We start from the raw sequence: 56,226 nt of genomic DNA on the forward strand, positions 1-56,226 counted from the left end.
CCCGCCTTGGTGTTTATCCAAGGTCACGAGAGTGAGGGTAAGTGGTCAAGGCCTGGCAGCGCCGAAGTCATCCCGAAAACTGCCCGAAACTCCGGCGGCAGTGCGCGGCGGGCGAAAGCGCCCACACCGCAAACATCTTTTCTATCCGGGCGCCGCGGCGCCCGCCGCGCAGGCTCCACCTTGAGGGCCACCCGCACCACCCCAACCCCGGATGGCCCCGCCAGTCCGGACACCGCCATATGGAGCGCCCTCTTGACCCCGCCGCCCTGCCGCCTCACATGAACGAGAAACGCGGAGACACTCTCATGACCGATCAGGCCACCCTCGACGCCATCGACAAGGCCGTCAAAAGCAACGACGTTGTCCTCTTCATGAAGGGCACGCCGACTTTCCCGCAATGCGGCTTCTCCTCGGTCGTGGTCCAGATTCTGGACTATCTGGGCGTCGAATATGTCTCCACCAACGTGCTGGAAGATCAGGCCGTCCGCGAAGGCATCAAGGCCTACACCAACTGGCCGACCATCCCGCAGCTCTATGTGAAGGGCGAGTTCGTCGGCGGCTGTGACATCATCAAGGAGATGTTCGAAAACGGCGAACTGCGCGACCTGATGGCCGAAAAGGGCATCGAACTGGCCGACTGACCGCAAGTCCTGCTTTGCGCCGGGCCCGTTTCATTATATCGGGGCGCGCATGACGACCACTCTGACTGCCCCTGCTCCCATCCGGCCCGCCAGGACGCCGAAAGTCGGCATCGTTTCGCTTGGCTGCCCGAAGGCGCTGGTCGATTCCGAACGGATCATCACCCGCCTGCGCGCCGAGGGCTACCAGATCGCCCCGGACTATGCGGGCGCAGACCTGGTGCTCGTCAACACCTGCGGCTTCCTCGACTCCGCCCGCGATGAAAGCCTTTCGGCCATCGGCGAAGCCATCGAAGCCAACGGCCGCGTGATCGTCACTGGCTGCCTCGGCGCTGAGCCCGAAGTGATCGAGAAGGCCCACCCCAAGGTGCTCGCCGTCACCGGCCCGCACCAGTATGAAGCGGTGATGGAGGCCGTCCACACTCACCTTACCCCGCCGCACAATCCGCATCTGGATCTCGTGCCCGAAAGCGGCCTGCGCCTCACGCCCCGGCATTACGCCTATCTGAAAATCTCCGAAGGCTGCAATAACCGCTGCAGCTTCTGCATCATCCCGAAACTGCGCGGTGATCTCGTCTCCCGCCCCATTCATCATGTGCTGATGGAAGCGGAAAAGCTGGTGGCCGCCGGCGTGAAGGAACTCCTCGTCATCAGCCAGGACACCTCCGCCTACGGACTGGACATCAAATACAAGCCGGAAACCTGGCGCGGCAGCGAATATCAGACCCGCTTCCTCGATCTCGCCAAGGGCCTCGGCAGCCTCGGCGTCTGGACGCGGATGCACTATGTCTACCCCTACCCCCACGTGGATAACGTCATCCCGCTGATGGCTGAGGGCCTGATCACGCCCTATCTCGACATCCCGTTCCAGCATGCCTCCGCCAACGTCCTCAAAGCGATGAAGCGCCCCGGCAATCAGGACAAAGTGCTCAGCCGCATCCAGAAATGGCGCGGTGAGGTGCCAGACCTTGCGATCCGCTCCACCTTCATTGTCGGCTTCCCCGGTGAGACCGAAGAAGACTTCCAGATCCTGCTGGACTTCATCCGTGAAGCGAAGATCGACCGGGCGGGCTGTTTCAAATACGAAAACGTCGCACATGCCGAAAGCGGCAAGCTGGAAGGCCATATCCCCGAGGACGTGAAGGAAGATCGCTGGCACCGCTTCATGGCCGCCCAGGCGGAAGTCTCCGCCGCCCGCGCCGAAGCGCAGGTCGGCCGCACGCTGGACGTCATCATCGATGGCCCCGGCGAAGAGGCCGGCGAGATGATCGCCCGCACGCAGGCCGACGCCCCGGAAGTTGACGCCGTGGTCTATCTGGAAAACGCCAGCCACCTGAAAGCAGGCGACATCATCCGCGCAGAGATCACCGGCGCCGACGATTACGACCTTTACGGCACCCCTGCCTGAGCGCCAGCCAAAGCCCGCATCCGGGCGCCTGCCTCCTGTGCCTCGGCCACCCGCCGCGCCATCGCGCTATCCATTGTCCCGGCAACCCTGGCCAGGGTCTCGCCGTCAGCCAGTTCCGGGCGCCCGCCCCCGAAAGGCGGCGCGGGCGCATATTCCAGGCCCAGCGTCAGCGCCTTGGCATAGGCCTCGCCCGCAATCTCGGCCATCATGGTGAAGGCAAAGTCGATGCCTGCCGTCACGCCGCCGCCCGTAAACACATTGCCATCGCGCACCACGCGCCCCTCATCCGGGATCGCCCCGAATTCCGGCAACAGGCCCCGCCAGGCCCAGTGGCAGGCCGCGCGCTTGCCCTGCAGCAATCCTGCAGCTCCCAGGATCAGCGAACCGGTGCAGACAGACGTGATATATTTGGCGCCCAGCGCCAGGCGGCGAACTTCGGAGACAAACGCCTCGTCCAGCGCAACCGTCGTGGCAGTCATCCCGCCCGGCACGCAGATCAGGTCGCACTGCTCCACTTCAGATAATTTCCGTGTGCGGCCGATGACAAGCCCGCCCTCCGCCACTATCTCCCCACCCTCACGGCTGGCGATGATCGTCTCTGCCCCCGGTAACCGGCACAGCACCTGATGCGGACCGGTGAAATCAAGGTGAGTAAGGTCAGGGTATATCGCGAAAACGGTTGTGAAGGGTTTCTGGCTCATCGGCGGCCTCCTTGCTGGCAGGACTTTTGTGGCTTAAAGCGAGATTGGCAGAAAGGACAATGTTCCCATGATTTCAGCCAATCCCTCGGCCCGCGCCATTGGCATCCTGATTTTCGACGGGTTTCAGCTGCTGGACGCCGCCGGCCCGATCAGCGTGTTTGAAATGCCCGCGCGCGGCCTGTCGCCAGCGCCCTACGGCCTGACCGTCTATTCTCTGACGGGCGGCCCGGTGCGCGCGTCCTCCGGCGTGCAGATGCATTCGGAAAAACTTCCCGCGGGCCTCACCCTGGATACGCTGATCGTCTCCGGCGGCGAAGGCACGCGCACCGCAATGGCAGACGCCGCCATGTTGAGCGCCATTCGCGATCTCTCAGACCGCACGCGGCGGACCTGCTCGGTCTGCTCCGGCTCCTTCCTGCTCGCCGCCGCCGGCCTGCTGGATGGGCGGCGCGCCACAACCCATTGGCGCCGCTCGGAAAGTTTCCAGCGGCTGTTTCCGGCCATCAAACTCGATGCAGACCGCATCTATGTACGTGATGGAAAATACTGGACATCGGCCGGAATCACGGCAGGCATCGATCTTTCTCTGGCTCTTGTCGCCGATGACCTTGGCGATGACGTCGCGCAGGCCGCTGCGCGGGAACTCGTGGTCCACCATCGCCGCCATGGCGGGCAATCGCAGTTTTCCGTGATGCAGGACCTGAAATTGGCTTCCGGCAGGTTTGACGCCCTGATCGGCTGGATACGGACGAATTTGGCAGAAGACATCAATGTCGAGACCATGGCCGAAAGGGCCGGGATGAGCGCCCGCAACTTCGCGCGCGTCTTCCGCGCCGAAACGGGTACAACGCCGGCAAGGCTGGTGGAGAAGCTGCGCCTGGAAGCAGCCCGCCAATACGTCGAAACAACGGCGCTCTCTATCCAGCAAGTGGCGGAAAAGACCGGATTTTCCGATCCGGAAAGAATGCGCGTGGCCTTCGTTAAGGCCTATGGCCAACCCCCTATGGTCCTGAGACGTCAGCGGCAGGCCTCCTGAAAAATCGGATGCTTATCGAAAAACAACGATTGACATATCGTATTTCGATAATCCATATGGTCTTCAACACGCTTCTAGCCCCAAAGGAGGCCCCCATGCTGAAAACCATGACCGCGACGGCAATGATTGCCCTGCTCGCTTCCCCCCTCGCCTTCGCCGATACCAAGACCGTCAATGTCGGCGCCTTCGACCAGATTGAAGCCAAAGGCGCGATGAACGTCATCTACACCGCCGGCCCCGGCATCTCCGTGGTGATCGAAACGGACGGGAACGACTTCTCCGACGCCCAAGTGTCCGTAGACGGAGATACCCTCGTCATCACGCGCGTCAGCATCGACAAAAAGGGCATCTTCGGTGGTGGCGGCAATGTCCGGGTGTCCGACGGCGGAAAAACCGTGCGCGTGAACGGCAAGAAAGTTCCCTATTACACCGTTCGCGTCACCAGCCCGAACCTGGAAGGCATCAAGGTTGCCCAATCTTCGACCGCCAACGCCAGCGGCATTGATGCCGCCTCATTCGAGGCTCGCACGTCTTCTTCCGGCAACCTCACCCTGTCCGGCCGCGCGGCCAACGCCAAGATCGACGTCTCCTCTTCCGGCGACATTGAAGCGGGCGCATTTGAAGCCGGCACACTGGACGTCAGCGCCTCATCCTCCGGCGACGTGAACGCCCTCGTGACAGGCACGGGCGCGACGAAGGTGTCGGCCTCCTCCTCCGGTGAAATCACTCTCCGCTCGCTTCAGGCGGCGCAGTTCGAAATCAGCGCCTCCAGCGGCGCCGACGTGGAAGCGGCTGGCGCCTGCGCCAGCGTCAGCATCAAGGCCTCGTCCGGCGCGGATGTCGATGCGGCCAAGCTGACATGCGAAACGGCAACCGTTAGCGCGTCGAGCGGCGCGGATGTCGATGCCTTCGCCTCGGTCTCTGCCAGCGCAAACGCCTCGAGCGGCGCAGACATCTCATTCGAAGGCCGCCCCGCCCAGCAGGATGTGAGCAAATCCAGCGGCGGCGACGTGACCTTCAGATAACGGCCACGCCCCACCAGGGCCCGTCAGATATCGTAAGACCCCGGATCATGTCCGGGGTCTTTCCATTTGAGATCCATATCTTCCAGCGCCCCGCGCACCAGACGGGCGATCATCGCATTGCGCCGCGTGCGGCTGTCTGCGGGGATGACATACCAGGGCGCATGCCGCGTTGAGCAGCGGCTGACAGCGGTTTCATACGCGCCCATAAACTGCGGCCAGAGGGAGCGGTCATCCAGATCGCCGGGATTGAACTTTCACAGCTTGTGCGGCTCCATCAGCCGCTCCTTGAGGCGGATGCCCTGCTCCTCATAGCCGATGTTCAGCATGCATTTGACGATGGTGTAACCGTTCTCGGAGAGATGCTTTTCGAACGCATTGATCTGGTCATAGCGCTGCTCGATTGCCTCCGGCGGGGCCAGGGCCCGCACCTTGGCCACCAGCACATCCTCATAGTGGGACCGGTCAAAGATACCGACATGCCCCCGGCGCGGCACGGCATTATGGACGCGCCAGAGATAGTCGCGGGCCAGTTCCTCGCCGCTCGGCGCCTTGAAGGCCTTGACCTCCATGCCCAGCGGCGTGGTGTCAGCGAACACAGATTTGATGGTGCCGGACTTGCCTGCCGTATCCATACCCTGCAGCACCACCAGCAAGGCCCGGCGGCCCTCGGCATAGAGCATGTTCTTCATCTCGTTGATGCAGGCGGCGTCCTTCTTCAGGCTGGTCTCAGCCTCCTCCTTATTGGGAAACAGCTCCCTGTCAGCCGTTGGCCGCTCGTTCAGCGCGAACGGCTTGCCCGGACGCGCGATCAGGGACTTGCGGACAGCGGCAATCGAAGGAATGGCCAAGAGGATCTCCCGGAAAATGAAAAGGCCGCACCAGTCTGGCGCGGCCTTCCCGAAAGTTCAAGAAAAACAGGCGTCTTACGACGAGTAGAACTCGACCACCTGGGCCGGTTCCATTTTCACCGGATACGGCACGTCGGCCAGAGCCGGAATGCGCTTATAGGTGGCGGTCATCGCTTTGGGGTCGACTTCCACATATTCCGGAATGTCACGCTCGGGGCTGCCGAGCGCTTCGAGCACCAGAGCCAGGTTGCGCGACTTCTCGCGGACCTGAACCACATCGCCCGGCTTCAGGCGGGCCGAGCCGATATTGCAGCGGCGGCCGTTCACCATCACGTGGCCGTGGTTGATGAACTGACGTGCTGCGAACACGGTCGGAACGAACTTGGCACGGTAGACAACCGCGTCGAGACGCGATTCCAGCAGGCCAATCAGGTTCTCAGCCGAGTTGCCCTTCATACGGGCAGCTTCGACATAGGTTTTCGCGAACTGCTTCTCGGTGATGTCGCCGTAGTAAGCCTTCAGCTTCTGCTTCGCCATGAGCTGCATACCAAAGTCGGAGACTTTGTTACGGCGGTTCTGGCCGTGTTGGCCCGGCTTGTAGTTGCGCTTGTTGAAGGGAGACTTGGGGCGGCCCCAGATGTTTTCACCGACCCGGCGGTCGATCTTGTATTTCGCACTATGGCGACGAGACATATCAATGTCCTCTCACTCGACGCGGGCCGGTGGGCTAATGCTCAAGTAAAAGAGCCCACGATTACAACGGCGGCACCGCATCACCCCGTCATGAAGCGGCGGGTAAAACACCAATAATCCTCTCGCGTCAAGCGCGGCGGCTGCTAGAGTCCGGCGCAAAACAGGGAGGAATCGATGGCATCAGTTAAAGGTAAGGTAGCGATCGTCACAGGCGCGGCCAGCGGCATTGGCCGTTCCGCAGCGGTAATTCTGGCGCGCGAAGGCGCCGCAGTGATGGCAACTGACCTGGATGGCGCAGGCGCCAAGGCAGTGGCAGACGAGATCAACAAGGCTGGTGGCAAAGCCGCCTCCTGCCAGCAGGACGTGGTGGACGAAGCGGTCTGGGACAGCGTCTTTGCGGACACCAAGAACCTGCTCGGCACGCCGTCGATCCTGGTTAACAATGCCGGCATCGCCATTGGCGGCGCCATAATGACCTATTCCCTGGCCGATTGGCGCAAGCAGATGGCGGTCAATACCGACAGCGTGTTCCTGGGCACGCGCGCTGCCATGCGCACGATGAAGGATGCTGGCGGCTCGATCATCAACATCTCGTCCGTGGCTGGCCTGCGGGGCGCGTCTGGCGCCAGCGCCTATTGCGCGTCCAAGGGCGCTGTACGCCTTTTCACCAAGGCAGCGGCCATGGAATGCGCCCAGCTTGGGCTGAAGATCCGGGTCAATTCGGTCCATCCCGGCATTATCGACACGCCAATCTGGCAGAAATCCCTGACCCGCATGACCGAGACGATGCAGAAGGAACAATCCGCTGCCATCACCGCCGCCTTTGGGGGCAATGGGCTGGACCCGGCCGTCATTGCCGCTGGCAGCACGCCCATGGGACGCCCTGGCACACCGGATGAAGTGGCCGAACTGATCCTGTTCCTGGCGTCTGATGCGTCCAGCTACATCACCGGCCAGGAGCATGTCGTCGATGGGGGCCTGACCGCACGCTAGTAAGGCGTGCCATCCTTGCGGGTGTAACGCGGCGGGGCATCTTCATACCGGCCGGAGTGCAAGTGCATATCGATGTCGGGATAGCTGCACTCGTCACGATTATCGCGGGAGCCGGCGATGAGCAGCTTCGCCGGCTGATCGCCCTCATTGATGAAATGGTGCCCGTCACCAGACCCAGCCGAAAACCCGGCACAGTCACCCGCGCGCATCACTTCCCGTCCGGCATCGGTGATCATCACGACCTCGCCTTCCAGCACCCAGACGAATTCGTCTTCATGGGTGTGCCAGTGGCGCTGGGATGACCAGACACCGGGATCGAGCGTCAGCAGATTCACGCCGAACTGGGTGAGCCCGGCGGCGTTACCCAGCGCCCGCCAGCGGCGCTGCGCGCAGGGCGCTCCATGCGGAGAAGGATACCGCGTCCCCTGGCCCTCGGGTGCATTGGAGATGTCGATCTTCGGCATGACGGGTCTCCTTTTTTCAGACTATTCCGCTGGCGCGCAGCCTGGCGACCTGCTCGGGCGAGAGATCCAGCAGCTCTGTCAGCACCTCCTCTGTATGCTGACCGATGGAGTCAGGCCCCGCCCAGCGGATTTGGCCCGGCGTGGCTGAAAGCTTCGGAAATACATTCTGCTGGCGCATGCCCGGCCAGCGCGGGCTGGGCACTTCGGTGAGGGACTGGCGCGATGCATAGTGGGGATCAGACAGCATGTCCGCGGCACGGTAAACCTTGCCGGCGGGCACGCCATGCTCGATCATGATCTGCTCAATCTCATCAATGGTGCGCGCGGACGCCCAGGCCTGGATCAGATCATCCAGCTGCTTCTGATTCCGGCCGCGGGCAACATGCGTCTTGTAATCGGGATGATCCTTCAGCTCCGGCTGGCCGATGGCGGCGCAGAGGCGGGCAAACACCGTGTCCTGATTGGCAGCCACGATCACCATGCCATCGCTGCCTTCATAGATGTTGGAAGGGGCAATGTTGGGCAGGATCGATCCGGACCGCTCGCGCGTGTATCCCTCGAACTGATATTCGGGAACGAGCGCCTCCATCACCGAGAGCACGGACTCGTAGATGGTCGCGTCGATCATCTGCCCTTCCCCCGTCTTCTCACGGTGATGCAGGGCCGCGAGCGCGCCGAGCGCGGCGTAGAGGCCCGCCAGACTGTCACCCAGCGAGATGCCCGCGCGTGACGGACGCCGGTCTGCCTCGCCCATCACATAGCGCAGCCCGCCCATCGCCTCGCCCACCGAGGCATAACCAGCCCGAGAGGCATAAGGACCGGTCTGCCCATAGCCCGATACCCGGATCATGATGAGGCGCGGATTGATCTTCCGGAGGTCTTCATACCCCAGCCCCCACTTCTCCAGCGTGCCGGGGCGGAAATTCTCAAGCAGAAAGTCTGCCTGCGCCACAAGCTGGCGGACAATGTCCTGGCCTTCCTTCTCGCGCAGGTTTGCCGTGATGCAGCGCTTTCCGCGTGCGACCACCGACCACCAGAGCGGAAAGCCTTCCCGGCCCCAGTCGCGCAGCGGGTCGCCCTGGCCGGGCGGCTCCACCTTGATCACATCGGCGCCCATATCGGCAAAAATCTGCCCACAGAAGGGCCCGGCAATCAGCTGGCCAAGTTCGATGACCCGCAGGTCCGTGAGCGGACCCGTACGGGGCTGCGATGCTACCATGACACGTCTCCCGGATGCGGCCTGTTTCCAATCAGGAAATCAGGCATGCGGCAAGCCGGGGGCAGATTATCAGGTGCCGACCTGCCGGGTAGGCTCGTTCGTGCTGTCATTGGCGTGGGGAAGCCCAAGGCCCTCCCGCTGCCCGCGCGAACCGAACCGGCGGCGTATGGGAAGCGTGGTCACGATGGGAGCAGCTTCCCCTTCGGGAACTTCGCGGCAGAGCACCTTGTTCCTGCCGAGGCGCTTGACCTCGTAGAGGGCGCCATCCGCGCATTCGATGGCGGCATTCAGCGGCGTTTCCGGCGCCATCATGCAAAGCCCGAAGCTCGCAGTAACCGACACTTCCTTGCCGGAAATCTCGATCACCGTCTCTTCGATGCGGCGGCGCAGGCGCTCGCACACCAGCATTGCCTGCTCCCGGCTGACGCTGCTGAGCAAAACAACGAACTCTTCCCCGCCCCAGCGGCCGAGGCGGTCAAAAGGCCCGCGCAGCTCGGAATGAGCGATGGCCGCAATTTCCTTCAGCACCAGGTCGCCCCCGGTATGGCCGTGGAGATCGTTCACTTCCTTGAAATGGTCGAGGTCGATCAGAACAATGGCGGCTCTTTCCTTGGTGCGGCGCATCCGCGAGCGCTCTTCCTCGGCCGAATGCACGAAGAAGCGGCGGTTCAGGAGCCCTGTAAGCGCATCAGTCCACGCCATTTCCTCAAGCCGGCGCTGATAGGCGCGCATATGGAAATCATGCAGCGAGGCAATGATCGCCGTCGGCAGGGCCACACAGCCGGAAACGAACAGGTTCAGACGGATATAGGCCCCGATATCGGCCGGCAGGCCCAGCTTGTAAAAGAGAAGAGAAACGCTGAACGACAGAGACAGAGCCGTTGCCGCCACAAGCACAAAGAAATTCACAGCACTCCAGACGTCATGGCGGGAAAATGTCATGGATACCGGCTCCTGCGGACTTAGCCTTGCAAATCTATCTCAGGAGTTTTGAATTCGCGCTTTCATAGAGCCTTCAGTTGAGCAAAGCTGCGAAATCCAAAATTTACCAATGACATAGCTAAAACGCTCTGCAGCGGAGACTGCAGAGCGATAAAAAAAGGCTGGCAGGGCCAAGCCGCCTATCCCCAGTACGCGCGTCGTCAGAAAAGGTTCATTTCGTCCCTGTTGACGCCGGCATCGGGATTCCCTATCTCCGCCGCATCGTTAGCAGTCGGCTCGGGCGAGTGCTAACGATGCGCGCTTAACGCTGCGCCGGCGGAGACCCCGTCACCTTATTCACCCGAGGAAGCTTTGATCGAAGAGGCACTGCAATGAAACTTCGTCCCCTGCATGACCGCGTTGTCGTGCGCCGCGTGAAAGAAGAAGAAAAAACCAAAGGCGGGATCATTATCCCCGATAACGCCAAGGAAAAGCCGCAGGAAGGCATCGTGGTTGCCGTCGGCAACGGCGCCATCGGCGACGACAATGAGCGCATTCCGCTCGACGTCAAGAAAGGCGACCGCGTCCTGTTCGGCAAATGGTCCGGCACCGAAGTGAAGATCGAAGGTGAAGACCTGCTGATCATGAAAGAAAGCGACATCATGGGCGTTCTGGACAAGTAAGTCCGCCCCAACCTGTCTTTCTGAACCCCAGACATAACACAAGAGGTAACTCACATGGCTGCAAAACACGTTGTTTTCGGCGCCGATGCCCGCGAGAAAATGCTCCGCGGCGTCGACATCCTCGCCAACGCAGTGAAAGTCACGCTCGGCCCGAAAGGCCGTAACGTGGTCATCGAAAAGTCCTTCGGCGCCCCGCGCACCACGAAGGACGGCGTCACCGTGGCGAAAGAAATCGAGCTGGAAGACAAGCTCGAGAACATGGGCGCCCAGATGCTGCGCGAAGTGGCATCGAAAGCCAACGACACCGCAGGTGACGGCACCACGACCGCAACCGTTCTGGCCCAAGCCATCGTCCGCGAAGGCATGAAGCGCGTTGCTGCCGGCATGAACCCGATGGACCTCAAGCGCGGCATCGACAAAGCCGTCGCCGAAGTCATCTCCGACCTTGCTCACCACTCCAAGAAGGTGAAGACGAACGAAGAGATCGCCCAGGTCGGCACCATCTCCGCCAATGGCGAAACCGAAATCGGCGCCATGATCGCTGAAGCCATGGCGAAAGTCGGCAATGAAGGCGTCATCACGGTTGAAGAAGCCAAGGCGCTCGAAACCGAACTCGACGTTGTCGAGGGCATGCAGTTCGACCGCGGCTATATCAGCCCCTACTTCATCACCAACCCGGACAAGATGATCGTTGAACTCGACGACGTCCTGATCCTCCTCCACGAGTCGAAGCTCTCCAGCCTTCAGCCGCTGCTGCCGATCCTTGAATCGGTTGTTCAGTCGCAGAAGCCGCTGCTCATCATCGCGGAAGACGTTGATGGCGAAGCCCTCGCCACCCTCGTGGTCAACAAGCTGCGCGGCGGCCTGAAAATCGCTGCTGTCAAAGCCCCTGGCTTCGGCGACCGCCGCAAGGCCATGCTGCAGGACATCGCTGTCCTCACCGGTGGCCAGGTCATCTCCGAAGACCTCGGCATCAAGCTCGAGAACGTCGGCATGGAAATGCTCGGCAAAGCCAAGCGCGTTTCGATCGACAAGGACAACACCACCATCGTCGACGGCGCCGGCAAGAAGAAAGAAATCGAAGCTCGCGTTTCGCAGATCCGCAAGCAGATCGAAGACACTTCTTCCGACTATGACCGTGAAAAACTGCAAGAGCGTCTGGCGAAACTCGCTGGCGGTGTTGCCGTGATCAAGGTTGGCGGCGCAACTGAAGTGGAAGTGAAAGAGCGTAAGGACCGCGTCGACGACGCCCTGAACGCAACCCGCGCTGCTGTTGAAGAAGGCATCGTTCCTGGCGGCGGCACCGCGCTCCTGCGCGCTTCGCGTCACATCGATGTTGTCGGCGCCAATGAAGACGAGAAGGCCGGTATCGACATCGTCCGCAAGGCCCTGGAAGCTCCGGCTCGCCAGATCGCCGAGAACGCAGGCGTTGAAGGTTCGGTGGTCGTCAACACGATCGTCAACAACAAGTCGCGCTCCTACGGCTTCAACGCCCAGACCGAAGAGTATGGTGACCTCGTCCAGATGGGCGTCATCGACCCGGTGAAGGTTGTCCGCTCGGCTCTGCAGAACGCTGCCTCGGTGGCTGGCCTGCTGATCACGACGGAAGCCGGTATCACCGAAGCTCCGAAGAAAGAGTCTGCTGGTGGCGGCATGCCGGGCGGCATGGGTGGCATGGGCGGTATGGACTTCTAAGTCCTCCCCCTTCGCATCCCAGCGAAGACATCAGACAGCCCTCCGGAGCAATCCGGGGGGCTGTTTACTTTGGGTCATGATTGCGGGCCTGCCGCCGCCTCCTTAGCATCACCAAAAACAATGCTGCGGAGGAAACGGATGGACTGGAATTTCGGTGACATGCTCGATGCCGTGGGTGCGGCGCTCGGGCCGGATGATCTTGCCCTCGCCCATGGCGGGCGCCGCATCTACTGGCCGGACTTTACCGCCCGCACAAACCGTCTGGCCCGCGCCCTGCTCGGCCTCGGCGCTGTGCGCGGCGACAAGGCCGGCTTCTACATGCGCAACCAGCCGGAATACATGGAGGCGATGGCCGCCTGCTTCAAAGCCAGCCTCTCCCCGGTCAACGTCAACTACCGCTATCTGGACGACGAACTCGTCTATATCATCGACAATTCGGACTCGGCCGTGGTGTTCTTCGACGCTGAGTTCCTGGCCGAAGTCGAGCGCGTGCGCGCCCGCCTGCCCCGCGTCATCGCCTGGGTGCAGATCGGCGGCGATACGGTGGCCCCGTTCGCCCACGGATATGAGGCGATGGCCACTGAGGGCGATCCCTCGCCCCTGAAGGGCGAGCGCTCCGGGGACGAGATCTTTCTGCTCTATACCGGCGGCACCACCGGTCTGCCGAAGGGCGTGATGTGGACGCACAACATCTGGCGCGAGGCGAGCATGGAAGGCGTCCGCAAGCTCGGCGGCCCGGTGCCCGAGACCATGGAAGAGCATGTCCAGAATGCTGTTACGGTTGGCCGCTTCTCCAGGCAGGTGCCCGCCTGCCCGCTGATGCATGGCACCGGCTGGTTCACGGCGATGGGCGCCATACTGAATGGCGGCGCCGTGGTGACGCTGTCGGAGAAAACCAAATTCAGCCCGGAAAACCTCTGGGATACGGTCCACGCCAATGGCGTCACCTCCATGGCCATCGTGGGCGACGCCTTCGCCAAGCCGATGCTGCAGACGCTGGAAGAAAATCCCGGCCGCTGGAACCTTTCCAGCGTACTGGCCATCATTTCCTCCGGCGTGATGTGGAGCGCGGAGGTGAAGCACGGCCTGTTGAAACACATGCCGCAAGCGGCGCTGAACGACAGCTTCGGCGCCTCTGAGGCTGTCGGCTTCGGCAGCTCCGTCACCACCGCCGATGGCGGCACACAGACTTCCAGGTTCGAGATCGGGCCGAGCTGCAAGGTCTTCACCGAGGACGACCGCGAAGTGCAGCCCGGCAGCGGCGAGCCCGGCTTCATCGCGCGCGGCGGCGCCGTGCCGCTGGGATACTACAAGGATCCGGAGAAAACGGCCCGCACCTACAAGACCATCAACGGCATGCGCTACGCCATCCCTGGCGACTGGTGCACCGTAGAGGCGGACGGCACGATCACCCTGCTCGGACGGGGCTCCAACTGCATCAATACGGCCGGCGAAAAGGTCTACCCCGAAGAGGTAGAGGAAGCGCTGAAATCCCACGCGGCGGTCACCGACGCGCTGGTCGTTGGCGTCCCGGATGACAAATGGGGACAAGCCGTGACAGCCGTGGTTTCGTTGAACGGCGCTGCCACCGAAGACGAGTTGCGCGCTTTCGTGCAGTCAAGGATCGCCCGCTACAAGGCGCCCAAACGTATTCTGTTCAAGGACAATCTGGGCCGCGCGCCCAATGGCAAGGCAGACTACAAGTCGATCAAGGCGTTTGCGCTGCAGGAATTGGGCATTCCAGGCTGAGGTAGTCTGGCCAAGGCTCAATCGGCCTTGCGGCGCACCGAGCGGAACACTGCGCTGGCGCGTGCGGCAAGGCCGCCGTCTTCCTTCACGATGTTCGCGCTGACATGCACGAAATCCCCGTCCACGGAGGAAACTTCCGGATGGGCTTCGATCCATTCGCCCTCACGGGCAATTTCCATGAATTCCAGCGTCAGCCGGATCGTGACGGACATCTTGCCGGTTGCGCTCCATACGGCCCAGGCCAGCGCGCTGTCGGCAAAGGCTGACATCATCCCGCCATGCAGGAAGCCCATGCCGTTGCAGTGCCGGTCCAGCACCCAGAGACCGGTACGCATATCGCCCGGCGCGGTTGCCCGATAGCTCGGCCCATTATGGATCGTGAACTTCCCGCGCGAGGGCGTCAGCGCGAAGCCATCACGCGGCGGCTGCTCTGCCGGATGGCTATCAGCCACCGGTATTGCCGAAGAGGGGGTGAACGACCGTATCGCCCGGCTCGATGCCAAGCTCCTTGGCCCGCCCGCCGGGGATCTCCAGCACTGCGCGCACCGCCACGCCCGGACCGATGGAACGCAGGGAACCGGGCTGGGCGTTGCGGGCAATCGCAATCACGCGGCCATCTTCCAGAATGAACAGCATATCCAGCGGGATCAGCGTATTCTTCATCCACATACTGGCCTGACGGGTCATGCCGAAGTCAAACAGCATGCCGGCATCGGGGGCGAGTTCCTGACGGAACATCAGGCCCTGCTGGATCTCTTCAGGCGTGACCGCCATCTCCACCGTAAAGGCGTGCGTTTCATCGCCCGACTTGATGCCGAGAGGTGAGGTTTCAAGCTGGGCGAAAGCGGCCTGAACGAACATGGCCGCAGCGAATACGAGGGTGAGGATGAAGCGCATCATGGCGCTGGTTTACCGGGGCCTTCTGCAGGCGGCAAGCGCCTAGCGCGGTTCTACCGGCGCTGTTTCACGAAGGAGACATGCTCGCCCTTCGCGCCAGCCTCGATCACCACCTCGATGCGCGTACCCGGCTCGATCTCTTCATAGCCGGCCTTCCGGAGCGCAACGGCATGAACGAACACATCCGTATCGTCGCCATCCCGCAGCACGAAGCCATAGCCGCGCGCGCGGTTGAACCATTTCAGGGTTACCGTTTCGAAGTCCGGCCGCAGGCCCTTCTCCTGAGCCAGCACAGCGCGGGGGCGTTCCATCTCGATGATATGGACCGTCTGCCAGCCACGCTCCTTGCGGACCGCATCACACACAATCTTGGCGCCTTCATCGGCATAGTTTTCGCCATAATCCCGCAGACAGGAGATGTGCACCATCACATCGCCGGTCATATCGGGATCAGAGCTGGATTCAGCCACGATGAAGCCATAGCCCTTCGCGCTGTCGAACCATTTGATATGGCCGATCACGCGGGCGGCAGGCTCGCCGGCAGTTGCCTCTGATTCGGTCTTGGCTGCAGTCTTAGTCATCAACCCAAATTCCCCAGCAGGGAAACCTAGAGCGAGAGGACGCGCTTGTCACGCGATCTTAACCCGTAAGGCGGGTTGGAAGTCACATGACCGTCCAGAAAGCGAGCAGTAAGGAGAAAGTCTGGTGGCAGTCCCTAGGGGAGTCGAACCCCTCTTTTCAGGTTGAAAACCTGACGTCCTAACCGATAGACGAAGGGACCGCACCGGCTTGAGAACCGGGCATATAGCGGGTGATTTCTTACCCTGCAACCCGTTTCAAACGAAGTTCTGCAGAAGATTCACAGCATTGATGCATCAAGGATTTCGAGTTGCACACGGCGGCGGCCATTCCACTGATCAGATTTGAGGCGGCCTGCGAGGCCAAGACGCTGCCCTGTGCGCAGCAGGTCCCCTATCGGCTCGTCGGCAATGCGCCAGGCAATGCACTCGATCCGGCCGGTATTGTTCTCCGCCGTAAAGCGCAGATGATTGGCGCCGATCCGGCGCACACCCGTTGGCATCACATCTGTCATGGCAAACACGGGCTCCGGCGCGCCAGTGCCGAAGGGCCCGAGCGCCGCTACCTGATCATAAAGCGCCGTTGTAGCGCTGCCGGGGGAAAGAATGGCATCGATGTGCAGGTCCAGCGCAGCGTCCCGCTCCGCCTTGAACTCCGCCATATGGGCGACCATCCAGTCGTCGAAGGCGGGGATCTGGTGCGGCTCAAGACTGAGGCCGCCGGCCATCGCGTGACCGCCGCCGGACAGGATCACGCCCTCCCGCGCCGCCGCTGAGATCGCGTCGCCAAGGTTCACGCCGGTCACCGACCGGCCAGACCCTTTCGCCACCGGCCCAAGCCCCTCGCCCCAGCCGATAATGATGGTGGGCAGGTGGAACCTGTCCTTCAGCCGGCCCGCCACGATGCCGATGACGCCGGGGTGCCACCCTTCGCCTGCCGCAATGATGATGCCGCGATCGGGATTGGCCGCCAGCGCGCGTTCGGCCTGCGCAGTGGCCTCTTCCTGTATTGCCGCCTCCACAGCGCGCCGCTCATCGTTCAAGGCATGCAGCCGCTCTGCCAGCGCGATGGCCTCCGCGCGATCATCCGTGGCGAGCAGCTTGGCTGCCAGCCAGGGATCTCCCACACGCCCGCCCGCATTGAGGCGCGGCCCCAGCAGGAAGGTCGCATGATAGACGCTCTCGATCTGGCCAATCCCGCTGACATCGGCGAGCGCCCGCAGGCCGATATTCTCGCCGCGCGCCATGATGCTGAGCCCCTGACGCACAAAGGCGCGGTTCACACCGGTCAGCGGAGACATGTCGCAAAGTGTGCCCAGGGCGCAGAGGTCGAGATAATGCAGAATATCAGGTAGTCCGCCCTTCGGGGCGAGATTGCGCTGGCGCGCCAGCCGGTTCATCGCCGCGGCAAAGACGAACACCACGCCTGCGGCCGCCAGATGCCCATTGCCTGAAGGGCAATCGGGCCGGTTCGGGTTTACCAGGGCCGCCGCCTCCGGCACATGGCCCGACATAAGGTGATGGTCAATCACCACGACCGGCAGGTCAATCGCGCGGGCCTCGTCCAGCGCACGCACCGCCGCCGCGCCGCAATCGACCGTGATTACAAGGTCATAACCCTGCGCCTTGAGGAAACGGAATGCTTCCGGCGAGGGGCCATAGCCCTCTTCCAAACGGTCGGGCACGTAGAGGCCGAGTTCCCTGCCCCAGGCGCGGAAATATTTCGCCAGGATGGCCGAAGACGTGCCGCCATCCACATCATAATCGGCAAACACGCAGACACGCTTTCCTTCCAGGATGGCATCCAGAATGAGGCCCGCCGCCTTGTCCATATCAGCAAAGCTGCTGGGGTCCGGGAACAGCTCCCGCAGGGTCGGCGCCAGATAGCTTTGCGCGCTTTCCGGCGTCACGCCGCGCCCGGCCAGCAGGCGGGCAACCAGATCAGACCCCGCCGCCACCGGCATCAGCCGCCGCACCAGCGCCTCGTCCACTTCAGCCAGCCGCCAGCGGCGCCCGCCGGCGGAGCGTTCCACGCCCAGAAACGGCGATCCGTGGACTATGGCGGGTTGGGACATGGGGCAGCCTTCGGAAGAATCAGCGCCCAGAGTAAACCAACCCGGCCCTAGGGTGAAATCCATCGCTGCACAGGGCTGGCGAAACCCGGCCAACCGGCCTAGACGGCACGTCAGAGCACTACCCCGAAATACCATGAACGAGAGCGCACCATGATCCCCCGTTATACCCGCCCGGAAATGGCCGCCATCTGGACGCCCGAATCCCGCTTCCAGATCTGGCTCGATATCGAAACGCTGGCCGCCGAAGCCATGGAAGAGATGGGCCAGATCCCGAAGGGCACGACCGCCGCTGTCCGCGCCCGCGCCAAGTTCGAGCCCGAGCGCATCGACGAGATCGAGCGTGAGGTGAAGCATGACGTGATCGCCTTCCTCACCAACGTTGCCGAACATGTCGGCGATGAGGCGCGCTTCCTTCACATGGGCATGACTTCGTCTGACGTGCTCGACACCTGCCTCAACGTTCAGCTTGTGCGCGCCGCAGACCTGCTGCTGACCGGCATCGACAGAGTGCTGGCCGCCCTCGAAAAGCGTGCCCGCGAGCACAAGTTTACCCCCACCATCGGCCGCAGCCATGGCATCCATGCCGAGCCGACCACCTTCGGCATCAAGCTCGCCACCTTCCATGCCGAGTTCCAGCGGGCGCGCCAGCGCCTGGTGATCGCGAAGGAAGAAGTGGCCACCTGCGCCATCTCCGGCGCCGTCGGCACCTTTGCGAATATCGACCCGAAGGTTGAGGAGCATGTCGCGGCAAAGCTCGGCCTTACGATTGAGCCAGTCTCCACACAGGTGATCCCGCGCGACCGCCATGCGATGTATTTCGCGGTGCTGGGTGTCATCGCCTCGTCAGTCGAGCGGCTTGCCACCGAAGTGCGCCACCTGCAGCGCACCGAAGTGCTGGAAGCGGAAGAATATTTCTCCGCCGGCCAGAAGGGCTCCTCCGCCATGCCGCACAAGCGCAATCCGGTGCTGACGGAAAACCTCACCGGCCTTGCCCGGCTCGTGCGGTCGGCAGTCACCCCGGCGCTCGAAAACGTCGCCCTGTGGCATGAGCGGGACATCTCCCACTCCTCCGTCGAGCGCGGTATCGGCCCGGACGCGACGATCCACCTCGACTTTGCGCTCCACCGCCTTGCCGGCGTGGTGGAAAACCTGGTCGTTTATCCGGAAAACATGCTGGCTACGATCAATTCGATGGGCGGCCTGCACAACTCCCAGCGCATCCTGCTGGCGCTCGTGGAAAAAGGCGTCAGCCGCGAGGACGCCTACCGTCTCGTGCAGCGCAACGCCATGCGCACCTGGAAGAAGGAAGGCCCGCTCAACGAGCTGCTGAAAGGCGATGGGGATGTTACGGCCCGCCTCTCGGCCGCCGAAATCGATGCCCTGTTCGACCTTGAATACCATTTCAAGCATATCGACACGATTTTCGCTCGCGTTTTCGGCAAAGCCTGATGCAGGCACAACAGATCGGCTCAAATCAGGGCGGGCCTCCGGGCCTGCCCTTTTCTTTGCAGGTTCTGCGGTTGACCCACAGCGCTGGCGGGTGAACATCCCACAATCCTTGGACTCACATTTGCGGGGCTTGATCGCATGAAGAAACTACTCCTGAGCGTGGCGCTGGGCGCCCTTCTGACGGCCTGCGCACCTGACGCGCCGCAAACGGAGGGCACCACGCCTGCAAAGGCGGCTGAAGCACCCGCGCGCTCGGCAAGCGACGAGATCCATTTCCGCGCGCTGGTGCTTGATACCCACCTCGACACCCCGGCCTATTTCCACACCCCCGATTACACCTTCTCCAAACGCGGCGATTTCGATGTGGATGGCACGCATGTCGATCTGCCGCGGATGAACGAAGGGGGCCTGGATGGCGGTTTCTGGGTCATCTTCACGCCGCAGGGCCCGCTGGACGACGCCTCCTATCTGGCCGCGCGCAACATGGCCATTCTGCGCCAGATGTCGATCCGCGAACTCGCGGCGAAATACCATGAGGATGTTGAACTTGCCTTCTCCACTGCCGATGCGGAACGGATTGCTGCTGCTGGCAAGAAAATCGTCTTCCAGAGCATGGAAAACGCTTATCCGCTGGGCACGGACATTTCGATGCTCGACACCTTCTACATCGGCGGTCTGCGCATGATCGCCCCCGCCCACTTCCGCAACAGTCAGTTTGCCGACAGCGCCACCGATGTCAGCCCCGCCTATGGCGGCCTGAGCCCGCTTGGCGAAGCGCTGGTGCGGCGCGCCAACGAGCTGGGCCTGATCCTGGATGGCTCCCACGCTTCGGACGACACCATACTCGACATGCTCACCCTATCGACCACGCCGATCATCCTGTCCCACTCCGGCCCCAAGGCCGTCTATGATCACCCGCGCAACGTGCCGGACGACCTGCTGATCGCCATCGCCGAAGATGGTGGGGTCATCCAGATCAACGCCTACGGCTCCTATCTCGAAGCCCTGCCCGCAAGTCCCGAACGCCTCGCCGCGCTCGCAGAGCTTGAAGCGCAATATGGCCGTGACACCTCCACGATGGATGACGCGACCCGCGATGCCTACCGGGCCGCCTTCCAGGAGTTGAACAAGGCCTTTCCGCCGCCGCGCTCCACCTTCGAGAAGTTCATGGAACACCTGCTCTACACACTGGAACTGGTTGGCCCCGATCATGTCGGCGTGGGCGCTGACTGGGATGGCGGCGGCGGTGTCGATGGCATGAAGGATATCGTGGACCTGCCGAAGGTGACGGCGCGCCTCGTCGAGGCTGGCTATTCCGAGGAAGACATTGTGAAAATCTGGGGCGGAAACGTTCTGCGCCTGATGTCGGAAGTGGAAGCAGCCCGCACCTCTGACCTGGCATCGCCGCAAGTCCTGAACTGAACGCGAGGGAAGATACCCTCACCTCGCGGCAGGCAGCGGGTTTCTCTGTTGATGATGCCGGTGGCGTGAAACAAGCTCGCCCCCAACATCAGAAACTGGAGGAAAACCGATGGCGCGCAACCTGTTCGACCTGACCGGCAAAGTGGCACTCGTGACCGGCGGCAGCCGCGGCCTTGGCTATCAGATGGTCAAGGCCTTCGCTGAGAATGGCGCCGATGTGATCATCGCCAGCCGCAAGCTGGATGCTTGCGAAGCTGCCGCCGAGGAAGTGCGCAAGATGGGCCGCAAGGCGTTTGCCTTTGCCGCGCATTGTGGGCGGTGGGACGATATCGATGCCCTGATCGAAGCATCCTATGCCCATTTCGGGCGCGTTGACGTGCTTGTGAACAATGCCGGCTCCGGCCCCCGCATGGCCAGCCATGAAGTGACGGAAAACCTGTTCGATTCCGTGCTGAATCTGAACTTCAAGGGCCCTTTCCGCCTGGCCAGCCAGGTGGCCAGGCGCATGGCCGATGGCGAGGGGGGCTCGATCATCAACATCTCGTCTTCGGGCAGCCTCGTACCCCTGCCGCATGTGGTGCCGTATGGGTCTGCCAAGGCGGCCATCAATGCGATGAGCCTGTCGCTGGCGCATGAATATGCCCCGAAAGTGCGGGTCAACACGATCTGCCCCGGCCCCTTCCTCACCGATATTGCCAAGGCCTGGCCGGAGGAAATGCGCCAGTCTGCGGACAATGCCCTGGGCCGCCCCGGCTACCCCGAGGAGATCGTGACGGCGGCGCTCTACCTCGCCAGCCCGGCGTCCAGCTTCACCACCGGATCGTTGCTGCGCGTGGATGGCAGCGCGGCCTGAACCTGGCCGCGCAACAGCGCCAAAAGTCTTCAAAGGCCCGTCCCTGGCGGGCCTTTTCCTGTCATACGCGGACAATTTCCGGACAAATCCGGACAGGAATTGGACAGGGTGAGACAGCGGCGCCCCTTGCATGGACCGGCGCGCCCCGATATTGCAACATTATTACATTACTCAACCGTGAGCCTCCCAGATGAAACGCACGCTCCTGCTGACCGCGATCTCCGGTCACCTCCTCGCCGGCCTCGCCATCGCCCAGGAAACCGACACCCCGCGCATCGAGGCGCCCATCATCGTCACCGCGCCCGGACCCGCGCGCTCCAGCGACGAGCTGATCGGCAACGCCACCGCGCTCGACCGGGCTGATATCGTCAGCCGCCTCTCCGGCACGCTGGGCGATACGCTGTCAGGCGAGCCGGGCGTCTCCTCCACCTTCTTCGGCCAGGGCGCGAGCCGGCCTGTGCTGCGCGGCCTTGGCGCCGAGCGCGTGCAGGTGCTGACCAATGGCATCGGCGTGATCGATGTCTCCGCTGCCAGCCCGGACCACCAGGTCGCTGCAGACGGCATCGATGCCGACAAGATCGAAATCCTGCGCGGCCCGGCTGCCCTTGCCTATGGCGGACAGGCGATTGGCGGCGTGGTGAACGTGATCGACGGACTGATCGTAGACACCCTGCCCGAGCGCACGGTGAGCGGGGAAGCCTATGGCGCCTGGAACGGCGTTAACAGGGGCACCGAAGCAGGCGGGCGAGCCGCCTTCGTGGCCGGCCCGCTGGTCTTCACCCTCTCCGCCTCCCAGCGCGACTTTGGCGACTACAAGATCCCCGGCCTCGCCGAGTCCCGCCAGCTTCGCCACCGCGAGGAATTGGAGCATGAGGAGCACGACGACGAGGACGACGATCACGATCACGAGGAAGAGGCCGAAGTTTCTGGCCGCCTCCCCAATTCCTTCCTCGATACCGAAACCCTTGGTGGCGGCATCAGCTGGGTCGGCGAGCGGGCCTTTGCGGGCTTTGCCGTGCGCCAGCAGACCTCGAAATACGGCCTGCCGGGTCACTCGCACGCGCATGAAGAAGACCATGACGACGAAGATCATGAGGATGAGGATCATGATCATGACGAGGAAGCCTCGCCGTATGTGGATCTGAAACAGACCCGCTATGACTTCCGCGCCGGGATCAATCTGGATGGCCCCGTTCTGAAAGCCATCACCGGCACGCTGTCTTACTCCGACTACGAACATAGCGAGATCGAGGGCGATGAAGCCAGCTCCGTCTTCAAGACCGATGGCATCGAAGGCCGGATCGAACTTGACCATGCCCTTGCCGGATTTGAAGGCGCTGTGGGCGTTCAGTTCCTTGACAAATCCCTCGACGCGACCGGCGGCGAAGCCTTCCTGACACCGACCGACACGGCCTCCTGGGCTCTCTTCCTCTACGAGACCCGCGACTGGGATAACGGCTTCGGCATCGAAGGCGGCCTGCGCGTCGAGCAGCTGGAGCATGACAATGCCGACGCGGGCAAGGTCGAATTCGACCTCTACAGCGCCTCTGCCGGCGTTCACCAGCATTTCGGCGACGGATGGTTTGCCGGCGCGCAAATTGCCTATACCGAGCGCGGCCCGAACGAGAGCGAACTCTTCGCCTTCGGCCCCCACCTTGCCACCGAGCAGTTCGAGGTGGGCGACGCTTCCCTCAGCAAGGAAAAGGGCCTGAACCTGGAAGGCACCCTGCGCTGGCGGGGCGACCGGGCAAGCTTCGGCATGAACGTCTTCCACACAAGCTTCAGCGACTTCATCTATCTTGCCCCGGGCGCCATCGAGGAAGATGGCGAACTCGTGACCGAGGAAGACGGCCTGCCGGTCTTCACCTTCGTTCAGGATGACGCAACCCTTTATGGCGGCGAAATCTATGGCGAATACTACATCAACCAGGGCCCGCTGGGCGCCAACTGGAAGCTCCGTTCCGGGATTGATTATGTTCGCGGCGAACTCGACAGCGGCGGCAACCTGCCCTTCGTTCCGCCCCTGCGCGTGACAGCCGGCGCGGATGCCGACTGGCAGCGCGTCATGGTAGGCGCGAGCGTCGAGTGGGCAGACAATCAGCGCCGCGTGGGCGAAGACCAGCTTGGCACCAGCGACTATACGCTGCTCAACCTCAAGACCGCCCTGAAACTTTCCGAATACGGAATTGGCCGCGAGGGCACGCAGCTGTTCGTGGAAGTGCGCAATTTGACAGACGAAGAGGCCCGCCTCGCCACCTCCGTTCTGCGCGACACCGTGCCCCTGCCCGGCCGCAATGTCCGCGCGGGTCTGCGGTATACGTTCTGATCTCCGGGGGCGCCTGCGCCCTTCGGGCGCCCCTCACCTCCCACCGCCCATGGCGGTGGGCCTCTCCTCTCCCGGAGGGAGAGGGATTGGGACTTCACCTCAAGCGCAACGCCTAACCCCTCTCCCGCGAAGTGGGAGAGGGGGGCCCGCGCGCAACGCGCGGGGGAGGTGAGGGCCGCCAAGCCTGGGCGGAATGACAGGGCTAGACGTGGATCACGCGCCCTTCCGCGTCCAGCACCGCCTCATGCATCGTTTCTGATAGCGTGGGGTGCGGGAAAATGGTGTGGATGAGGTCGGCTTCCGTAAGCTCGCCCTGGCGCGCGATCACATAGCCCTGGATAAGCTCAGTGACTTCCGCGCCGATCATATGCGCGCCGAGCAGCTCGCCGGTTTTTTTGTCGAAGATGGTTTTCACCAGCCCATTCTCCGCCCCCAGAGCAATGGCCTTGCCATTGCCGATGAACGGGAAGCGGCCGACTTTGATGTCATAGCCCTTGGCTTTTGCAGCTGCTTCCGTCAGGCCCACGCTGGCGACCTGCGGATGGGAATAGGTGCAGCCGGCAATGTTTGACGCATCAAACGGCTCGGCATGGTTCTTTCCATGGATGCCTTCGACGCAGACGATGCCTTCATGGCTCGCCTTGTGCGCCAGCCAGGGCGGGCCAGTGAGATCGCCGATGGCATAGAGGCCGGGCACGCCCGTGCGACCGAAGCCATCAACGACAACATGCGTTTTCTCGATCTTCACGCCGAGCGCTTCGAGGCCGAGATTCTCCACATTGCCAACGATGCCGACGGCGAGGATGGCGCGGTCGAATTCCTTCGTTTCCTTCTTGCCGTCCTTCGTTGTGATTTCCGCCGTGAGCGTATCTTTTCCGGGTTTCAGGTTTTCCACCTTTGCGCCGGTGAGGATGTTCATGCCCTGCTTCTTGAAATCCTTCTCGGCGAGGCCGGAGATTTCCGCGTCTTCCACAGGGAGGATACGTTCCATCACTTCGGCGACGGTCACCTCGCTGCCCAGCTCATTGTAGAAACTCGCAAACTCGATGCCGATGGCGCCCGAACCGATAACGAGGAGGCGTTTGGGCATCACATCCGGCGTCATGGCCTCGCGATAGGTCCAGACGAGCTTGCCATCAGCTTTCAGGCCCGCCTGCGGAATATCGCGGGCGCGGGCGCCAGTCGCCAGCATGACATGTTTGGCCGTATACGGCGTATCCTTGCCATCCTTGCCCTTGACGATGACCCTGGGCGCAGGCGTGCCTTTCTCCAGCCGGGCCGTGCCCTCGATGACGTCGATCTTGTTCTTCTTCATCAGGAACTTGACGCCGCCCGAAAGCTGCGCAGCGACACCGCGCGAGCGTTTTACGACGGCCTCCAGATCGAAAGACGGATTCTCGATCTTCAGGCCGAAAGATTTGGCATGCTTGGCAAGATGGAGCACTTCGGCTGAGCGCAGCAGCGCCTTGGTCGGGATACAGCCCCAGTTGAGGCAGATGCCGCCGAGGCTCTCGCGCTCGACAATCGCCGTCTTCATGCCGAGCTGGCTCGCCCGGATCGCCGCAACATAGCCGCCGGGACCGGAGCCGATAACGATGAGGTCGTATTGGGTGGACATTCGTGTTTCCCTTCCCTGTCATCCCGGCCGCAGCAAAGCGGAGAGCCGGGACCTTGTTAATTGGCCGACGAAGGTCCCGGATAAGCGCTGCGCGCTTTCCGGGATGACACGTCCTTCAGAGCAGCATCGCCTCAGGCGTCTCCACATAGCGCTTGAACGCGGCGAGCCATTTGGCGCCCTCTGCCCCGCCGATGACGCGGTGGTCGCAGGTCAGCGTGACGCTCATGACCGTCCGCACAACGACATTGCCCTTCTCGTCCACCACTGGGCGTTTCTCTCCCGCGCCGACCGAGAGGATCATGCCTTCGGGCGGGTTGATGATCGAGGCGAAGGATTTGATGCCGAACATGCCGAGGTTCGAGATCGAGAAGGTACCGCCCATATATTCCTGCGGCTTCAGCTTGCGTTCGCGCGCGCGGGTGGCGAGGTCTTTCATCTCTTCTGAGATTTCTGCGAGGCCTTTGGATTCGGCCTTGAAGATTACCGGCGTGATCAGGCCACCCTCGACTGCGACCGCGACCGAGATGTTAGCGTGCTTGTGATAGGCGATGCCTTTGTCCGTGAACGACGCATTGCAATCGGGCTCATCGATCAGGGCGAGCGCGGCGGCCTTGATCAACAGGTCATTGACCGACACCTTCACGCCTTCGCGCGCCGCATTGTTGATGGCCGTGCGGCTGCTCAGCAGATTGTCGAGCGTGATGTCCACATTCAGCGGGAAATGCGGCACCTGCATGAAGCTCTGCGTCAGGCGCCTCGCGACCGTCTTGCGCATGCCGTCGAGCGGTTTGAGCTCATAGGTATCGGGCGCATAGACGCGGTCGTCGAGGACCTGCGGCAGGATGAGACCATCGGGCGAAGCGGGTGCGGCAGAGCCAGCAGAGGCGGCCTGGGCGCCGGGCTTGGCGGCTTCCACATCGCGTTTGATGATGCGGCCATGCGGGCCGGAGCCTTTGAGGGCCTTGAGATCAATGCCCTTATTGGCCGCGATACGCTTGGCCAGCGGTGAGGCCTTCAGGCGTGCGCCGTCATCAGACTTTGCCGGCGCGGCAGCCTTGACGGGCTCTGGCTTTGACTCTTCCTTTTTGGGCTCGGGTTTCTTCTCTTCGGCTTTCTTTTCTTCAGCCTTCGGAGCGTCTTCCTTCTTTTCGTCTTTCTTGGGCGCAGCGTCCGCAGACGGCGGCTTCACCGAAGACGCATCTTCACCGTCTTCCGCCAGCACGGCGATGACGGCGTTGACCTTTACGCCTTCAGACCCCTCGGGCACGACGATCTTGGCGACCGTGCCTTCATCGACGGCTTCGACTTCCATCGTCGCCTTGTCGGTCTCGATTTCAGCAATAATGTCGCCAGACTTGACGCTGTCGCCTTCCTTGACGAGCCATTTGGCCAGCGTCCCCTCTTCCATCGTGGGGCTCAGCGCGGGCATGGTGATGTTGATGGCCATGCTAGTTGTCCTCCACAATCTTTGGTGATCCATAGCACGCGAAGCGCAAATTCCATTCCCGAGCGTTAAGAACATACATCTCTAGTGAACGGATAGATTCTGTAATATCTGGAGCACTCTGCGCAATGTTCTCTACAAGCTGCTCCTTGCAAAAGGAGGAATCTGAAGACTGCCGCACAAACTCATCAACACCGGCGCCAAGTGCCTCAATCAACTCGTCAGCAAAGCTGAAATAGATTGGATTACAGCTAACACTTCTGATCGCCTCCCCACCGCTCTCCTGAAAGTCCATTGTCAACTCGTCGCCGTCAAACAGCCAACGCTTTGCCAGCCATAGCTTGTCCGCTGGCAGCACCGACCGAGCGTCTTGCAGGTTATCTACCTTGGCAAAGAGGCTATCCCACATAACACACCTTCTTCGCCGCCTCGACAATATCATCCGCATTCGGAAGGCTGAGCGCCTCCAGGTTTGCGGCGTAGGGCAACGGCACATCTTTCTGGTGGACGCGGACCGGGGGCGCGTCGAGATAGTCGAAGGCTTCGGCCACCGCCGTCGCCGCGATCTCTGCGCCGACGCCCATGAAGCGCCAGCCTTCCTCGCAGCAGACGAGGCGGTTGGTTTTCTTCACGCTCTCGATCACGGTGTCGGTGTCGAGCGGGCGCAGGGTGCGCAGGTCGATCACTTCGGCGCTGATACCTTCTTCGGCGAGGCGCTCGGCCGCCTGCAGGGCAAAGCCGACCATGCGGGAATGGGCCACCAGGGTAACATCCGTACCCTCACGTTTCACCGCCGCCTTGCCGATGGGGACGATATAATCCTCCACATCCGGCACCGGGAAGGTTTGGCCATAGAGCAGTTCATGCTCCAGGAAGACGACCGGGTTGGGATCGCGGATCGCGGCCTTCAGCAGGCCCTTTGCATCGGCCGCGTCATAGGGCGCGATGACTTTCAGGCCGGGGATTTGGGCGTACCAGGCTGAATAATCCTGGCTGTGCTGGGCGCCGACGCGGCTGGCCGCGCCATTGGGCCCGCGGAACACGATGGGGCAGCCCATCTGGCCGCCGGACATATACAGCGTCTTGGCCGCAGAGTTGATGATCTGGTCAATCGCCTGCATGGCGAAGTTGAAGGTCATGAACTCAACAATCGGACGCAGGCCCGCAAAGGCGGCGCCGACGCCAAGGCCGGCAAAGCCATGCTCCGTGATCGGCGTATCGACCACGCGGCGATCCCCGAATTCCTGCAGCAGTTCACGGGTCACCTTATAGGCCCCCTGATACTGGGCCACTTCCTCGCCCATCACAAAGACGCGCTCATCCTTACGCATCTCTTCGGCCATCGCATCGCGCAGCGCGTCGCGCACCGTGGTGTCTGTGAAGGTGGTGCCTTCGGGCAGTGAGGGGTCTTTGACGATTGCCGCGCGCGGCTGTTCCGGCGCCTTGGGCTTAGGGTCTTCCTCTTCCGGAACGGCTTTCTTCGCCTCTTTCACGTCGCCTTCTTCGGACTTGGCCTCGGCCTTGTCTTCCTTCGGCCTGGAAGGCGCGGCTTTCGACACGTCTTCTCCGTCAGCGGCGAGTACGGCGATGACGGCGTTGACCTTCACCCCTTCGGTGCCTTCGGGCACGACGATCTTTGCCAGAACGCCTTCATCAACGGCTTCGACTTCCATCGTCGCCTTGTCGGTTTCGATTTCGGCGATCACGTCACCGGACTTGATGGCATCGCCCTCTTTCTTCAGCCATTTGGAGAGGGTGCCCTCTTCCATGGTCGGCGACAGCGCAGGCATAAGGATGTCTACGGACATTAATTAACTCCGGAAAACGGAAGAATTTGCAGGAAGATCATAATCAGCCCGGCGACGCCCGCAAAAAAGGCGAGCGTGCGAAGGACCGGCACTCCGAACCAGTAGAGCGGCGCAAAAGCGAGCCGCGCAAAAAAGAAAACCGCGCAGCCAAGCGCGGTCCATTGGTTGGTGCGTTCACTGACCACGGCTACGAGTACGAGCGGCACAAACATGCACATTGCCTCGACCATATTGGCGGTCGCGCGCTTGGCCCGCCCCATGGCTGGCCCATAGGCGGGAAGATTATCCCGCGGGCCAAGCAGTTCCTTCGGCGAATACTGGCGGTTGCCCGCCACCACTTCCCCAAGGATGTAAATAAAGAACAGGATCGCTGTCGCTGACAGCCAGGAAAGCTCCGGGCTCATCATGCGTCCTCTTCAATCAGAACGTCCGTCCACAGCTCGCCTGGATCAGGCTCCGGGCTCTCCAGGGAGAAGTCGGCCGCCTCTTTCACGATGGCCTTGATCTCGTTGTCGATCTTCTTGAGATCGTCTTCGGTGGCGTGACCCAGCTCCAGGATCTGGCCTTTTAGGCCCTCGATGGGATCATGATGCGAGCGAATATCGTCCACCTCTTCCCGCTTGCGATACTTTGCGGGGTCAGACATCGAGTGGCCACGATAGCGGTAGGTCTTCATCTCGAGGATATAGGGGCCCTTGCCGCTGCGCGCATGCTTGACGGCCTTCTCGCCCGCCTCGCGCACCGCCAGCACGTCCATCCCGTCAACTTCTTCGCCTTCGATCTCGAAGGAGATGCCGCGCTTGAAGAGTTCCGTCTCCGAAGCGTGACGCTCAACGCTCGTGCCCATCGCGTACATGTTGTTCTCGATGACGTAGACGACCGGCAGCTTCCACAGGGAGGCCATGTTGAACGCTTCGTAGACCTGGCCCTGATTGGCCGCGCCATCGCCGAAATAGGCAAGGCTGACATTATCGTTGCCGCGATACTTGTTGGCGAAGGCGAGCCCCGTGCCCAGCGGCACCTGCGCGCCGACGATGCCGTGGCCGCCATAGAAGTTCTTCTCTTTCGAGAACATGTGCATGGAGCCGCCCTTGCCGCGGGAATAGCCGCCGACCCGTCCGGTCAGCTCTGCCATCACGCCATTGGGGTCCATGCCGCAGGCCAGCATATGGCCGTGGTCGCGGTAACCGGTGATGACCTGGTCACCTTCCTTCAGGCAGGCCTGCATGCCGGTAACGACCGCTTCCTGCCCGATATAGAGGTGGCAGAAGCCGGCGATCTTGCCCATGCCGTAAAGCTGACCGGCCTTTTCCTCGAAACGCCGGATCAGCAGCATCTCCCGGTAGAAGGCAAGCATTTCTGCCTTGGTCGCTTTTATGGGTGCCTTTTTTGCACTCTTTGGTTTTGTTGCCATAACGATGTGCCTCCCAGAGGCCTTTATGTCGCCGCAATATTGCAACGACAAGTCAGAGCATCGTTGTCAATTTGCAGAGCTGCGCTCGGGTGTGAGGAGAACGATCTCTCCCGGATATACGAAAGCGAGCTTATCACGGGCGAGCGCTTCCACATAATCGGGGTCTACCGAGCCCGGCGTCAGCCGCCGGATGTCTACGCGGAGGCGATCAATATCCTGTTGAATTTCAGCCAGATCGGTCTTCCGGCTTTCCAATTCGATCTGGGCATCCGTCCAACGGCCCAGCCCCTTCTCCCCCGCGAAGGCGTGGAAGGCAAAGTAGAGCACCAGAAGACTGAGCCCGAGGGCCTGAAGCCGTGAAACCATGCTTCATCCATGCCGCGCGTTGGTTAAGGCTTGATGACCATTAATGCCGGAGCCGGTTCCATAAACAGTTCGGGGCCCCGCAGGGCCCCGAATATCAGGTGTTTTCAGGCCAGATCAGCCAGCATTGATGCGGGCAAGGCCGGCATACATGGCGATGGGGCCCAGTTCTTCCTCGATCCGAATCAGCTGGTTGTACTTGGCGATCCGGTCAGACCGGCTGAGCGAGCCCGTTTTGATCTGGCCGCAATTGGTGGCCACAGCGAGGTCGGCAATCGTCGAATCCTCGGTTTCGCCCGAACGGTGGGACATGACGGCGGTGTAACCATGCAGGTGGGCCAGTTCAACCGCATCCAGCGTCTCGGAAAGCGTGCCGATCTGGTTGACCTTCACGAGGATGGAGTTGGCCGCGCCCTTCTGCAGGCCGATGGCCAGGCGGTCAGGGTTGGTCACGAACAGGTCATCGCCGACGAGCTGCACCCGGTCGCCCAGCATTTCGGTCAGCGCGATCCAGCCGTCCCAGTCGTCTTCGGCCATGCCGTCCTCGATGGAGAGAATCGGATAGCGGCCGCAGAGATCGGCGAGATACTTGGCGAACTCATCGGAAGAGAGCGACTTGCCCTCGCCGGACAGCTCATACTTGCCGTTCTTGAAGAATTCGGTGGAGGCCGCATCGAGGGCGAGCGCAATGTCTTCGCCGGGGCGATAGCCTGCTTTCTCGATGGACTTCATGATGAAGCCGATGGCCTCGTCTGTGGAGGCAAGGTTGGGCGCAAAGCCGCCTTCATCGCCGACATTGGTGTTGTGGCCAGCGTCATGCAGCGTCTTCTTCAGCGCGTGGAACACTTCCGCGCCCATGCGCACGGCGTCCGAGATGCTCTCGGCGCTGACCGGCATGATCATGAATTCCTGGATGTCGATCGGGTTGTCGGCATGGGCGCCGCCATTGATGATGTTCATCATCGGGGTCGGCAGGATGCGGGCATTGGCGCCGCCGAGATAGCGATAGAGTGGCAGGGCAGACGATTCGGCCGCTGCCTTGGCCACGGCCAGCGACACGCCGAGAATCGCATTGGCGCCGAGGCGGGATTTGTTGTCCGTGCCGTCCAGATCGATCATCAGCGTGTCGATCAGGCGCTGGTCGGTGGCGTCCATGCCGGCCAGTTCGTTGCAGATCTCGCCGTTGACGGCCTCAACCGCCTTCAGGACGCCCTTGCCATTATAGCGGCTCTTGTCGCCGTCGCGCTGCTCATGGGCCTCGTAAGCGCCCGTCGAAGCGCCCGAGGGCACAGCGGCGCGGCCCGTCGAGCCGTCGTCCAGCGTGACATCGACTTCGACCGTCGGATTGCCGCGGCTGTCGAGAATTTCGCGGGCGTGAATGTCGATGATTTCGCTCATGGAGGATGTCCCCTTACCGGCGTTTTGCGTGCAAATGAAAAGCGCCCCCTGCGAGGTGCAGGAGGCGCCGGAACCCTTAGGCTGGTGCGCTTATCAGCGCAACCGGGGCGAACTAGATTTCGTCGCTCGGCTCGAGGATCTGCTTGCCGCGATACATGCCGGTTTTCAGGTCAATGTGGTGCGGACGGCGAAGTTCACCCGAGTTCGCGTCTTCGATGTAGGTGTTCATCGCCAGACGGTCATGCGAGCGGCGCATGCGGGTGCGCGATTTCGATTTCTTACTCTTGGGGACTGCCATGGCACTGCTTCCGGAATCTGGTGGGTCCGCGCCCAATTGGGACGGCGGGAAAGCGCGCCTGTTAACGCAGGCAAATGAGGATGGCAAGCACGAAACGGCATCAATTTCAGCGCCCGCTGGCTTATCCCCCGCAAATACAAAATGGCCGGCCAATAAGGCCGGCCAAGGTATGCAAGAAGGACGTCAGCCCTTTGCCCTGGCAATCTGCCGGATTGGCTCTGCGCTGACAGCTTCAGTTAATAAGGGATTGAGTCTGAATATTGGCGCAGCGGTGTTGTTATTTGGGGTTCACATTGGCGATCACTCGCCCATGTGGGGAAATGCAGCCGGTTGCCGGAGAATGGCCTGCAACCACCGGAACGGCCCGCGCAGCCATATCCCTGCGGCGCGCCCCCGGCATCAGTCTTCCTCGGGGCGCGTGAAAATCGCCTCGAGACTACGCAAATTCATCCCGTTTTTCAGGTAGTTAGCCGGCGTCAGGTTTACCGCCTTGATGACGCCGCGCTCCACTTCGATCCCCTGCCCGCTCTCGGCCGGCACCAGGTCGAAATCGAGAATGTTGATACAGCCGGTATCCTGCTCGAAACCCGCGCTGGCGCCCAGCGGCGCGCCGATCACATCCGCCAGCAGCATCCGGTTCACGACTTCGTGTGCCACAACCAGCGCCGTCGCCCAGCCCGGCCGCAGCAAAAGCGCCGCCAGCCCCTCGCGGATGCGAATCAGTGCGTCGGCGAATCGCTCCCCGCCCGGCAGGAAGGCCGCCTCCGGCTCTCCCGCCTGCTCGAAGGTGAATGTCATCACGGCGGCCAGATGCTCGGCTGAATGAAAATCCATGTAGCTGCCCGAGCGCAGCTCGCCGAAACGGGGGTCTTCCTCCAGCGGCGGCGCATTGGGATGCTCGGCCAGCACGAACTCCGCCGTCTGCCGCGTCCGCGCGAGGCCGGAACAGAGGGCAAGGTCGAAATGCACTTCCGAGAGGGCAATCCCGGCGGCGCGCGCTTCCTCAACGCCCCGCTCGGTCAGCGTGGCCACCTTCGGATCGCGCGCGGCGCGCACGGCAGCGGACGTATAGTCCACAAAGCCGTGCCGCATCAGATAGATGCGCCGCCGCCCGGTGGTGCCGGGCAGCGCGCTCATCAACGCGAAACGCCCCAGTCTTTCAGGATCGCTTCCGTATGCTCACCCAGGCCCGGCGGACGGCCCTGGATGGCGCCCGGCGTTTCGGAGAAGCGCGGCGCCGGCGCGGGCTGAACCACGCCTTCGATCTCGACGAAGGTACCGCGATCGACATTGTGCTTGTAGCTCGGCGCATCGGCCATTGAGAGCACCGGCGCATAGCAGATGTCGGTGCCTTCCATGATGGCGTTCCACTCGGCCTGGGTCTTGGTCTTGATGACGGCCATGACCTTCTGCTTCAGCTCGGGCCATTTGGACTTGTCCATCTGGGCATCAAAGGCGGCATCGGTGAGGCCAGCCTTCTCCCGCAGGATCGCATAGAATTGCGGCTCGATGGAGCCGATGGACACCCACTTGCCGTCCTTGGTCTCATAGGTGTCGTAGAAGTGCGCCCCGCCATCGAGCATGTTGGCCTCGCGGTCGTCGGTCCACACGCCCATGGCGCGCATGCCCCAGAACATCGCCGTCAGCGAGGCGGCGCCGTCAGACATTGCCACATCAATCACCTGGCCCTTGCCGCCATTCTTCACATTGATGATCGCTGCCAGAACCCCCATCGCCAGATACAGCGCGCCGCCACCATAATCGCCCACAAGGTTGAGCGGCGGGCGCGGACGGCCATCGCCATCGCCCATCGCATGCAGCGCGCCAGTGATCGCAATGTAGTTGAGGTCGTGGCCGGCCGAATGCGAGAGCGCGCCGGTCTGGCCCCAGCCGGTCATACGGCCATAGACGAGCTTCGGATTACGCGCGAGCGCCACATCCGGGCCCAGCCCGTTGCGCTCCATCACGCCGGGACGGAATCCCTCGATCAGGGCGTCGGCCTGCGCGATCAGCTTCAGGGCAACTTCCACGTCTGCCGGGTCTTTCAGGTTCAGCCCGATCGACCGGCGGCCACGGCCCACGACATCTTCGGCGCGGCCCGGCTTGCCATTGCCCGGACGGTCGATGCGGATCACATCCGCGCCCATATCCGACAACAGCATACCGCAGAACGGCCCAGGCCCGATGCCCGCAAATTCCACAATTCTGACGCCCGCGAGCGGTCCCTGAGCCATGAGATGTCTCCCTGATGTCCTGTTTGTAATGGTCGAATTAGCGGAACTTTAAGGGGGCTCGGCGCAAAAGGAAGGGGTGCCGCAGCGTCGCTCGCGGCCATTGTGTACGAGTTTTCAGCAAGTATTCAGGCGCGTATCCGCATGCTGGATTTTTCCTTCTACGACCCGCCCATCGAGGTCGCCGCCAGCAGCCCCCGTCTGGAAATGATCGTGTCGCGCCTGAAATCCGCTGGCCTGCGCCCCTACATCGCCCCTGCCGATATAGACTTCTCTGCCGCCGACCCGTTGCTGGTGGACATGGCAAGCGGGGCCCCCGAAACCCTCGAACGCCTGCGCCGCGCCGCCATGATTGGGGGCGTCCCGCGCCAGATCGTGCTGCTGAACACCTCCGGCCAGAGCGCGCCCCGGCCTGAGGGCGCGCTGCACCTGCGGCTCGACAAGGATCTCTCCACCCTGCGCAGCCGCCTTGCTGCGCTGGCCCGCCGCGCCAGCCGCCTGCGGGAAGCCGCCATCCGCCGCGCCACTGCCGAAGGGCTGGGGGCAAAGCTGCCACCGGCAGATGTCAATGCCGTGCCCGCGCTGCTCTATCTGGGCGATGGATCGCCTTTCTTCCTGTCGCTGCAGGGCGCCCTGCGCCAGCGCGGCGTGGAGATCACCGCCGCCCTTTCCCGCCCCACCGCGCGCCAGCACATGACCAGCAAGCGCTTCGCCGCCGCGCTGATCGATCTCAGCATGGCGCATGAAGACGCCAGCGGCATGGGCCGCTGGATTTCCGAGGAAGATGGCCTTGCGGGCCTGCCGCTGATCGTCATCAGCCGTCCGCAGGCAGAGTTTACCGAGCGTGAGCTTGCCCTGCTGAGCCACGCGACCGACATCATCGATCCGGCAACGGATGATGACGCTATCGTCACAGCAGTGGAGGCCCAATGCCGCCGCCTGCACGCGAGCGCGCCGATGATGCCCCTGCCGGGCCTTTCTGCTCTGACGGTCACCGACCTTGCCACCGGCCTCTTCACACGCGGCTTCTTCGAGGCCCACCTGCCCCGCCAGATGCAGATTGCACAGGAACAGGCCGAGGCGCTTTCAGTGCTCACCCTGCGGCTGCCGCCTGAAATGGCCAAGTCCATTCCGGCGCAGAAAATCGCGGGTGAAGTGATCGCCCGGCAGATTCGCGATACCGACTGCGCCGCCCTCGCTGAGCCCGGCATGTTCGTCATTTCCCTGCCCGCAACCCCCTATCGCGGCGGCGTGCGCCTTGCCGAACGTATCGGCGAAGCAATGGACCGCGCCGGAAATCCGGAAAATCTAAGCTGGCGCGTCACAGAACGGCGCAATTACCATACGCCGCAAACGCTGATCTCAACGGCCCTTATCGGCCCCTTCGTGCGCACACGGATTGCCGCGTAGCTCCGGCCAAACAGTGCGCCTCTCATCCTGAGCGAAGTCGAAGGATGGCCAAAATGCGGTGCGAGCCCCGGCTCGTCCTTCGACTTCGCTCAGGATGAGCCGTTCGCCGTAACTGCCATGGCTTAATCCTCGCTAAGCAGGCCGCTTTTCATCGGCTTTTTCCATTTGTCTTCCGGCGCGGCCGCCTGGCGTGAGGGCATCGCCGCCACGGCATCCGTCGAAGCGGGCGAGACGATGCCGCAGGCCGCTTCCAGTTCACGCAGGAAGGCCTTGGCGCCGGAAAGACGCCGCTCCGGCGTGCCGCCGAGGCCGGAATGTACCAGTTTGGAATCCGGGCGCAATTTCATCTGCGCGGGCCGTGTGCGGACGATCTGCATCAGCTTCTGAGGGTCCATCACGGTGTCCGGCCGGAAGGCGAACACCGCCCCCTTCTCCCCGGCATCCAGCTTGGAAATGCCCAGCGCCTTGCACGACACCTTGATTGCGGTCACGTCCAGCAACTGCCGCGTCTCATTCGGCAGCGGGCCAAACCGGTCGATCAGCTCCGCGGCAAAAGCTTCGCGGTCCTGCGCCGTTACGATGTCCGACAGGCGACGGTAAAGCGACAAGCGCACGTTGAGATCATCCACATAATCTTCCGGGATCAGCACCGCGACGCCCAGATTGATCTGCGGCGACCAATCGTCCGCCACATCCGCCTCGTCCGTCGCCCCAGCGCGCAGCGCCTTCACGGCGTCTTCCAGCATCGACTGGTAAAGCTCGACGCCCACCTCTTTCACCTGGCCAGACTGCTGATCACCGAGCAGGTTGCCCGCTCCGCGCATGTCGAGATCATGGCTCGCCAGTTGGAAGCCCGCGCCAAGGGAGTCGAGCGATTGCAGCACTTTCAGCCGCTTCTCCGCGCTCTCGGTGATCACCTTGTCCTTGGGCGTGGTAAAGTATGCATACGCACGAAGTTTGGACCGGCCAACCCGCCCGCGCAGCTGATAAAGCTGGGCCAGGCCAAACATGTCGGCGCGGTGGATGAGCAGCGTGTTCGCGCGCGGAATATCAAGCCCGCTTTCGACAATCGTGGTCGAGAGCAGCACATCATACTTGCCCTCGTAGAAGGCGGTCATGATGTCTTCCAGTTCGCCTGCCGCCATCTGGCCATGCGCCACGATGAAGGACACCTCCGGCACATGCGTGCGCAGGAAGTTTTCCAGCTTGTCGAGATCGGTGATGCGCGGCGCCACATAGAAGGCCTGCCCGCCGCGATACTTCTCGCGCAGCAGCGCTTCGCGCAGCGTGACGGTATCTTCTTCGGTGATGTAGGTACGCACCGACAGCCGGTCCACGGGGGGCGTTGCAATGATCGAGAGATCGCGAATGCCGGTCAGCGCCATCTGCAACGTACGCGGAATAGGCGTCGCCGACAGCGTCAGAACGTGTACGTCCGATTTCAGCTCTTTCAGGCGCTCCTTGTGCTTCACGCCGAAACGCTGCTCCTCGTCCACGATCATCAGGCCGAGGCGTTTGAACTTCATGTCCTTGCTGAGCACGGCATGGGTGCCGACCACCACATCCACCGTGCCTTCGGCAAGGCCATCGCGCGTCTCCGCCGCCTCGCGCGCGCCGACAAAACGCGACAGCGGGCGCACATTCAGCGGCCAGCCGGCAAAACGTTCCTGGAAGGTCTTGAAGTGCTGGCGGGCGAGCAGCGTGGTCGGCGCGATCACGGCCACCTGCTTGCCGTTCATCGCCGCCACGAAGGCGGCGCGCAGCGCAACTTCCGTCTTGCCAAAGCCCACATCGCCGCAGACGAGCCGGTCCATCGGCTTGCCGGAGGAAAGGTCTGCCAGCACGTCCTCAATGGCCGAAAGCTGGTCGTCGGTTTCCTCGTAAGGGAAGCGCGCGGCAAATTCTTCGTAGAGGCCCTGCCCGCTCTGCACGGCGTCGGCGCGCTTGAGTTCGCGGGCCGCTGCGATGGCCATGAGTTCGGCGGCCATTTCCAGAATGCGCTTCTTGGCCTTGGCCTTGCGCGTCTGCCAGCCGGCCCCGCCCAGCTTGTCGAGTTGGCCTTCGGCATCCTCAGAGCCATACCGGCTGATCAGATCGATATTCTCTACCGGGATGAAAATCATGTCCCCGCCGGAATATTCCAGCTGCAGACAGTCATGCGGCGCGCCGGTTACTTCGAGCGTTTTCAGGCCCACATATTTGCCCACGCCATGATCGACGTGAACCACAAGATCGCCCGGCGTCAGAGAGGTGGCGTCCGTAATGAAGCTCGCCGACTTCCGCTTGCGGCGCGGGGCGGCCAGGCGGTCGCCCAGCACGTCGGCTTCCGAAATCATCGCCAGATCCGGAAGATTGAACCCTTCCTCGATCGGCACTTCGGCCACCGTGAAGTCGGTCTTCTTCGCCGCCTCCAGCGTGTGCACCTGCGCCAGCCCCGTCAGCCCGTGATCGGTCAGCACATTGATCAGGCGGTCGGCAGAGCCGGTCGACCAGGCCGCAAACACAACGGGCTTGCCGCTGGCATAAAGCGCGCGCGCATGGGCAATCACGGTCTCGAAGATGTTCTCGTCCGTCCTCAGACGTTCAGGTGCAAAGTCGCGGCCCCGGCGCCCGCCCATGTCAAACGTGTTGGGCGAAGGCTCTGCCGGCGAGAAACGCACAACGGCATGCGTCGCCAGAAGGTTGTCGAGTTCTTCAACGTCGAGATAAAGCCGCCCCGGCGGCAGAACGCGCGCCTTGCGGATGTCCCCGCCGCCCGCTTCCAGGCGGGCGGCGTAATAGTCGGCGGCCTGCGCCAGACGCTCATGCGCCGCCTCGCTGGAAAGATGGCCCAGCGCGAAAAGGGCGCCCTCGCCGACATAGTCAAACAGCGTATCAAGGCGCGGATGGAACAGCGCCAGCCAGGATTCCACGCCCTGCCGGCGGATCGAGGCGCGCGCGGCCTCATACATCTGATCGCCCGAAGGCGGCCCGAATGTTTCCAGAAACCGGTCGCGGAAGGCGGCCAGCACATTGTCATTGAACAGGATCTCGCTGACCGGCGCAAAGGTCACCGCCTCGGCCTTGCCGGTGGAACGCTGCGTCTCGGTGTCGAAGGTGCGGATCGTCTCCAGCACATCGCCGAAAAAGTCGAGCCGGAAAGGCTCTCCGGCGGTCGGCGGGAAGATATCGATGATCCCTCCGCGCACGGCATATTCGCCCTGCTCCCGCACCGTGCCGGCACGGATATAGCCATTGAAGGCCAGGTATTCGGTCAGCTCATTCGCCTTCACCGTCTCGCCCGTCCGGATCGAGAGGGAGGCCTTTCTCAGCGTCTCCACTGGCGCGGCGCGCTGCACCAGCGAGCCGGCCGTGGTGATCACCAGCAGGGGCCCCTGTGCCTTCTCATAGCGCGAGATGCAGGCAAGCCCCGCGCAGCGCCGCGCGGCCACCGCCGGCGTGGGGCTGATCCGGTCATACGGCAACACATCCCAGCCCGGCAGGTCCACCTGCTCCAGCCTCGGCGCCGCAAACAGCGCCATCCGCCGCGCCGCCTGCGCCAGCCGGTCGTCCCGCGCCACATAGACGCCGATCCCGCCCCGCTTCTGCAGCGCCTCGCAGAATGTGATCAGGTCCGCGCCAAATGGCGCGCCAGCAAAAGCGGAAGGGCCGCTCAAGGATGAAAGGACATCAGCGGGGGTCATGGGCATCTCTTGTTCAGGTGGCTGGCCCTGGCGGGGTCAGCCACCTCTGGGGGCGTAGCGGAAGCCGATCAGCTGGTCCAGCACCGGGCCCTTATGTTTGTCAGGCACCGGCTCCTGCCCCACCAGCCAGGCAAAGATCTCCCAGTCGGGCACCTCCAGCAGGCGCTCGAACTCATCCAGCCCTTCTTGGCTCATCGTGCCGAGGGCTTCGTCGGCAAAACTGCCCATCAGAAGGTCCAGCTCCCGGAAGCCCCGTCTCCAGGCGCGGAATTTCAGCTTGCTGCGGCGGGTATCGTCCATGAAGCCTCTGGTCCTTCTGCAAGCCGGGCAAAACTCCAACGCCGTTGGAGTTTTCCTGGAGTTTTTGGCCCGCCCGTTGGAGGACGGTTGGAGTTTTTCGCGCCCTTATCCACGGGACAGGCGCGCGGCTATCCACCTAGTTTCGCTGCCCCCGAAAGGCAATTGAAGCGCGGCAGATTGTTCGCTGGCCCGGCGCCGCGTAAGCTCCCCGCCGATGCGAGACGAGCGCCTTAACCCCTTGTTTGAACGGCTTGAAGCGCTCAGCGGCGTGGGCCCGAAACTGACCCCGCTTCTCCAGAAGCTGGTGGACGGGAAGACCGTATGGGATCTGCTCCTCCACCTGCCCGACCGCTGGCTGGACCGGCGCGTGCGGGAGAGCTTTGCCGATACCGTGGCCGGCGAAATTGCCACCGTCCAGGGCGAGGTCCACGCCTACCATCAGCCCTTCAACGACCGCTCCCCGCACCGCGTCCAACTCGTTGATTCCAGTGGCTTTCTGACCCTCGCTTTCTTCCGCGCAGACCCGCGCTGGATCAAATCCCAGTTCCCCGTGGGCGCCATGCGGATCGTTTCCGGCAAGGTCGAGGAGTATCGCGGCGAACGCCAGATCACCCATCCGGACTTCGTGATCGACCCGGCCAAAGGCGAGACCCCGCCCATCGTAGAGCCGATCTATCCGCTCACCGCCGGGCTCACCAATCGCCGTGTCCACACGCTGATCCTGCAGGCGCTGCAACACGTTCCGGCAGACCTGCCGGAATGGGCAGACAAGCATCTGGTTGCCCAGAAAGGCTGGCCGGCCTTCCGCGAAGCCCTCGTCTGGCTGCATGATCCGCCCGCCTATGACGAAGACCGCTTCGCGCTGGCGCGGGAGCGGCTGGCCTATGACGAAGCCTTGGCGCGCGAGTCTGCTTTCGCCCTGGCCCAGGCCGCCCGCCGCCTGCGGCCCGCCCCGATCATCAAGGCGCCGCCCAGGGCCGTGAACCGCCTGATCGACGCGCTGCCCTACCGGCCGACGGGCGCGCAGATGCGCGCAGCCGCTGACATCAGCTCCGACATGGCGCGCGGCTATCCCATGCGCCGCCTGCTGCAGGGCGATGTGGGCTCCGGCAAGACGCTGGTGGCTGCTTTTGCCGCTGTGGAGGCCGCCGCCGCAGGCTTCCAGTCAGTGTTCATGGCGCCGACCGAAGTGCTGGCCCGCCAGCAGTTCGACACGCTCGACACCCTTCTCGCGCCGCTCGGCTACACGGTCGCCGCGCTCTCGGGCCGGGACCGCGGCGCGGCGCGCGAAGCGACCCTGATGGGCCTCGCCGACGGCTCCATCCAGATCGCGGCAGGCACCCACGCCCTCTTTCAGGAAGCGGTCAGCTTCCGCAATCTCGGCCTGATCATCGTGGACGAACAGCACCGCTTCGGTGTGTCGGACCGGATGAAACTCGCCGGCAAGGCCGAAAGCCCGCATATGCTGGTGATGAGCGCCACGCCCATCCCGCGCACGCTGGCGCAGGCCGTCCATGGCGATCTGGACGTGTCGATCCTCGACGAAAAGCCGCCGGGGCGCAAACCTGTGGAAACCCGCGCGGTACCCGACACGCGCCTGGAAGACGTAATCGAGGCCATCGGCCGCGCCCTGAAGCGAGGTGAGCGCGCTTTCTGGGTCTGCCCGCGTGTGGATGTGGATGACGACGATTCCTCTGCGGTGGCGCGCCATGCGGCGCTGGAAGATGAGCTGAACGTCAAGGCAGGGCTCGTCCATGGCCGGATGAAACCCGCCGAAAAGGATACCGCGCTGGAAGATTTCCGCACCGGCAAAACCCGCATCCTGGTGGCCACGACCGTGATCGAGGTGGGCGTGGATGTTCCCGAGGCGACGATCATGGTGATCGAGCGCGCCGAAGGCTTCGGCCTTGCCCAGCTTCACCAGCTGCGCGGACGTGTCGGCCGGGGCGACAAGCCCGCCTTCTGCATCCTGCTCTACCGCCCGCCGCTGGGCGAGACCGCGCGCGAACGCCTGGACACCCTGCGGCGCACTGAAGATGGGTTTGAAATTGCCGAGGCCGATTTCCGCCTGCGCGGCGCCGGAGACATTCTCGGCGTGCGCCAGGCCGGGGCTACCGACTATCGCGTGATCGACCTCGCCAAACACGGGGCCCTGCTGGAGATTGCCCGCAAGGACGCTGAGGCCGTGCTGGCGGGTGATCCGGACCGGAAAGGCGAACGCTGGCAGGCCCTGCGCATCGCGCGGGAACTGCTGACGCCGAAACTGGCCCAGGGGCCGGAAAGCGGCTCCTGAAACCGGTCACTTTGCCGGGTTGGAATTGGGGGAAAGCGGTTGGCCGGGCGGTACCCAGTCTGGCAGGACGAGACCATTCGAAATGATCGCCTTGGCCCCGTCTTCCAAGGTCATATCCAGCCGGATGACCTTGGATTCGGGCAGATAGATCAGGAACCCGCCCGTGGGGTTTGGCGTGGTGGGCACGAACACGCCGATATAATCGGAGCCCAGCTTCGCCTCCAGTTCCCCCCGGACTTTCCCGGCCACAAAGCCAATGCACCAGGCGCCTTCCTTGGGATATTCGATCATCACCACTTCGCGGAACTGACCGCTGGCGTTCGTCTGGAAGACATCCCGGATCTGCTTGAACACCGAATAGATGGACCGCACGAAAGGCACGCGCGCCATGACCCTGTCGGTCGTGTCGACCACATATTTGCCGAGGAAGTTTGTGGCGATTGCGCCCAGAAGCGTGAGGAAGATCAGCAGAATGATCAGGCCGAACCCTGGCACGGCATAATTGAGATAGGTTTCAGGCCGCAAGCCCGCCGGGAGGATCGGAACCACCCAGCTGTCGATCATCCTGATGAAGAAGTCGAGGATAGCGAAGGTTGCCACCATCGGCAGCGCGATCAGCATCCCGGCCACGAAACGCGCACGCAGCCAGGCAAGCGGCCCCGGCTTTGGCGGCACATTCACGACCACGATCCCGAAATCGGGCTTTTCATTCTCTGACATCTTCTGACCCTGTGACGCTGCGGCCTTCCTCTGGGTTACCGCTTGGCGCGCCCCTTCTTCCGCGTAATTGTGGCGAAGATGGGAACCGCGAACGACATAGAAAAGGGCCTGAGTGATTGGGCCAGAGAGCATTATGGCGCAGCCGCTGCGATTGACGGTCTGCGCCGGCTATCGGGAGGCGCCAGCCAGGAAACCTGGGCCTTTGAGGTGGAGGCGGGCGAGAAAAGCGAGCCGCTGATTCTGCGCCGCGCGCCCGGTGGAACGGCGGTCGCGCGCAGCTCTGAAGCCATCACGCTGGCTATGGAAGCTGCCCTGCTGGCTGCGACGGACAAGGCAGGCGTGCGCGTGCCTGGCGTGCGGCATGTATCGCCGCCCGGCTCCGCCCTCGGCGAAGCCTTCGTGATGAAGCGGGTGGCGGGCGAAACGCTGGGCCGGAAGATCCTGCGGGATGCCGAGTTTGAAACAGCCCGCACGCGGCTGACCCAGCAATGCGGCGAGGCGCTGGCGCGCATCCATTCGGTGCCGCTGAGCGGCCTTCCCCAATTGCCCACCAGCCCCGGACGAAACCAGATCGACAAGTATGAGGCCGTTTATCGCGAATTCGATCTGCCCCGGCCGGTTTTCGAACTCGCCTTCGCCTGGCTGAAGGATAATGAGCCCGAACCGGCTGATCCGGTTCTGGTGCACGGGGATTTCCGCCTGGGGAATCTCATCGTGGATGAAAACGGCCTAGCCGCCGTGCTCGACTGGGAACTCGCCCATATCGGCGACCCGCGCGAAGACATCGCCTGGCTATGCGTCAATTCCTGGCGCTTTGGCCAGACGGAAAATCGCGTCGGCGGCTTTGGCCAGATCGATGAGTTGCTGGATGCCTACGCCGCCGCCGGTGGCGCCCGCTATCGCCCGGCAGACATCGACTGGTGGGAAATCATGGGCAGCCTCAAATGGGGCGTCATGTGCATGACCATGTACGGCGCCTTCAAGACCGGCGCGGACCCCAGCGTCGAGCGCGCCGCCATTGGCCGCCGCGTGTCTGAAAACGAAATCGATCTCATCAACCTGTTTGAGGGACTTGGACGCCATGCATGACGCCCCCTCCGCCAAGGAACTGATCGAGGCGGTCAAATCTTTCCTGGACAAGACCGCCATGGTCCAGCTGCAGGGCCACGCCGCTTTCCACGCGCGGGTCGCCTCCAACGCGCTCGCCACAGTGCTGCGCGAAATGGAGCAGCGGCCGGGCGCAGAGGCCCGCGAGCGGGATCGCCTGCAAGCGCTTTTGAAGTCGGATGAGGCTGATGTGGGTAAGCTGAACCGCCAGCTCTGTGAGGAAATCCGGACCAAGCGGGTTGACCTCAGCACGCCGGGCCTGTTGACCCACCTAAAATCGACCACAATTGATCAATTGTCTGTCGATCAGCCGGGCTATTCGGGACTCCGTACCGCAGCCCGCTAACATGCGAGGTTGAGATGAATAAGTTTGTTCTGATCGGTGGTGGCGCGCTCTTGCTGGCGGCAGGCGGCGTGGCAGCGTGGATGCTGATGTCTGCCCCGGAGCCGGAACCGGTTCATCTTGATCCTTACGACTATTCACAGGCCGAGAGCTGGGACGTGAAACCCGCCGAGCAGCCGCCCGCCGTCTGGGACAGTGGCTGGGCCATTGATGTGGTACAGCTGGCAACAGATACCCGCCGCGACCCCGAAGACATCGCCGCTGCGCTGGACGCCATCGGCCCGGTCTATGCGCCCAAGCTGCGCGCGCCGAACTTCGCCGAGGACGCAGCCGCAGCGCTCCAGGAATATCTGGACGTGAACAATAATGGCCGCGCCTTTGTCATTGCCAGCAACCAGCCCCTGCCGGCCAGTACGGTGCCTGTCATCAATGCCGACCCGATGGTCCGCGCGCGCTTTGGGGGCGTGCTGCTGCTGGATGGCCAGGAAACCGCCTTTGCGGCCGGCGTAAATCCCGCCAGCGTCTGCTCAGACCGGTTTGGAGCCGGCGAAGTCTGCGCCGCTCCAGTCGAGATCAAGCGGACGGATGGCGAGTGGGTCGTCGCTGGCGAGGGCCCGATCGGCGGCGCCGTGATCGACGGTTTTGCCGACTGGCTGGACGGAAGCGCGCCAAAACTGGCCGAGCCGCTGGGCGATCTGGAAGAAATCGAAATCATCGACATCCGCCGCCCCGGCCAGACAGACTAAGCAGGACCGGCTAGCCGGGTTTGGCTGCAGGCTGGTTTTCCGGCGCGGCCAGAACGAAAGGCTCCAGCCCCCGGCACGCCGCATCAACCGCCAGAAGACGCGGGAACGCGGCCAGATCCACCTTGAACCGGCGGGCATTGGCCATCTGCGGGATGAGGGCGATTTCAGCGATGCCGGGCGCGTCGCCGAACAGGAAATCCCTGCCCGCTGAGGCCTGCGCCATGTCCTCCAGCGCCCTGAAGCCCCGGACGATCCATTCGGCATACCAGCGCGAAATGGCGGCCTCATCAGCCCCGAACTCCTTGCGCAGATAGGCAAGCGGGCTGAGATTGTTGAGCGGGTGGATATCGCAGGCGATGACATCAGCAAATGCCCGCGCCTGAAGGCGGGTCCACGGTTCTTCCGGCAGCAGCGCCGGGCCTTCCAGCGCCTCGTCAATCCACTCGATGATCGCCATGGATTGCCCGGCCACCCGGCCCTCCACCTCAATGGAAGGCACGCGCATCTGCGGATTCAGGCTGCGGTATTCATCCGTAAGCTGTTCATCAACCCCGCCCAGAATGTTGATCGGCACAAGGTCGTAGGGCGCGCCCTTCAAATTGAGTGCAATGCGCACCCGGTAGGCCGCCGAGGAGCGCCAGTAATCATAAAGACGGATCATGCAATGTCCTCCAGCTCGAGCACCCTCAGCAATTCCTCGCGGGCAATGCGGCATTCATCCGCAAATGCCGGGTCAGCAAGATCAGCCGGGGACAGACGATCCCGATAGGTTTTCCGAATGACGTCTTGCAGATCGTCAATCAGCTCATCATCGAGCAGTACGCCCGAATGGCATTCGGAGAGTTCGTCCTGCGTCATCACCACGCGCAGGCGCAGGCAGGCCGGCCCGCCCCCATTGCGCATCGACTGGCGCACATCAACGAACTCAACCCTGCCGATCGGGCCGTTGCCCGCCACCATCTGTTCACAGAAGCGGCGGGTTGAGGCGGTCTCCTGCGCCTCCAGGGGGGCCACGAGTACCAGCCTGTCTTCGCCAGGGAACTGGAGCAGCTGGGAATTGAAGAGGTAAGACCGGATCGCGTCTTCCAGCGGCACTTCGGCTTCAGGCACCATGACAGGCTTCAGCTCGAACAGGCCATCGCCTGCCCGGCGCAGCGCTTCCAGCGTGCTCCGGGTATCCTCGAACGCCGCTTCATGGAAGAACAGGGTGTCCAGCGCGCCAACGCAGACCACATCATTGTGAAACGCCCCTGCCTCAATCGCGCGTTTTGCCTGCCGGGCAAATACAGTCCGCCCTTCCTTGAGGCCATGCGACCGCGCGATGGACTGCGCCGCCAGCAATGTCTGGCGGGCCGGGAAGCCGGAAACCATCTCGCCCGCTTCACGGCCATATACAAACAATTCCACGCCCGCGCCGCCATGCTCAGCACACAAACGAACGTGATTTGCCGCGCCCTCGTCGGAGAAATCCGAATGGGACGGCAGGGCGCCATGAACGGCAAATCTGTGATCCCCGGAAAAAATCGAGATCAGCGTTGTCGTCGTATCGGGATGCTCAAGGCTGCGATGGAGCATGGTGGACAGGTTTGCGGGCGTGAAATGCAGCAAGCCATCCGCAGTGTCTGCCGAAGGCGACACTGTGGCGGCATTCGCCGTCCACATGCTGCTTGCCGAATAGGCTGCCTTCAGGAGCCGCGGCGCGATCTTTCCGGCCGCCTCGATGATGTCCGCATCCGAACCGGAGAACCCGGCCGACACAAGCAGATCAAAATTCGGACGCGGCAAAGGCGGCAGCACGCCCTGCACGAGCCCTGCCCGCACAAGAAAGCGCATCTTTTCCAAACCCTGGATCGCCGCCTCGCGCGGGTTTGAAACATCCCCCGCATTGCGCGAACTTGCCAGGTTTCCGTCTGACAGGCCGCCATAATTATGGCTCGGCCCGATCAGGCCATCAAAGTTGACTTCAGCCGCGAGCGTCATGCTTCAGCCTCGACAATCCAGGCGGCCGCCTTGAGCCGTGTACGGCCATCTTCTCCGGCAAGCTCCTTGAGCCGGGTGACAACTGCGCCTTTCACAACATCCGGATCGATCCCCTGCTCGGTAATGGCGCGCCAAAGTGGCCCCATCTCCAGCATGAATTCTGCCGTATCCTCTGCGGAAGCGCCGGGCAGAACAAGATCGCCATCCCAGGGGGTAATCGAAATGTTGGACCAGCCGCTTTCCGTCAGTATATGCCCAACATGATCCGCATCACCAAACGCGAATGGGCCGGGAGTGCCCGGCGGAGGCGGCGCGGGCGGTGTTTTCAGAAGGTGCATCGCCGCCTGCAGGGGCGCCAGGGCCCAGGTGTTTTCCGCCAGCGGACGCCAACATGCGAACCGCAGGCGCCCCTTGGGTTTCACGCCGGCACGGATATTGGCAAACGCGGCCACCGGATCGGCAAAGAACATCACACCGAAACGCGACAGGACCAGATCGACAGGCTGCGCCGGCCGCCACACTGCGGCGTCCGCCACCACAAACTCGATCCCAGCGCCCACTGCGGCTGACCTGTGTTTTGCCAACTCGATGAGCGGGGCAGACACGTCCACACCGGTGACCGACACATTCATGGCGCTGGCCGCCACATTCAACGACAGTGCCCCGGCGCCGCAGCCGATATCGATGACGGCCTGCCCCGGCCCTGGCAGAACGGGCGAAATGATCACATCGACAAAGGGCGACAGCATCACATCCATTCTGTCTGCGTCGCGCACCCATTTGCGGCCTGCCGGGCCATTCCAGTACTCAATCTGCGAGGTGTTATCCATTTTCTTGTCTCCTCTCAGGCCGGAAAGCCCGGCGCAGTCATCCGCGCAGCCTTAGGGGCAAGCTGGCTGGCCTGCGGCCAGGCGCAATAGTCGGCCGCATAATACGCCCCCGGACGGAAATTCCCTGACAGCCCCGGCCCACCAAACGGCATGGCGCCGCTGGCCCCTGCGGTCGGCCGGTTTCTGTTGAGCACGCCTGCGCGCATCTCGCTATAGGCCCGTGCCCACAGCGCGTCATCATCGCTGACAAGGCCACCGGAGAGACCGTATTTTGTTGCATTGGCGCGCAGAATGGCCTCATCGAAATTCGCCGCGCGGCTTACCTGGATCAACGGCCCGAAAAGCTCCTCATCCGGAATATCCTGAGCCTCAGTTACATCTACTATTCCCGGCGAAACGAAGCCCGTTCCCTGCGCGCCCGTTTCCAGCGGCAAGATAGCCCTGGCGCCCTTCGACAGGAGCATCTGGTAAAACTCGGCCGCCTGCGCTGCGGCCCGGTGGGAAACCAATGGGCCCATGAATATTCCGGGTTCATTCCAGGCGCCGGCGCGAATGCCCCTGGCCCGCGCGGCGATAGCGTCAATCACGGCATCCCCGAACGCGCCTTCCGGCAGGATCAGGCGGCGCGCGCAGGAACAGCGCTGGCCGGTTGTGAGGTAGGCCGATTGGGCAGCGATATCGGCCGCCGCGTCCACATCCGCAGGATCCCAGACAATCAGGGGATTGTTGCCCCCCATTTCCAGCGCCAGGATGACATCCGGCCTGCCGGCAAAATGCCGATGGAAGAACACGCCCGTGGCCGCAGACCCGGTAAACAGCAGCCCGTTGATCGGCTGAGCAATCAGCGCTGCGCCAGTGTCACGTCCTCCGTGGACGATGTTTATGCACCCTTCGGGGAGCCCGGCGGCGGCAAAGGCATCCGCCATGATCTCTGCCACGGAGGGGGCCAGTTCAGACGGCTTGAATACGCAGGTGTTGCCCGCCAGCAGCGCCGGCACGATATGCCCGTTCGGCAGGTGGCCGGGGAAGTTGAAGGGTCCGAACACGGCCATCACACCATGCGGGCGATGCGTCAGGCGGGATTGGCCAAAGGCGGCCGGCTCATCGCGCTCTCCGGCGCGCTCTTTCAGGGCCGCCACGGAAACACCGATCTTGGCCTTCATCGTGGCCGCTTCTGCCTGGGAATCCCAGAGCGCCTTGCCCATGTCGCGGCTGATCGCTTCGGCGATAGTCGCCGCGCGTTTGCCGATCTCGTCGGCGTATCGCTCCATGATGGCGATCCGCTCATCAACCGGCGTCCTGGCCCAGCCGGGAAAAGCCGCCCGCGCAGAGGCAACGGCGGCGGCCACTTCGGCGGCATCCGCCGAGCGCCCTTCCCAGCTGACCTCGCCGGTCGCCGGGCAATGCTTGGCGAAGGCAGCGCCATTTCCGGGGCGCCACTTGCCATCAATATATACGCCGTTTTTCATTACTTGCTCCGTACCCAGAGGCGCGCCGGCATGCCGGGCTTCAGGTGCAATGCGTCCAGAATGTCTGCGGAAACAACCAGATTGCTTTCGCCCCGCCGCAGGAATTTTCCAAGGGAAACGCGGAAATCGGGAAGCCTGTTGCTGGAAAGAAGCCCCTGGCGCGCATCCGGATCACCATCCACATCGCCCGCCTCTACCGTGACAACGCGGCTTTCCTGAATTGTGCGGATGTGACGCCTTTGCGCCGCCACCAATGGGCCGCCATCGAAGATGTCCACCGTCCGGTCAAACTCGAAGCCTTCCCATTGCAGCAATTTGTAAGCCCCGACACCTTCAGAGTGACAGCGCCCGATCACCTCCCGAGCCTCTGGCGGCAGCAGGTCAACATACACCGGATAGCGCGGCATCAGATCGACAATGAACTGATTGTCCGTGATCGCCGAAAGCCTGTCTGCCTCGGCGAAATCCATCCGGAAAAAGTGCCGCCCAAGACACTCCCAGAAGGGAGACTCTCCGGTGTCATCAACAACCCCGCGCAGCTCCGCCAACACCTTGTCGCTGAAACGATCCGGGGCTGCGGCCATCAGAAGATAGCGCGACTGGGCCGCCAGCCGCCCGGCGCCGCCGCCCCGGTGATCCGGCTTGAGGAACAATGTGCCAACTTCCGTGTAGCCGACATATTCGTTCGTCAGCACCAGCGCATCCATGTCGAAGCGAAGGTTGCCGGCGGCGTGGCTGGCCTGCGCCAGCGTGATGATACGGTAGTTGAAAAAGGGCTGGTCGATGCCCGTGCCGGCCTTTACCGCGGAACATCCGACGACCTTCCCGGTCGGCGCATGCTCCATCATCATCAGATACTTTCCATACTGAAGATTTTTCTGCCGGCCGTGAAATGCCTGGTCGGATTTCTCGAGCCGCTCCCTCAGGATCGGCTCATCCACAGGCAGGCTGGTAAATCCGGGTCCGGACAATTCGGCCAGTTCCATCAGAGCCTCGAGATCGTCGAGCCTCGAGGGGCGCATTACATATTCAATGCTCATACTCAGCGCCCCATCAATTCCTTGATGCGCTTTCCGTCCATCCGCCCATCGGCCAGCCGGTTCAGGATAAGCGCCGAAAGCGTCGCGCGCTCAGCAAAGCTGTCAATGATCACAAACTCTTCATCGGAGTGAATCCGTCCGCCGCGCACACCCAGCGTATCAACGTTCGGAACACCCGCCGCAAAGATATTATTCCCTTCGCAAACGCCGCCGGTATCGACAAATTCGAGTTCAAGACCGATCGCCTGGCCGGTGGCATGGATGGCGTCGAACAGCGCCTGCTGCGCCGCGTTGCGAGGCTTCGGAGGACGGTAAAAACCGCCATGCAGGTGACCGTGAATGCCATCGCGCGCCGAGGCGCGCGCAAACAGACGCTCCACCTCCCGGGTGGCCCAGGCTGAGGCCTCCGCATCGGGCGCGCGCGCGCCGAAGCGAACAACGGCCAGATCCGGCACGATATTGACCGGGCTGCCGCCCTCGATGGCGCCGACGTTGAAGGTTACCCCGTCGCGCTGGCCATTCAGCGCTTCCAGGCCGAGAACGAGTTCCGCCGCCGCCTCAATGGCACTGCGGCCTTCTTCCTTCGCGCGGCCAGCATGCGCCGCCCGGCCATGCAGGACGATGTCAAACACGGCAGAGCCCTTGCGGCCGCCGGACATCGCGCCCGTTTCCATGGCTGGCTCATACGTCATACCTATGTGCGCGCCAGAACGGGCAGCCTCCGTCAGCGCCGCTGACGAAGCGAAATTTCCGATTTCCTCGTCCGGCGTGATCACGATCTGATAGCCGAGACGATCCTTGAACGGACCACTTTCAAAGGTCTTGAGCGCTTCGAGCATGAGGCTCAGCCCGCCCTTCATGTCTGCCATGCCGGGGCCATTGATCTGGCCATTACCCAGGTCTCGAATGGTTTCGAACGTGCCCGGCGGGAAGACCGTATCATAATGGCCGGACAGAACGACCTGTATCGGGGCGGCAGGCCGGGAGCTGACCTTGATAATCGGCCCGGTATGCATCTGCACCACCCGGCCATCCGCGCCGACATTGTCAAAGCCGGGCCCCTCCACAAGACGCACATCGGCCTCGAGCGCCGAGAAGGCATCTGCAAGCATGGGCGCCAGCGTTTTCAGGCCGGGGATATTATAACTGCCGGTATTGACGGAGGACCAGGCGCGGGTCCGGGCAATCATGTCGGGGGCGGCTGCAGCGAGGCGCTCGCGCGCGGCCTCGTCTTCGCGGGAAAGGGAGCTGAGTTGGGTCATGGCCCCTTGGTTTCACAGGTGAAGGCACGCGGCAAGCCTCTGCCCTTCCCCCGGGAAAACAAAAAAACGGCCCAGCTTTCGCCGGGCCGTTTCCTTAGAGAAATCAATCGCCGTTACTGAACGATGATCGTGACTTCCGAGCGGCGGTTCAGCGGCTCGCGAACACCGTCAAGCGTTGCTTTGGCGAGGGCGGTTTCACCTTTACCGTCTTTCGCGATCAGCGTGTTGGCAATGCCGCGCTGGGTCAGAGCGGAAGCAACCACGTCAGCGCGGCGAACCGACAGACGCTGGTTGTAGTCAGCGTTACCCGAGGTGTCGGTGTGACCAACGATGGTCACCGAACCGGCCGAGCAGCCTTCAACCGAACGAATGTTGGCCACAGCCTGATCGATAACTGCCGAAGCCTGGCTCGTCAGATCCGAACGATCCCACTCGAAGTACACCACGAACTCCTGGCTGAGTGCAGAGCACTGCTGGGCCAGCGGCGGGGCGGTCTCTTCCGGCGGAGGCGGCGGAGGAGGCGGCGGGGGCGGAGGCGGAGGAGGCGGCGGGGGCGGCGGCGGGGGCGGCGGCGGAGGTGCCGGCGGCGCAGCGAACGAATAACGCACGCCCAGGGTCGCGGTGTGATCCTGGTAGTCTACGTCATAAGAACCTGCGGTCCCTGCTTTGCCATCAAAGTTGAGGTCTTCAACAGTGAAATACTTGTAGCCGACGTCCATGGTGAGACGCTCAGACAGTTTGAAGCCGAGGCCGAGCAGACCCTGATAGGCGATGCCCGAGGCTTTGTCCGAGAAGCCGTTTGCAGCGGCGCCAGCCGCAAGCGTACGGTTGGATGCTTTTGCGTCCACGCGCGCGCCACCAACACCGAGACCGATGTAAGGCTGGATCGTGCCACCTTTGTTGAAGTCGTAAAGGCCATTGACCATCAGGTCAGTGACGCTGGCGTAGCCAGCCGGCGCAGCCGTCGCGCCCGTGAGCGTACCGTTGATGCCGTTGGGAACATCAAGATCGCCACCGCGCTGGCCGAGCACGCCCTCAAGGCGCAGGCCATTGGCGAAGCCATAACCAAGGCCAACGCTCAGGCCGAGGTTTTCGGAAACCGACGAGTCGCCAACCATCGAACCAGCAAAGGCTGCGGTCGGATCGTGATCAACAGTGCCGTCGAAGGAATACTGGACGTCCGCGCGCGAATACCAGCCGTCTTCGGCGTGCGCCGTGGCGCCAGCAGTCGCAAAAGCGGCCGCGGCAGTCGCGCACAACAGAGTTTTCTTCATACTCAATCCCCTTTTGTGTGCCGATGACGGGATTGTCCTCGGCCGCAGGTTCATAGCGGGTATCAACCGCATGCTTTGGTGTTAAACGTTTTTTCCGCCGTCCGCGAGCATTTTTAGTCCCAATACCCCCGAATGCGGTGGAAATTTTCGCTTACCGAGACCCTTTTGCAACAGGTCACCATAGCCGTCAAACAACGCATTGTTAACGTACGCTGAACGACAATTCACAAACGCAGCGATCCGGGCCTTGGTTCCAGCCCGGAGGCAAATTTTTTGATTTTCCGGCCGAATTCCACAACCTCCGCCCAAACCGGCCGGTTTCGGTGCCACAGGCAGATTCTTCGCCGAATCAGGCTTGCCTCTGCCTAACGGCTGAGGCCGGGATTCTGTTCCGGAAGGGAGACTGCTGAAGCGGTGCAGGCCAATGGTCCAGACCGGAAGACCATCGCTCGCATTGCGCCGGAACGCCGACGGGAAAGGGCCGTGCATCGCTGCCCGGAATCTGCATCCAGGATCGCAACCAAAGCGGGAAACCCAGCTCTCCAGCCGGCGCGCACCCCAGCCCCGAACAGCAAGGCGCCAGCCAGATCATCTGGCGCTCACGAAGGCGAAACTGGAATGGAGGGGGAGAGATGGTACCGCCTCTCCGGCTTGAACGGAGGACCTCTGGTTCCACAAACCAGCGCTCTAACCAACTGAGCTAAGGCGGCATCTGTTCCGGCGACATACAGCTACCGGAAAAGGGTTTCAAGCAGAGAGAAGCGGCCCGAAGCCTCTGCCCTGCCGAAAAATATCAGATCTTCACAACCTGGTCGAATTCCAGATCGACCGGAGTGCCCCGGCCAAAGATCGAAACGGTGACTTTCAGGCGGCCATGCGCCTCGTCGATTTCCTCGACAGCGCCTTCGAAGCCCTGGAACGGGCCATCATTGACCTGAACCTGCTCACCAATCTCGAAGCTGACCTTCGGACGCGGACGCTCAGCCGAGGTGTCGGTCGATTTGCCGAGAATGCGGTCAACTTCCTTCTGACGGACCGGCAGCGGCTTTTTCCCGCCTTCAGCACCCAGGAAGCCGGAAACCTTCGGCGTGTCCTTGACCAGGTGATAGATATCGTCGGTCAGCTGGGCCTTCATCAGCACATAGCCGGGGAAGAACCGCTTCTCGACCGTCTTCTTCTTGCCGCGGGCAACCTCGACGACTTCTTCAGTCGGCACTTCGATCTCTTCGATCAGGTGCAGCAGGCCCTTGCGCTCCGCCTGTTCGCGAATCGTGGCGGCCACCTTCTTTTCGAAGTTGGAATAGGCGTGGACAATGTACCACTTGGCATCAGGCATGGGGCGAACGCGCTCCGGAAGGTCTGTTGGCGTCACGGCAGCCATCAAGCGCCGCGTACGAAATTCACGAACAGGGTTATGACTGTATCGGTCAGGAAAAGGAATATCGCGATCAGGATCGACATGATGAGCACGAAAATCGTCGCCTGGATCGTCTCCTGGCGCGAAGTCCATGTCACCTTGTTACCTTCCGCACGCACCTGGCGCAGGAATGTAACCGGTCCAACCCGCTTCTTCTTTTCCTTCTGGTCCTTAACGGCCATGTCACCACTCACTTGAAAGGCGGGCGATTAGCCCTTTTGGACGCCCGCGTCCACGGCAAATATGCATGGAACTCCTCTTCAGGAGCGCCAACCCGCTGCAGATGTGCGGTGAGTTGCTCTCCGAAACAAGCCCCGCCCTGCCCTAAACCTTGCCGAAAGCCCTGGGTGGCAGGCCGGGCACGTCCACTTCCACAGCAAACAGGCTGCCGGAGAGCGGCCGCGCATCGAGCTGGGGAAAGCTGAGCCCGGTTCTGGCGGTCGTGATGAAAAGGGTGCGCATGTCCTGCCCCCCAATGGCGCAGCCGGTGGGCAGCGGCGCGGCGAGGATGATGACCTTGTCCAGCGTTCCATCCGGCGCAAACCGGGCCACGCGGGACGCGCCATGCAGGCAGACCCAGAGGCCCCCTTCGCTGTCAACCGTCGCGCCATAGGGCAGACCGCCCAGCTCGTGCGTAAACGCAAAGGTCCGCCGCCCAGAAAGCGCGCCCGTTTCCGGGTTCACGTCGAAGGCCAGGATTTCCGCCTCGGCACTGTCGCAGGTGTAAAAGGTGCGCCCGTCCGGCGAGAATTGCAGCGTCTTGGTGACCAGCACCGATGGCAGGCGCAGCGGCGCCACCGTCTTGTCGGGGCCATAGCGGTAATAAACCCCGCTCGGATCACGCTCGGCCTCGTCCATCGTGCCGAACCAGAACGAGCCGTCCGGCGCAACGCCGCCGTCACTGGTGCGATTGGTCGGCGGTTCATCCGGAAGGGTGCACAGCCGCTCATAGGCCTCATTGGCCGGATCGAAGAAACCGATCTCCCGGTCAGCCGCCATCAGCAGATGGCCCCCATACAGCGCCAGGCTGCTGGCCTTCACCGGCAGGTCATAGCGGCGGGTATTGCCGGTCTTGGGATTGTAGCGGTGCAGTTTTGCCCGGCGGATATCGACCCACCAGAGGAAGCCCTCAGAGGGGCTCCACAGCGGCGCCTCGCCCTGCATACAGCCGGTTGGCGCAACGCATTCAGGGGAAAGGATCATGGCGGAGACCGTCGCAATGGATGGAAAGGGCGAATTAATCCTCGCCGAGAAGACCCGCAAGGTCGGCGAGTTCAAACAAGCCCTCCCGCAGCGCCTCACTGGCGGAAATTTCGTCAACGTCAGCGCCCAGGGCATCCAGGGCAAGGCCATAGGCCTCCCGCAGCGGGCCATCGGCCACCAGCAGCACTTCATCGCCGGGATCGTAATGAGCCGCCACATCGGCGCCAATCAGCAGGCCGGCAATCGCCGCCGCCTTGCAGGCAGGGTCAAGCTGGCCGGTGAAGATGGCTGCTTCCACAGCGAAAACCGGGGGTGCGTCGTCGGTATCGAGCGCGCGCTCGACCCATTCGCGGAAGACGCGCGGATCGAAGATCTGGGCCGGGCCGTCCTTCAGCGCCAGAGCGCCGGCCGTGAGCAGCAGATCTCGCAGCTCGGAGGTGATTTCGGTGGAGAGACCCAGGATGCGGCCATGTTCCAGATCATAGTGGCGCGTGTGGCGGCCGGCGATGCAGACGGCGGCGTGATCTTCGCCCAGCCCCGCAAGAATGGTCTCGGAGCCGCACGACATATCCGGCGGAGAAAGCTGGCGCAGCCAGGGCACAATCCAGATGCCATCGCGCGCCATCAGGTGACCCGGCAGGGCCATCAGGGGACCAGGAATGGACACGTTGGTGACAGATTGGGACAGAATACCCACATCGCCGGACACGATGACCGGCACGTCCGGCCACGCCCCCAGCCACTCGCTGACATGGAAGCGGATGCGCGAGAGATATTCGGACGCAGCGATTCGCTCCGGCTCGTGCATCACGGTAGAGGACAGGATCTCTCCCTCCCCATCATAGGCCCAAGCCGAGAGCCGGGAGCCTGACCAGTCCAGGCCAATCAGCGCGAGGCTGTCT

At 62.7% G+C, this 56,226-nt stretch carries 51 protein-coding genes, 2 tRNA genes and 1 pseudogene (1 of these 54 only partly in view); 17 read left to right on the forward strand and 37 right to left on the reverse strand.

The features are described from left to right. The first annotated feature begins 305 nt into the window (after positions 1–305). Positions 306–641 (forward strand): Grx4 family monothiol glutaredoxin, encoded by a 336-nt coding sequence (gene grxD / locus ACQKI2_RS16120; protein ID WP_427380649.1) that lies wholly within the window; start codon positions 306–308, stop codon positions 639–641. Positions 642–690: 49 nt separating this feature from the next. Next, entirely contained in the window at positions 691–2,046 is a 1,356-nt protein-coding gene (gene rimO, locus ACQKI2_RS16125; RefSeq protein ID WP_427380650.1) for a 30S ribosomal protein S12 methylthiotransferase RimO, read from the forward strand. Here the strand turns inward: rimO and ACQKI2_RS16130 are convergent. Then, positions 2,028–2,747 carry a DJ-1/PfpI family protein gene (locus ACQKI2_RS16130; protein WP_427380651.1) on the reverse strand — a complete coding sequence of 240 codons (720 nt, stop codon included), beginning with the start codon at positions 2,745–2,747 and terminating at the stop codon, positions 2,028–2,030. The genes rimO and ACQKI2_RS16130 overlap by 19 nt on opposite strands. A 67-nt stretch (positions 2,748–2,814) precedes the next feature. Between ACQKI2_RS16130 and ACQKI2_RS16135 the strand changes: the two genes are divergently transcribed. Together ACQKI2_RS16135 and ACQKI2_RS16140 are read left to right on the forward strand one after the other, a co-directional pair. Next, a complete protein-coding gene (locus tag ACQKI2_RS16135; RefSeq protein WP_427380652.1) occupies positions 2,815–3,783 on the forward strand; it encodes a GlxA family transcriptional regulator in 969 nt (322 codons plus the stop codon). Between the two features lie 95 nt (positions 3,784–3,878). Continuing rightward, positions 3,879–4,808, forward strand: a complete 930-nt coding sequence (locus ACQKI2_RS16140; protein WP_427380653.1) for a GIN domain-containing protein — start codon at positions 3,879–3,881, stop codon at positions 4,806–4,808. Positions 4,809–4,831: 23 nt separating this feature from the next. Here the strand turns inward: ACQKI2_RS16140 and ACQKI2_RS16145 are convergent. Further along, a pseudogene (locus tag ACQKI2_RS16145) lies at positions 4,832–5,656 on the reverse strand (polyphosphate kinase 2 family protein). Between the two features lie 75 nt (positions 5,657–5,731). After that, complete coding sequence (rpsD, locus tag ACQKI2_RS16150) at positions 5,732–6,349, reverse strand: 30S ribosomal protein S4 (RefSeq protein WP_427380654.1); 618 nt, start codon at positions 6,347–6,349, stop codon at positions 5,732–5,734. Positions 6,350–6,523: 174 nt separating this feature from the next. Here rpsD and ACQKI2_RS16155 point away from each other — a divergent pair, with 174 nt between their 5' ends. Further along, positions 6,524–7,342: an SDR family NAD(P)-dependent oxidoreductase gene (locus ACQKI2_RS16155; protein ID WP_427380655.1), complete on the forward strand. Its 819-nt coding sequence runs from the start codon at positions 6,524–6,526 to the stop codon at positions 7,340–7,342. Here ACQKI2_RS16155 and ACQKI2_RS16160 read toward each other — a convergent pair. The 3 genes from ACQKI2_RS16160 to ACQKI2_RS16170 all read right to left on the reverse strand — a co-directional run bounded on the left by ACQKI2_RS16160 (position 7,339) and on the right by ACQKI2_RS16170 (position 9,967). Then, entirely contained in the window at positions 7,339–7,806 is a 468-nt protein-coding gene (locus ACQKI2_RS16160) for a cupin domain-containing protein (protein WP_427380656.1), read from the reverse strand. The genes ACQKI2_RS16155 and ACQKI2_RS16160 overlap by 4 nt on opposite strands. Positions 7,807–7,822: 16 nt before the next feature. Next, a complete protein-coding gene (locus ACQKI2_RS16165; RefSeq protein WP_427380657.1) occupies positions 7,823–9,025 on the reverse strand; it encodes a CaiB/BaiF CoA transferase family protein in 1,203 nt (400 codons plus the stop codon). 69 nt (positions 9,026–9,094) lie between these two features. Then, the gene (locus ACQKI2_RS16170; protein WP_427380658.1) at positions 9,095–9,967 is read right to left on the reverse strand and encodes a GGDEF domain-containing protein; all 873 of its coding nucleotides are present in this window, start codon (positions 9,965–9,967) and stop codon (positions 9,095–9,097) included. 371 nt (positions 9,968–10,338) lie between these two features. Here ACQKI2_RS16170 and groES point away from each other — a divergent pair, with 371 nt between their 5' ends. The 3 genes from groES to ACQKI2_RS16185 all read left to right on the forward strand — a co-directional run bounded on the left by groES (position 10,339) and on the right by ACQKI2_RS16185 (position 14,073). Then, positions 10,339–10,629 (forward strand): co-chaperone GroES, encoded by a 291-nt coding sequence (gene groES, locus ACQKI2_RS16175; RefSeq protein ID WP_427380659.1) that lies wholly within the window; start codon positions 10,339–10,341, stop codon positions 10,627–10,629. Positions 10,630–10,683: 54 nt separating this feature from the next. After that, positions 10,684–12,324, forward strand: coding sequence for a chaperonin GroEL (gene groL, locus ACQKI2_RS16180; protein ID WP_427380660.1), 1,641 nt, complete (start codon positions 10,684–10,686; stop codon positions 12,322–12,324). Between the two features lie 138 nt (positions 12,325–12,462). Further along, positions 12,463–14,073: an acyl-CoA synthetase gene (locus ACQKI2_RS16185; protein WP_427380661.1), complete on the forward strand. Its 1,611-nt coding sequence runs from the start codon at positions 12,463–12,465 to the stop codon at positions 14,071–14,073. 17 nt (positions 14,074–14,090) lie between these two features. Here ACQKI2_RS16185 and ACQKI2_RS16190 read toward each other — a convergent pair whose 3' ends face one another. From ACQKI2_RS16190 to recJ, 5 genes are all read right to left on the reverse strand, one after another. Continuing rightward, positions 14,091–14,525 (reverse strand): PaaI family thioesterase, encoded by a 435-nt coding sequence (locus ACQKI2_RS16190; protein WP_427380662.1) that lies wholly within the window; start codon positions 14,523–14,525, stop codon positions 14,091–14,093. After that, complete coding sequence (locus ACQKI2_RS16195) at positions 14,518–14,973, reverse strand: DUF192 domain-containing protein (RefSeq protein WP_427380663.1); 456 nt, start codon at positions 14,971–14,973, stop codon at positions 14,518–14,520. Before ACQKI2_RS16195 ends, ACQKI2_RS16190 begins: the two co-directional genes overlap by 8 nt. 50 nt (positions 14,974–15,023) lie before the next feature. Continuing rightward, positions 15,024–15,551, reverse strand: a complete 528-nt coding sequence (locus ACQKI2_RS16200) for a cold-shock protein (protein ID WP_427380664.1) — start codon at positions 15,549–15,551, stop codon at positions 15,024–15,026. A gap of 125 nt (positions 15,552–15,676) precedes the next feature. Beyond that, a tRNA-Glu gene (locus ACQKI2_RS16205) sits at positions 15,677–15,751 on the reverse strand. Between the two features lie 78 nt (positions 15,752–15,829). Then, positions 15,830–17,623, reverse strand: coding sequence for a single-stranded-DNA-specific exonuclease RecJ (recJ, locus tag ACQKI2_RS16210; protein WP_427380665.1), 1,794 nt, complete (start codon positions 17,621–17,623; stop codon positions 15,830–15,832). 150 nt (positions 17,624–17,773) lie between these two features. On the opposite strand from recJ, the gene purB reads away from it, so the two are divergent. The 4 genes from purB (at position 17,774) to ACQKI2_RS16230 (ending at position 23,673) form a co-directional block, all read left to right on the forward strand. Next, a complete protein-coding gene (gene purB / locus ACQKI2_RS16215; RefSeq protein ID WP_427380666.1) occupies positions 17,774–19,072 on the forward strand; it encodes an adenylosuccinate lyase in 1,299 nt (432 codons plus the stop codon). A gap of 138 nt (positions 19,073–19,210) precedes the next feature. After that, a complete protein-coding gene (locus tag ACQKI2_RS16220; RefSeq protein WP_427380667.1) occupies positions 19,211–20,494 on the forward strand; it encodes a dipeptidase in 1,284 nt (427 codons plus the stop codon). Positions 20,495–20,603: 109 nt separating this feature from the next. Continuing rightward, positions 20,604–21,347 carry an SDR family NAD(P)-dependent oxidoreductase gene (locus ACQKI2_RS16225; protein WP_427380668.1) on the forward strand — a complete coding sequence of 248 codons (744 nt, stop codon included), beginning with the start codon at positions 20,604–20,606 and terminating at the stop codon, positions 21,345–21,347. A gap of 190 nt (positions 21,348–21,537) precedes the next feature. Beyond that, positions 21,538–23,673, forward strand: coding sequence for a TonB-dependent receptor (locus ACQKI2_RS16230; RefSeq protein WP_427380669.1), 2,136 nt, complete (start codon positions 21,538–21,540; stop codon positions 23,671–23,673). Between the two features lie 202 nt (positions 23,674–23,875). Here ACQKI2_RS16230 and lpdA read toward each other — a convergent pair whose 3' ends face one another. The 11 genes from lpdA to ACQKI2_RS16285 all read right to left on the reverse strand — a co-directional run bounded on the left by lpdA (position 23,876) and on the right by ACQKI2_RS16285 (position 34,250). Next, positions 23,876–25,291 (reverse strand): dihydrolipoyl dehydrogenase, encoded by a 1,416-nt coding sequence (lpdA, locus tag ACQKI2_RS16235; protein WP_427380670.1) that lies wholly within the window; start codon positions 25,289–25,291, stop codon positions 23,876–23,878. Positions 25,292–25,406: 115 nt separating this feature from the next. After that, positions 25,407–26,738 carry a pyruvate dehydrogenase complex dihydrolipoamide acetyltransferase gene (locus ACQKI2_RS16240; RefSeq protein WP_427380671.1) on the reverse strand — a complete coding sequence of 444 codons (1,332 nt, stop codon included), beginning with the start codon at positions 26,736–26,738 and terminating at the stop codon, positions 25,407–25,409. Position 26,739: 1 nt separating this feature from the next. Further along, entirely contained in the window at positions 26,740–27,144 is a 405-nt protein-coding gene (locus tag ACQKI2_RS16245) for a hypothetical protein (RefSeq protein WP_427380672.1), read from the reverse strand. Next, a complete protein-coding gene (locus tag ACQKI2_RS16250) occupies positions 27,134–28,543 on the reverse strand; it encodes a pyruvate dehydrogenase complex E1 component subunit beta (protein ID WP_427380673.1) in 1,410 nt (469 codons plus the stop codon). The genes ACQKI2_RS16245 and ACQKI2_RS16250 overlap by 11 nt, the downstream gene beginning before the upstream one ends. Beyond that, on the reverse strand, positions 28,543–28,950 hold the full coding sequence (locus tag ACQKI2_RS16255; protein ID WP_427380674.1) for an MAPEG family protein: 408 nt from the start codon (positions 28,948–28,950) through the stop codon (positions 28,543–28,545). Before ACQKI2_RS16255 ends, ACQKI2_RS16250 begins: the two co-directional genes overlap by 1 nt. Next, positions 28,947–29,957, reverse strand: coding sequence for a pyruvate dehydrogenase (acetyl-transferring) E1 component subunit alpha (pdhA, locus tag ACQKI2_RS16260; RefSeq protein ID WP_427380675.1), 1,011 nt, complete (start codon positions 29,955–29,957; stop codon positions 28,947–28,949). Before pdhA ends, ACQKI2_RS16255 begins: the two co-directional genes overlap by 4 nt. A 66-nt stretch (positions 29,958–30,023) precedes the next feature. After that, on the reverse strand, positions 30,024–30,323 hold the full coding sequence (locus ACQKI2_RS16265; protein WP_427380676.1) for an FtsB family cell division protein: 300 nt from the start codon (positions 30,321–30,323) through the stop codon (positions 30,024–30,026). Positions 30,324–30,437: 114 nt separating this feature from the next. Then, complete coding sequence (gene eno, locus ACQKI2_RS16270; RefSeq protein ID WP_427380677.1) at positions 30,438–31,718, reverse strand: phosphopyruvate hydratase; 1,281 nt, start codon at positions 31,716–31,718, stop codon at positions 30,438–30,440. A gap of 112 nt (positions 31,719–31,830) precedes the next feature. Continuing rightward, positions 31,831–32,016, reverse strand: a complete 186-nt coding sequence (rpmF, locus tag ACQKI2_RS16275; RefSeq protein WP_035595912.1) for a 50S ribosomal protein L32 — start codon at positions 32,014–32,016, stop codon at positions 31,831–31,833. A 399-nt stretch (positions 32,017–32,415) separates the two neighbouring features. Then, the gene (locus ACQKI2_RS16280) at positions 32,416–33,153 is read right to left on the reverse strand and encodes a histidine phosphatase family protein (protein WP_427380680.1); all 738 of its coding nucleotides are present in this window, start codon (positions 33,151–33,153) and stop codon (positions 32,416–32,418) included. Further along, complete coding sequence (locus tag ACQKI2_RS16285; RefSeq protein ID WP_427380681.1) at positions 33,153–34,250, reverse strand: CaiB/BaiF CoA transferase family protein; 1,098 nt, start codon at positions 34,248–34,250, stop codon at positions 33,153–33,155. The genes ACQKI2_RS16280 and ACQKI2_RS16285 overlap by 1 nt, the downstream gene beginning before the upstream one ends. Positions 34,251–34,391: 141 nt before the next feature. On the opposite strand from ACQKI2_RS16285, the gene ACQKI2_RS16290 reads away from it, so the two are divergent. After that, positions 34,392–35,657, forward strand: coding sequence for a hypothetical protein (locus ACQKI2_RS16290; protein WP_427380682.1), 1,266 nt, complete (start codon positions 34,392–34,394; stop codon positions 35,655–35,657). A gap of 122 nt (positions 35,658–35,779) precedes the next feature. Here ACQKI2_RS16290 and mfd read toward each other — a convergent pair whose 3' ends face one another. Beyond that, the gene (gene mfd / locus ACQKI2_RS16295) at positions 35,780–39,340 is read right to left on the reverse strand and encodes a transcription-repair coupling factor (RefSeq protein WP_427380683.1); all 3,561 of its coding nucleotides are present in this window, start codon (positions 39,338–39,340) and stop codon (positions 35,780–35,782) included. Positions 39,341–39,376: 36 nt separating this feature from the next. Further along, the gene (locus ACQKI2_RS16300) at positions 39,377–39,640 is read right to left on the reverse strand and encodes a succinate dehydrogenase assembly factor 2 (RefSeq protein ID WP_427380684.1); all 264 of its coding nucleotides are present in this window, start codon (positions 39,638–39,640) and stop codon (positions 39,377–39,379) included. A gap of 214 nt (positions 39,641–39,854) precedes the next feature. On the opposite strand from ACQKI2_RS16300, the gene recG reads away from it, so the two are divergent. Continuing rightward, positions 39,855–41,933: an ATP-dependent DNA helicase RecG gene (recG, locus tag ACQKI2_RS16305; protein WP_427380685.1), complete on the forward strand. Its 2,079-nt coding sequence runs from the start codon at positions 39,855–39,857 to the stop codon at positions 41,931–41,933. A gap of 6 nt (positions 41,934–41,939) precedes the next feature. On the opposite strand, the gene ACQKI2_RS16310 is transcribed toward recG, so the two are convergent. Beyond that, entirely contained in the window at positions 41,940–42,653 is a 714-nt protein-coding gene (locus ACQKI2_RS16310; protein ID WP_427380686.1) for a DUF502 domain-containing protein, read from the reverse strand. Between the two features lie 78 nt (positions 42,654–42,731). Here ACQKI2_RS16310 and ACQKI2_RS16315 point away from each other — a divergent pair, with 78 nt between their 5' ends. The 3 genes from ACQKI2_RS16315 to ACQKI2_RS16325 are packed head-to-tail and all read left to right on the forward strand — an operon-like array spanning position 42,732 to position 44,849. After that, positions 42,732–43,742, forward strand: a complete 1,011-nt coding sequence (locus ACQKI2_RS16315; RefSeq protein WP_427380687.1) for a phosphotransferase family protein — start codon at positions 42,732–42,734, stop codon at positions 43,740–43,742. Then, positions 43,735–44,106 (forward strand): DUF6285 domain-containing protein, encoded by a 372-nt coding sequence (locus ACQKI2_RS16320; RefSeq protein WP_427380688.1) that lies wholly within the window; start codon positions 43,735–43,737, stop codon positions 44,104–44,106. Before ACQKI2_RS16315 ends, ACQKI2_RS16320 begins: the two co-directional genes overlap by 8 nt. A gap of 14 nt (positions 44,107–44,120) precedes the next feature. After that, positions 44,121–44,849 (forward strand): hypothetical protein, encoded by a 729-nt coding sequence (locus ACQKI2_RS16325; protein ID WP_427380689.1) that lies wholly within the window; start codon positions 44,121–44,123, stop codon positions 44,847–44,849. A 10-nt stretch (positions 44,850–44,859) separates the two neighbouring features. Here ACQKI2_RS16325 and maiA read toward each other — a convergent pair whose 3' ends face one another. From maiA to ACQKI2_RS16385, 12 genes are all read right to left on the reverse strand, one after another. Next, positions 44,860–45,510 (reverse strand): maleylacetoacetate isomerase, encoded by a 651-nt coding sequence (gene maiA / locus ACQKI2_RS16330; RefSeq protein WP_427380690.1) that lies wholly within the window; start codon positions 45,508–45,510, stop codon positions 44,860–44,862. Then, positions 45,507–46,829 (reverse strand): N-succinylarginine dihydrolase, encoded by a 1,323-nt coding sequence (locus ACQKI2_RS16335; protein ID WP_427380691.1) that lies wholly within the window; start codon positions 46,827–46,829, stop codon positions 45,507–45,509. Before ACQKI2_RS16335 ends, maiA begins: the two co-directional genes overlap by 4 nt. Next, positions 46,826–47,659 carry a class I SAM-dependent methyltransferase gene (locus ACQKI2_RS16340; protein WP_427380692.1) on the reverse strand — a complete coding sequence of 278 codons (834 nt, stop codon included), beginning with the start codon at positions 47,657–47,659 and terminating at the stop codon, positions 46,826–46,828. Before ACQKI2_RS16340 ends, ACQKI2_RS16335 begins: the two co-directional genes overlap by 4 nt. A 14-nt stretch (positions 47,660–47,673) precedes the next feature. Further along, the gene (gene astD / locus ACQKI2_RS16345) at positions 47,674–49,128 is read right to left on the reverse strand and encodes a succinylglutamate-semialdehyde dehydrogenase (RefSeq protein WP_427380693.1); all 1,455 of its coding nucleotides are present in this window, start codon (positions 49,126–49,128) and stop codon (positions 47,674–47,676) included. After that, positions 49,128–50,168, reverse strand: a complete 1,041-nt coding sequence (locus ACQKI2_RS16350; RefSeq protein ID WP_427380694.1) for an arginine N-succinyltransferase — start codon at positions 50,166–50,168, stop codon at positions 49,128–49,130. Before ACQKI2_RS16350 ends, astD begins: the two co-directional genes overlap by 1 nt. Before the next feature lie 2 nt (positions 50,169–50,170). After that, positions 50,171–51,430 (reverse strand): hydrolase, encoded by a 1,260-nt coding sequence (locus tag ACQKI2_RS16355; RefSeq protein ID WP_427380695.1) that lies wholly within the window; start codon positions 51,428–51,430, stop codon positions 50,171–50,173. 113 nt (positions 51,431–51,543) lie between these two features. Beyond that, positions 51,544–52,704: an OmpA family protein gene (locus ACQKI2_RS16360; RefSeq protein ID WP_427380696.1), complete on the reverse strand. Its 1,161-nt coding sequence runs from the start codon at positions 52,702–52,704 to the stop codon at positions 51,544–51,546. Between the two features lie 633 nt (positions 52,705–53,337). Continuing rightward, positions 53,338–53,414: transfer RNA gene (locus ACQKI2_RS16365), tRNA-His, on the reverse strand. Between the two features lie 83 nt (positions 53,415–53,497). Then, positions 53,498–54,040: a transcription termination/antitermination protein NusG gene (gene nusG / locus ACQKI2_RS16370; protein ID WP_035597054.1), complete on the reverse strand. Its 543-nt coding sequence runs from the start codon at positions 54,038–54,040 to the stop codon at positions 53,498–53,500. Positions 54,041–54,084: 44 nt separating this feature from the next. Further along, positions 54,085–54,303: a preprotein translocase subunit SecE gene (gene secE, locus ACQKI2_RS16375; RefSeq protein ID WP_035597051.1), complete on the reverse strand. Its 219-nt coding sequence runs from the start codon at positions 54,301–54,303 to the stop codon at positions 54,085–54,087. 142 nt (positions 54,304–54,445) lie between these two features. Beyond that, a complete protein-coding gene (locus ACQKI2_RS16380) occupies positions 54,446–55,324 on the reverse strand; it encodes an SMP-30/gluconolactonase/LRE family protein (protein WP_427380697.1) in 879 nt (292 codons plus the stop codon). Positions 55,325–55,358: 34 nt separating this feature from the next. Next, positions 55,359–56,226, reverse strand: partial view of a 2-dehydro-3-deoxygalactonokinase gene (locus tag ACQKI2_RS16385; protein ID WP_427380698.1) — the 3' portion only. 5 nt of this gene lie beyond the right edge of the window; the window shows 868 of its 873 coding nt (coding positions 6–873); its start codon lies beyond the right edge, outside the window — the gene reads right to left on this strand; its stop codon occupies positions 55,359–55,361.

The sequence above is a fragment of the Hyphomonas sp. NPDC076881 genome, assembly GCF_050269995.1.
Lineage (GTDB): Bacteria > Pseudomonadota > Alphaproteobacteria > Caulobacterales > Hyphomonadaceae > Hyphomonas.

Coding starts and splice junctions, on each gene's coding strand:
- ACQKI2_RS16315 (WP_427380687.1), top strand. CDS start 42,732: ATGGGAACCGCGAACGACATAGAAAAGGGCCTGAGTGATTGGGCCAGA.
- ACQKI2_RS16335 (WP_427380691.1), bottom strand. CDS start 46,829: ATGACGCTCGCGGCTGAAGTCAACTTTGATGGCCTGATCGGGCCGAGC.
- ACQKI2_RS16245 (WP_427380672.1), bottom strand. CDS start 27,144: ATGTGGGATAGCCTCTTTGCCAAGGTAGATAACCTGCAAGACGCTCGG.
- ACQKI2_RS16230 (WP_427380669.1), top strand. CDS start 21,538: ATGAAACGCACGCTCCTGCTGACCGCGATCTCCGGTCACCTCCTCGCC.
- ACQKI2_RS16360 (WP_427380696.1), bottom strand. CDS start 52,704: ATGAAGAAAACTCTGTTGTGCGCGACTGCCGCGGCCGCTTTTGCGACT.
- lpdA (WP_427380670.1), bottom strand. CDS start 25,291: ATGTCCACCCAATACGACCTCATCGTTATCGGCTCCGGTCCCGGCGGC.
- ACQKI2_RS16280 (WP_427380680.1), bottom strand. CDS start 33,153: ATGAGCGCGCTGCCCGGCACCACCGGGCGGCGGCGCATCTATCTGATG.
- rpmF (WP_035595912.1), bottom strand. CDS start 32,016: ATGGCAGTCCCCAAGAGTAAGAAATCGAAATCGCGCACCCGCATGCGC.
- pdhA (WP_427380675.1), bottom strand. CDS start 29,957: ATGGCAACAAAACCAAAGAGTGCAAAAAAGGCACCCATAAAAGCGACC.
- ACQKI2_RS16165 (WP_427380657.1), bottom strand. CDS start 9,025: ATGGTAGCATCGCAGCCCCGTACGGGTCCGCTCACGGACCTGCGGGTC.
- ACQKI2_RS16320 (WP_427380688.1), top strand. CDS start 43,735: ATGCATGACGCCCCCTCCGCCAAGGAACTGATCGAGGCGGTCAAATCT.
- ACQKI2_RS16135 (WP_427380652.1), top strand. CDS start 2,815: ATGATTTCAGCCAATCCCTCGGCCCGCGCCATTGGCATCCTGATTTTC.
- groES (WP_427380659.1), top strand. CDS start 10,339: ATGAAACTTCGTCCCCTGCATGACCGCGTTGTCGTGCGCCGCGTGAAA.
- rpsD (WP_427380654.1), bottom strand. CDS start 6,349: ATGTCTCGTCGCCATAGTGCGAAATACAAGATCGACCGCCGGGTCGGT.
- rimO (WP_427380650.1), top strand. CDS start 691: ATGACGACCACTCTGACTGCCCCTGCTCCCATCCGGCCCGCCAGGACG.
- ACQKI2_RS16160 (WP_427380656.1), bottom strand. CDS start 7,806: ATGCCGAAGATCGACATCTCCAATGCACCCGAGGGCCAGGGGACGCGG.
- ACQKI2_RS16340 (WP_427380692.1), bottom strand. CDS start 47,659: ATGGATAACACCTCGCAGATTGAGTACTGGAATGGCCCGGCAGGCCGC.
- ACQKI2_RS16155 (WP_427380655.1), top strand. CDS start 6,524: ATGGCATCAGTTAAAGGTAAGGTAGCGATCGTCACAGGCGCGGCCAGC.
- astD (WP_427380693.1), bottom strand. CDS start 49,128: ATGAAAAACGGCGTATATATTGATGGCAAGTGGCGCCCCGGAAATGGC.
- ACQKI2_RS16265 (WP_427380676.1), bottom strand. CDS start 30,323: ATGGTTTCACGGCTTCAGGCCCTCGGGCTCAGTCTTCTGGTGCTCTAC.
- purB (WP_427380666.1), top strand. CDS start 17,774: ATGATCCCCCGTTATACCCGCCCGGAAATGGCCGCCATCTGGACGCCC.
- ACQKI2_RS16200 (WP_427380664.1), bottom strand. CDS start 15,551: ATGACTAAGACTGCAGCCAAGACCGAATCAGAGGCAACTGCCGGCGAG.
- ACQKI2_RS16240 (WP_427380671.1), bottom strand. CDS start 26,738: ATGGCCATCAACATCACCATGCCCGCGCTGAGCCCCACGATGGAAGAG.
- ACQKI2_RS16285 (WP_427380681.1), bottom strand. CDS start 34,250: ATGGCTCAGGGACCGCTCGCGGGCGTCAGAATTGTGGAATTTGCGGGC.
- ACQKI2_RS16310 (WP_427380686.1), bottom strand. CDS start 42,653: ATGTCAGAGAATGAAAAGCCCGATTTCGGGATCGTGGTCGTGAATGTG.
- secE (WP_035597051.1), bottom strand. CDS start 54,303: ATGGCCGTTAAGGACCAGAAGGAAAAGAAGAAGCGGGTTGGACCGGTT.
- maiA (WP_427380690.1), bottom strand. CDS start 45,510: ATGATCCGTCTTTATGATTACTGGCGCTCCTCGGCGGCCTACCGGGTG.
- ACQKI2_RS16195 (WP_427380663.1), bottom strand. CDS start 14,973: ATGATGCGCTTCATCCTCACCCTCGTATTCGCTGCGGCCATGTTCGTT.
- ACQKI2_RS16350 (WP_427380694.1), bottom strand. CDS start 50,168: ATGAGCATTGAATATGTAATGCGCCCCTCGAGGCTCGACGATCTCGAG.
- ACQKI2_RS16170 (WP_427380658.1), bottom strand. CDS start 9,967: ATGACATTTTCCCGCCATGACGTCTGGAGTGCTGTGAATTTCTTTGTG.
- ACQKI2_RS16300 (WP_427380684.1), bottom strand. CDS start 39,640: ATGGACGATACCCGCCGCAGCAAGCTGAAATTCCGCGCCTGGAGACGG.
- groL (WP_427380660.1), top strand. CDS start 10,684: ATGGCTGCAAAACACGTTGTTTTCGGCGCCGATGCCCGCGAGAAAATG.
- ACQKI2_RS16325 (WP_427380689.1), top strand. CDS start 44,121: ATGAATAAGTTTGTTCTGATCGGTGGTGGCGCGCTCTTGCTGGCGGCA.
- ACQKI2_RS16380 (WP_427380697.1), bottom strand. CDS start 55,324: ATGATCCTTTCCCCTGAATGCGTTGCGCCAACCGGCTGTATGCAGGGC.
- ACQKI2_RS16255 (WP_427380674.1), bottom strand. CDS start 28,950: ATGATGAGCCCGGAGCTTTCCTGGCTGTCAGCGACAGCGATCCTGTTC.
- ACQKI2_RS16290 (WP_427380682.1), top strand. CDS start 34,392: ATGCTGGATTTTTCCTTCTACGACCCGCCCATCGAGGTCGCCGCCAGC.
- recG (WP_427380685.1), top strand. CDS start 39,855: ATGCGAGACGAGCGCCTTAACCCCTTGTTTGAACGGCTTGAAGCGCTC.
- recJ (WP_427380665.1), bottom strand. CDS start 17,623: ATGTCCCAACCCGCCATAGTCCACGGATCGCCGTTTCTGGGCGTGGAA.
- ACQKI2_RS16220 (WP_427380667.1), top strand. CDS start 19,211: ATGAAGAAACTACTCCTGAGCGTGGCGCTGGGCGCCCTTCTGACGGCC.
- mfd (WP_427380683.1), bottom strand. CDS start 39,340: ATGACCCCCGCTGATGTCCTTTCATCCTTGAGCGGCCCTTCCGCTTTT.
- ACQKI2_RS16225 (WP_427380668.1), top strand. CDS start 20,604: ATGGCGCGCAACCTGTTCGACCTGACCGGCAAAGTGGCACTCGTGACC.
- grxD (WP_427380649.1), top strand. CDS start 306: ATGACCGATCAGGCCACCCTCGACGCCATCGACAAGGCCGTCAAAAGC.
- nusG (WP_035597054.1), bottom strand. CDS start 54,040: ATGCCTGATGCCAAGTGGTACATTGTCCACGCCTATTCCAACTTCGAA.
- eno (WP_427380677.1), bottom strand. CDS start 31,718: ATGAGCGAAATCATCGACATTCACGCCCGCGAAATTCTCGACAGCCGC.
- ACQKI2_RS16355 (WP_427380695.1), bottom strand. CDS start 51,430: ATGACCCAACTCAGCTCCCTTTCCCGCGAAGACGAGGCCGCGCGCGAG.
- ACQKI2_RS16250 (WP_427380673.1), bottom strand. CDS start 28,543: ATGTCCGTAGACATCCTTATGCCTGCGCTGTCGCCGACCATGGAAGAG.
- ACQKI2_RS16140 (WP_427380653.1), top strand. CDS start 3,879: ATGCTGAAAACCATGACCGCGACGGCAATGATTGCCCTGCTCGCTTCC.
- ACQKI2_RS16185 (WP_427380661.1), top strand. CDS start 12,463: ATGGACTGGAATTTCGGTGACATGCTCGATGCCGTGGGTGCGGCGCTC.
- ACQKI2_RS16130 (WP_427380651.1), bottom strand. CDS start 2,747: ATGAGCCAGAAACCCTTCACAACCGTTTTCGCGATATACCCTGACCTT.